This window comes from Kitasatospora sp. NPDC058115, from assembly GCF_042884635.1.
Classification (GTDB): domain Bacteria; phylum Actinomycetota; class Actinomycetes; order Streptomycetales; family Streptomycetaceae; genus Kitasatospora.
Map to the genome: position 1 here is coordinate 1 of NZ_JBHVTL010000044.1, position 42,414 is coordinate 42,414.

Annotated in this window: 33 protein-coding genes and 2 pseudogenes; 18 read left to right on the forward strand and 17 right to left on the reverse strand. The window is 73.4% G+C overall.

Annotated elements, in window-relative coordinates:
- From ACFVVL_RS33015 to ACFVVL_RS33025, 3 genes are all read left to right on the forward strand, one after another.
- On the forward strand, positions 1-3,232 hold a 3,232-nt coding region (locus tag ACFVVL_RS33015), incomplete at its 5' end, for a polymorphic toxin-type HINT domain-containing protein (protein WP_387681789.1).
- Complete coding sequence (locus tag ACFVVL_RS33020) at positions 3,177-3,509, forward strand: hypothetical protein (RefSeq protein ID WP_380297671.1); 333 nt, start codon at positions 3,177-3,179, stop codon at positions 3,507-3,509. The genes ACFVVL_RS33015 and ACFVVL_RS33020, both read left to right, overlap by 56 nt.
- Before the next feature lie 748 nt (positions 3,510-4,257).
- Positions 4,258-4,686: a transposase gene (locus ACFVVL_RS33025; protein ID WP_387681857.1), complete on the forward strand. Its 429-nt coding sequence runs from the start codon at positions 4,258-4,260 to the stop codon at positions 4,684-4,686.
- Here the strand turns inward: ACFVVL_RS33025 and ACFVVL_RS33030 are convergent.
- From ACFVVL_RS33030 to ACFVVL_RS33050, 5 genes and pseudogenes are all read right to left on the reverse strand, one after another.
- A pseudogene (locus tag ACFVVL_RS33030) lies at positions 4,580-5,953 on the reverse strand (uracil-xanthine permease family protein); the annotation flags it as partial. The gene ACFVVL_RS33025 and the pseudogene ACFVVL_RS33030 overlap by 107 nt on opposite strands.
- Before the next feature lie 5 nt (positions 5,954-5,958).
- Positions 5,959-6,342: a recombinase family protein gene (locus tag ACFVVL_RS33035; protein ID WP_387681792.1), complete on the reverse strand. Its 384-nt coding sequence runs from the start codon at positions 6,340-6,342 to the stop codon at positions 5,959-5,961.
- A gap of 200 nt (positions 6,343-6,542) precedes the next feature.
- Positions 6,543-8,276 (reverse strand): methyltransferase, encoded by a 1,734-nt coding sequence (locus ACFVVL_RS33040; protein WP_387681795.1) that lies wholly within the window; start codon positions 8,274-8,276, stop codon positions 6,543-6,545.
- A gap of 31 nt (positions 8,277-8,307) precedes the next feature.
- Positions 8,308-9,532 (reverse strand): annotated as a pseudogene (locus tag ACFVVL_RS33045) (4-hydroxybenzoate 3-monooxygenase).
- A 191-nt stretch (positions 9,533-9,723) separates the two neighbouring features.
- Positions 9,724-11,397 (reverse strand): FAD-binding dehydrogenase, encoded by a 1,674-nt coding sequence (locus ACFVVL_RS33050; protein WP_387681798.1) that lies wholly within the window; start codon positions 11,395-11,397, stop codon positions 9,724-9,726.
- 262 nt (positions 11,398-11,659) lie between these two features.
- Here ACFVVL_RS33050 and ACFVVL_RS33055 point away from each other — a divergent pair, with 262 nt between their 5' ends.
- Positions 11,660-12,250, forward strand: a complete 591-nt coding sequence (locus ACFVVL_RS33055; RefSeq protein WP_380293703.1) for a TetR/AcrR family transcriptional regulator — start codon at positions 11,660-11,662, stop codon at positions 12,248-12,250.
- Here the strand turns inward: ACFVVL_RS33055 and ACFVVL_RS33060 are convergent.
- On the reverse strand, positions 12,243-12,911 hold the full coding sequence (locus ACFVVL_RS33060; protein WP_387681801.1) for a TetR/AcrR family transcriptional regulator: 669 nt from the start codon (positions 12,909-12,911) through the stop codon (positions 12,243-12,245). The genes ACFVVL_RS33055 and ACFVVL_RS33060 overlap by 8 nt on opposite strands.
- A gap of 110 nt (positions 12,912-13,021) precedes the next feature.
- On the opposite strand from ACFVVL_RS33060, the gene ACFVVL_RS33065 reads away from it, so the two are divergent.
- Positions 13,022-14,272, forward strand: coding sequence for an MFS transporter (locus ACFVVL_RS33065; protein ID WP_387681804.1), 1,251 nt, complete (start codon positions 13,022-13,024; stop codon positions 14,270-14,272).
- A gap of 82 nt (positions 14,273-14,354) precedes the next feature.
- On the forward strand, positions 14,355-16,595 hold the full coding sequence (locus ACFVVL_RS33070; RefSeq protein ID WP_387681807.1) for a glycoside hydrolase family 3 C-terminal domain-containing protein: 2,241 nt from the start codon (positions 14,355-14,357) through the stop codon (positions 16,593-16,595).
- 59 nt (positions 16,596-16,654) lie between these two features.
- Here the strand turns inward: ACFVVL_RS33070 and ACFVVL_RS33075 are convergent, their stop codons facing one another.
- A complete protein-coding gene (locus ACFVVL_RS33075) occupies positions 16,655-18,184 on the reverse strand; it encodes an alpha/beta hydrolase (RefSeq protein ID WP_387681810.1) in 1,530 nt (509 codons plus the stop codon).
- Between the two features lie 282 nt (positions 18,185-18,466).
- Here ACFVVL_RS33075 and ACFVVL_RS33080 point away from each other — a divergent pair, with 282 nt between their 5' ends.
- The 3 genes from ACFVVL_RS33080 to ACFVVL_RS33090 are packed head-to-tail and all read left to right on the forward strand — an operon-like array spanning position 18,467 to position 21,837.
- On the forward strand, positions 18,467-19,672 hold the full coding sequence (locus ACFVVL_RS33080) for a phosphatidylserine decarboxylase (RefSeq protein WP_387681813.1): 1,206 nt from the start codon (positions 18,467-18,469) through the stop codon (positions 19,670-19,672).
- A gap of 27 nt (positions 19,673-19,699) precedes the next feature.
- Positions 19,700-21,112, forward strand: a complete 1,413-nt coding sequence (locus ACFVVL_RS33085) for a hypothetical protein (RefSeq protein WP_387681815.1) — start codon at positions 19,700-19,702, stop codon at positions 21,110-21,112.
- Positions 21,109-21,837 carry a pyridoxamine 5'-phosphate oxidase family protein gene (locus ACFVVL_RS33090; RefSeq protein WP_387681818.1) on the forward strand — a complete coding sequence of 243 codons (729 nt, stop codon included), beginning with the start codon at positions 21,109-21,111 and terminating at the stop codon, positions 21,835-21,837. Before ACFVVL_RS33085 ends, ACFVVL_RS33090 begins: the two co-directional genes overlap by 4 nt.
- A 75-nt stretch (positions 21,838-21,912) precedes the next feature.
- Here the strand turns inward: ACFVVL_RS33090 and ACFVVL_RS33095 are convergent, their stop codons facing one another.
- The 5 genes from ACFVVL_RS33095 to ACFVVL_RS33115 all read right to left on the reverse strand — a co-directional run bounded on the left by ACFVVL_RS33095 (position 21,913) and on the right by ACFVVL_RS33115 (position 26,075).
- Entirely contained in the window at positions 21,913-22,617 is a 705-nt protein-coding gene (locus ACFVVL_RS33095) for a nicotinamide riboside transporter PnuC (RefSeq protein ID WP_380293687.1), read from the reverse strand.
- A gap of 117 nt (positions 22,618-22,734) precedes the next feature.
- The gene (locus tag ACFVVL_RS33100; RefSeq protein WP_380293685.1) at positions 22,735-23,211 is read right to left on the reverse strand and encodes a riboflavin kinase; all 477 of its coding nucleotides are present in this window, start codon (positions 23,209-23,211) and stop codon (positions 22,735-22,737) included.
- A complete protein-coding gene (locus tag ACFVVL_RS33105; RefSeq protein ID WP_387681821.1) occupies positions 23,204-23,734 on the reverse strand; it encodes a flavin reductase family protein in 531 nt (176 codons plus the stop codon). Before ACFVVL_RS33105 ends, ACFVVL_RS33100 begins: the two co-directional genes overlap by 8 nt.
- Positions 23,735-23,762: 28 nt before the next feature.
- Positions 23,763-25,109, reverse strand: a complete 1,347-nt coding sequence (locus ACFVVL_RS33110) for an NtaA/DmoA family FMN-dependent monooxygenase (protein WP_387681824.1) — start codon at positions 25,107-25,109, stop codon at positions 23,763-23,765.
- A 45-nt stretch (positions 25,110-25,154) separates the two neighbouring features.
- Complete coding sequence (locus ACFVVL_RS33115) at positions 25,155-26,075, reverse strand: ribokinase (RefSeq protein WP_380293679.1); 921 nt, start codon at positions 26,073-26,075, stop codon at positions 25,155-25,157.
- A 130-nt stretch (positions 26,076-26,205) separates the two neighbouring features.
- Between ACFVVL_RS33115 and ACFVVL_RS33120 the strand changes: the two genes are divergently transcribed.
- The gene (locus ACFVVL_RS33120) at positions 26,206-27,198 is read left to right on the forward strand and encodes a LacI family DNA-binding transcriptional regulator (protein WP_380293677.1); all 993 of its coding nucleotides are present in this window, start codon (positions 26,206-26,208) and stop codon (positions 27,196-27,198) included.
- A gap of 7 nt (positions 27,199-27,205) precedes the next feature.
- On the opposite strand, the gene ACFVVL_RS33125 is transcribed toward ACFVVL_RS33120, so the two are convergent.
- Positions 27,206-29,953: a cation-translocating P-type ATPase gene (locus tag ACFVVL_RS33125; RefSeq protein ID WP_387681828.1), complete on the reverse strand. Its 2,748-nt coding sequence runs from the start codon at positions 29,951-29,953 to the stop codon at positions 27,206-27,208.
- Between the two features lie 301 nt (positions 29,954-30,254).
- Here ACFVVL_RS33125 and ACFVVL_RS33130 point away from each other — a divergent pair, with 301 nt between their 5' ends.
- Together ACFVVL_RS33130 and ACFVVL_RS33135 are read left to right on the forward strand one after the other, a co-directional pair.
- Positions 30,255-30,746: a DUF1269 domain-containing protein gene (locus ACFVVL_RS33130; protein WP_387681830.1), complete on the forward strand. Its 492-nt coding sequence runs from the start codon at positions 30,255-30,257 to the stop codon at positions 30,744-30,746.
- A 108-nt stretch (positions 30,747-30,854) separates the two neighbouring features.
- Complete coding sequence (locus ACFVVL_RS33135; RefSeq protein WP_387681833.1) at positions 30,855-31,328, forward strand: carboxymuconolactone decarboxylase family protein; 474 nt, start codon at positions 30,855-30,857, stop codon at positions 31,326-31,328.
- 53 nt (positions 31,329-31,381) lie between these two features.
- On the opposite strand, the gene ACFVVL_RS33140 is transcribed toward ACFVVL_RS33135, so the two are convergent.
- Complete coding sequence (locus ACFVVL_RS33140; protein WP_387681836.1) at positions 31,382-31,840, reverse strand: cupin domain-containing protein; 459 nt, start codon at positions 31,838-31,840, stop codon at positions 31,382-31,384.
- 176 nt (positions 31,841-32,016) lie between these two features.
- Between ACFVVL_RS33140 and ACFVVL_RS33145 the strand changes: the two genes are divergently transcribed.
- Both ACFVVL_RS33145 and ACFVVL_RS33150 read left to right on the forward strand, forming a co-directional pair.
- Complete coding sequence (locus tag ACFVVL_RS33145; RefSeq protein WP_387681839.1) at positions 32,017-32,913, forward strand: RNA polymerase sigma-70 factor; 897 nt, start codon at positions 32,017-32,019, stop codon at positions 32,911-32,913.
- Between the two features lie 133 nt (positions 32,914-33,046).
- Positions 33,047-33,793: an SDR family oxidoreductase gene (locus ACFVVL_RS33150; RefSeq protein ID WP_380293665.1), complete on the forward strand. Its 747-nt coding sequence runs from the start codon at positions 33,047-33,049 to the stop codon at positions 33,791-33,793.
- 47 nt (positions 33,794-33,840) lie between these two features.
- Here ACFVVL_RS33150 and ACFVVL_RS33155 read toward each other — a convergent pair whose 3' ends face one another.
- Genes ACFVVL_RS33155 through ACFVVL_RS33165 form a run of 3 tightly spaced genes read right to left on the reverse strand, consistent with a single transcriptional unit; the run spans position 33,841 to position 37,486 of the window.
- Positions 33,841-34,860, reverse strand: a complete 1,020-nt coding sequence (locus tag ACFVVL_RS33155; RefSeq protein ID WP_387681842.1) for a hypothetical protein — start codon at positions 34,858-34,860, stop codon at positions 33,841-33,843.
- The gene (locus ACFVVL_RS33160; protein WP_387681845.1) at positions 34,857-36,038 is read right to left on the reverse strand and encodes an MFS transporter; all 1,182 of its coding nucleotides are present in this window, start codon (positions 36,036-36,038) and stop codon (positions 34,857-34,859) included. The genes ACFVVL_RS33155 and ACFVVL_RS33160 overlap by 4 nt, the downstream gene beginning before the upstream one ends.
- Positions 36,035-37,486: a discoidin domain-containing protein gene (locus tag ACFVVL_RS33165; RefSeq protein ID WP_387681848.1), complete on the reverse strand. Its 1,452-nt coding sequence runs from the start codon at positions 37,484-37,486 to the stop codon at positions 36,035-36,037. The genes ACFVVL_RS33160 and ACFVVL_RS33165 overlap by 4 nt, the downstream gene beginning before the upstream one ends.
- A gap of 327 nt (positions 37,487-37,813) precedes the next feature.
- On the opposite strand from ACFVVL_RS33165, the gene ACFVVL_RS33170 reads away from it, so the two are divergent.
- From ACFVVL_RS33170 to ACFVVL_RS33185, 4 genes are all read left to right on the forward strand, one after another.
- Positions 37,814-39,184 carry a rhodanese-like domain-containing protein gene (locus ACFVVL_RS33170; RefSeq protein WP_387681851.1) on the forward strand — a complete coding sequence of 457 codons (1,371 nt, stop codon included), beginning with the start codon at positions 37,814-37,816 and terminating at the stop codon, positions 39,182-39,184.
- Between the two features lie 54 nt (positions 39,185-39,238).
- On the forward strand, positions 39,239-39,529 hold the full coding sequence (locus ACFVVL_RS33175; RefSeq protein WP_380293707.1) for a metal-sensitive transcriptional regulator: 291 nt from the start codon (positions 39,239-39,241) through the stop codon (positions 39,527-39,529).
- 34 nt (positions 39,530-39,563) lie between these two features.
- The gene (locus ACFVVL_RS33180; protein WP_380293655.1) at positions 39,564-39,953 is read left to right on the forward strand and encodes a DUF302 domain-containing protein; all 390 of its coding nucleotides are present in this window, start codon (positions 39,564-39,566) and stop codon (positions 39,951-39,953) included.
- Positions 39,954-40,091: 138 nt separating this feature from the next.
- Positions 40,092-42,287 (forward strand): MMPL family transporter, encoded by a 2,196-nt coding sequence (locus ACFVVL_RS33185; protein ID WP_387681854.1) that lies wholly within the window; start codon positions 40,092-40,094, stop codon positions 42,285-42,287.
- Positions 42,288-42,414: the final 127 nt, after the last annotated feature.

Here is a 42,414-nt window from a genome sequence, read left to right on the forward strand (position 1 = left end):
CCTCACCCCTGCGCCGGATCCCACGCGTTCGACGTCACCCCCGCGTCGGATCAACCCCCGCCCACGCGCCTCCCGCACCCCCCGCCGCCTCACCGCGCCCCCCCGACGGGCGCCCCCCCCCGACGCCCGCAGGGCCGCCAACGCCGCGGCCTCCGACCGCAGCAGGGCTGCCGAGGCGCGTCAGCGGGCCGAAGAGGCCCGGAACGCCGCCGCGGGCGCCCAGCGCGCCGCTCAGGCCGCCGAACACGCGGGCGCCGCCTCCAACGCGGCTGACGAGGCATCGGAGGCCGCCAGGAGCGCCAGCGCCAACGCGAACGCGGCCGCGGGCTCCGCCGACAAGGCCGGTAACCTGGCGAGCGCCGCGGGCGCCAGCTCCCAGCAGGCCCAGGCCGCCGCCGACCAGGCCCGCCGCCAGGCTCGCGAGGCCGACCGCGCCGCCACCGCCTCCAGCAACCTGGCACGTCAGGCCACCCAGGCCGCCCACCAGGCCCGCGACGCCGCCCGCTCCGCCGCCACCCACGCCCAGAACGCCGCCACCGCCGCCGACCAGGCAGCCGAACACGCCGGCGAATCCGCCACCTCCGCGGCCGAAGCCACCCGTCAGGCCGAAGCCGCGCGCGCCGCCGCCGCCACCGCGAGCGCGGCGGTCGCCACCGCGGGCACCGTCTACGACCTCGCCCGCAGGACCGAGAGCGAGGACCTCGCCGCCCGCACCGCCGCCGCCCTCGAGGAGGCCCGGGCCCTGAAGGCGGAGGAGGACGAGGCCACCGGGGGCATCGGCGCCCTCCTCGCGGACTGGAAGATCCTTGAGCAGGAGGCCGCCGACCTGGCCGCCGAAGCCGCCCGCCCCGATGCCGACCCCAAGGCCGTGGCGGCCAAGGGCCGCAAGGCCGCGCTCCACGCGGCCAAGGCCGGCGGCCCGTGGAGCCAGGAGGCCGCCAAGGCCGCCCTGTCCGGCACCGACGAGACGGTCGTCGACTGGGCACGCACCGGGCGGCGCAAGGCCGAGCTGGACGACATGCGCCAGAACGTGGTCGAGCTCGCCCAGGACAGCCCCGACGAGGCCGTGCGCACCGCCGCCACCACCGCACTCAAGGGCACCCCGCAGCAGATCGAGGCGTTCTTCGCCACCGGCCAGCACGAGGCCGCGATCACCGACAACCGCATCCGCGCCTACCAGGTGATCGCCACCGGCGGCACCAGCGTCAAGGAAGCCGGCGAAGCCGCCCTGCGGGACGGCTCACCCCACGCCGTCGCCGCCTTCCTGATGACGGGCCAGTACACCGCCCGCCGGATCGACGAACGCGTCGAGGCCACCCAGATGCTGGCCGCCGGCGGCCCCGAGGTCCAGGCCGCGGCCAAACTCGCCCTCGCCGGTCCCCCCGGCCTCGTCACGTCCTTCCTGCAGACCGACCGCTACATGGCCGACCGCAAGGACCTGCTCGCCGCCACCCACGCCGAACAGATGCGCCACCTGATCGCCGAAGCCGCCCAAGCCGCGGCCAAGGCCCAACAGGACGCCTGGGAAGCCACCGCAGCCGCCGCCATCGCCAACAACGCCGCCACCGAGGCCCAGACCGCCAGCACCCAAGCCCGCTCTCACGCCGATCAGGCCGCACGGTACGCAGCCGACGCCAACACCGCCGCCCACAACGCCGAAGCATCCGCCACCCGCGCCGGCCAGTCCGCCACCACCGCCCGCACCGCCGCCAACGCCGCCGCACGCGACGCCGGCAAGGCCACCGCCTCCGCCAACCGCGCCAGCGCCTCCGCCGCCCACGCACGCTGGTCCGCCACCCGCGCCCGCACCGCCGCGGACAACGCCTACGCCTCCGCCCGCGCGGCAGGCCAGGACGCCGACGCCGCGCAGCAGGCCGCCGACCAGGCCTGGGACATCGCCGTAACAAAGGCACGCCAGGAACGCCAGGCCGAACTAGCCGCCGAAGAGGAGGGCATCCAGGCCGAGGCCGCACAGATCGAGGAGGCGCTCAAGAAGGAACTCGAAGCGCTGATCCAGAACGAGGCCACCGAAGCCGAACACGAATACAGCAGCGCAAACAAGAAGCCCTGCAGCCATCGGTTTTCGTCCCTCAGGTGCTTCCTCAACATACCGAACGGGCCGATAACGAACGGCCTCCTGGACATGCTCGACGACGTCACGGAATTCTTCAAAGGCGTCCAGGACAAGGCCCAGCTCTTCAAGAAGGTCTTCAAGATGGTCCTCGGCTTCGACAGCGCCGAGGAATGCATCAGGAACAAGAGCGCCGCCGCCTGCGCGGAGCTCGCCGTCAGCTTCTTCCCCGCCGGAAAGGCGGCCAAGCTCGCCCAACTCGCAAGGAAGGCCAGGGACGTCGAGGATGCTGCACGGGCAGCACGGGTCAGGCGGATCGCGAATGACTGCCTGAAGCCGAACAGCTTCCTCGTCGGCACACGCGTCCTGATGGCCGACGGAACCACCCTCCCGATCGAGCGGATCCGTGTCGGCGACCAGGTCTGGGCAACCGACCCCGAATCCGGCGAGGCTGGTGGACGCCGTGTGGACGCCACCATCTACACGCCCGAAGACCGGAAATTCACCGACCTCACCATCGCATCAACGGATGGCCCGACCGGGACGCTCACAGCCACCGAGCACCACCCCTTCTGGGTGGAGAAGGACCGGAAGTGGGTCGATGCCGGCAACCTCAACCGGGGCGACACCCTACGTACCCCGGACGGACAAACCGCAGACGTCATCGAGGTCAGGAACCGCTCCGGACTCAACGCGGCCTACAACCTGACCATCCAGGGACTCCACACATACTATGTGCTCGCCGGTACGGCGCCCGTACTGGTGCACAATTCGGGATTGTGCACCAAGAAGATCGACGACGTCTTCTACAACCCCAGCGGCAGAACTTCTCAGGAACAGTTTGAATACCACTGGGACAAGCATGCAAAGAAACGCGGTATCACGCGTGAGCAGTACCTCCAGGATACGCAAGACTGGGCGACGGAAATCGCCCAGCCAGGAGGGAAGAAGTGGCTCGACGCCACCCGGGAGACGCTGGCGGACGGTACGCAAGGGGTAAAATACGTGCACCCCCAGACGGGTAGGGGCGGGCTCATCGGCCCCGACGGCAAACCTGTAAGCTTCTGGTATGACTTCGAGAGAGATCGGGCTATTGTCGGATTTCATGGAGAGCTACGCCCTCTGGCGATCCTTGCCGTTTCCCGGCCTGCGCCGCGGTGAGAAACTGTTGTGTGCGGGAGAGAACCTTGCACTCATTCATGGCGACCTGGCTCTCGCCGACGAACATGTGACCCAGGTGATCCTTTTTGTTGACGAGGGGATATTCAGGCCGAGCCGGGCGGACGTCATAGGATTGCTTGAAGGGATCATCTCTCGCCTGGAACGATTCGGGGAAAGCATGGCCGTCGAAGAGCGAGAAGTTGTCGATGCCCATTATCGATATGCAGTCCTATTGTATCGAATATATGGTGAATTTCTGCGCATAGGGGCTCCGTAGCCTGTCGCCTGACCGGCAGGGAATAGCAATGAGCTGCCCACCCGCGTGGGCGGCTCATTGCTTCTACTGGGGCCTTTGTGCATGCGGAGCGGTTGCAGGTCGTGTCGGTGGACTTCCCGTGAACGCCGGACCGCACGGCCGCGAAGCCGCCGTCGCAACGCTGATGTCAAGCAGTTCACTCCAGAAAGTCTCGAACAATGCAACCTGCCGGCATGGCTTGAGGCCGGCGCGCAACGTGTTGAAGGTGTTGCGACTGCGAGCCGAGGAAACCTGTCCGAGGTGGTCCACCGCGTCAGCCGCAGTGTTGGCGGCGGTGTCGATGTCGCCGAGGGAGAGGTGGGCACGGGCCGTACGGGCCAGGCGCAGCGCGTGGCCGCGGCGGTAGGGCTTGCTGCGCGTTGGCGGGCATGCTCGGACATCGGCGCGGTGCCAGCCGCGATCGAGCGAAGGATCTCCAGCAGCCCGGCAGCGTCGCCAGCCGCGCCGACGACGGGCCGGCCCGCCAGCAGCTGACCACCCTGCTGCCCGCGCAGACGTCGGGCAGCGCGTCGAGGAACGCCACGTCGGCACCCACCCCAAGATCCCGCGCGTGCTGGCAACCGCCACGCCGACGATCCGCTTCGGGGACGGCGACGTGCCACTTCCCAGCCCCGCGCCGGCCCAGAAAGTGTTGGGTAATTGATCAACTGCGTGGCGTGATGCGCTGGCGGTGATCTTCGCAGTTGAGGCGTCCGCGAAGATCACCGTCATGTGTGTCTGTGCGTGCAAGCCTTCCTACGGATTCTCGCTGACGGATGCTCAGTGGACGGTGATAGAGCCGCTGCTGCCGGTGCGGGGTCCGCGCCGGGCGGGACGGCCGTTGAAGTTTCCGCGCCGACTGGTCGTGGACACGGTGTTGTACGTGCTGGTCAGTGGCTGCGCGTGGCGGCTGGTGCCGCTCAAGACAGGCCACGGCCGACCACGCACGAGTTCGCCGGCTCCGTCCTGGCGTGCGCCTCTGGGAGAACCACTCTGTGGCCGGTCCGCCCCGGAGCTCCTCTGGGACCCGGTCAGCTGCGCTCCGCGTCGTTGTCGTCGTACTCGGTGGTGCCCGCGTCCAGGAGTGGTGTCCCGGTCGGCTGCTTCATGTGCGCCGGCGCCATCAGCCGCAGCACGTGGTACCCCGTCAGCACGATGATCGTGCCGAGCGCGATCCCGGACAGCTCGAAGTTGTCGGTGAACTTGAGGGTGACGTTGCCGATGCCGACGATGACACCGGCCGCGACCGGGACGAGGTGGAGCGGATTGGTGAGGTCCACCTTGTTGTGGATCCAGATCTGCGCGCCCAGCAGGCCGATCATGCCGTACAGCACCACCGTGATCCCGCCCAGCACCCCGCCCGGGATCGCCGCGACGATCGCGCCGAACTTCGGGCACAGGCCGAACAGGATCGCGAAGCCGGCCGCGCACCAGTACGCCGCCGTCGAGTACACCCGGGTCGCCGCCATCACGCCGATGTTCTCCGCGTACGTCGTCGTCGCCGGACCACCCACCGCTGTCGACAGCACCGTCGCCGTGCCGTCCGCCATGATCGCGGCACCCATCCGGTCGTCCAGCGGATCACCCGTCATCTCCGAAACCGCCTTCACGTGCCCCGCGTTCTCCGCGATCAGCGCCACCACCACGGGCAGCGCCACCAGCACCGCGGACGCCTGGAAGCTCGGCGCGTGCAGCGACGGCAGACCGATCCAGTCCGCCTTCCCCACGCCCGACAGGTCCAGACGCCAGTGCTCCGTCGCGGCCCCGCCGCCGACCGAAGAGTGGATCTTCCCGAAGACCCGGTCGAACAGCCACGACACCGCGTACCCGAACACCAGTCCCAGGAAGATCGCGATCCGCGACCAGAACCCCCGCAACACCACCAGCGCCAACCCCGTGAACGCCATCACCAGAAGCGCCGTCCACTGGTCCTGCGGCCAGTACGTCCCCGCCGCCACCGGTGCCAGATTGAACCCGATCAGCATCACCACCGCACCGGTCACCACCGGCGGCAGCACCGCGTGCACCACCTTCGCCCCGAGCCCCTGCACCACCGCCCCGCACACCGCGAGCACCGCACCCGCCACCAGTAGCGCACCCGTCACCGTCGCCGTGTCCCCGCCCTGCGACTTGATCACCGCGGCCACGCCCACGAACGACAGACTGGAACCCAGGTACGACGGGATCCGGCCCTGCGTCACCAGCAGGAAGAACACCGTCGCCACGCCCGACAGCATCACCGCGAGGTTCGGATCCAGCCCCATGAGAATGGGTGCCACAAAAGTGGCCCCGAACATAGCCACCACGTGCTGCGCCCCGAGCCCGACCGTCCGCCCCCACGACAACCGCTCGTCCGGCCGCACCACAGCCCCGGGCCGCGGCGCACGCCCGTCCCCGTGCAGCTTCCACCCGAACCCGACCTTCATCCCGTTTACCTGTTCCACTCGACCGTGTCCCGAAATGCACCCCGGGACCACACGCTGAAACCAACATGATCTCCCGACCGCAGCGCAGGTCGTTCGAGGAGGGCCCTGGTGTCGGTCTCGGCGACGACGGCGGCAGTGCCCGACAAAGGGCGCGAAGCTCGTCGCCGGCACAGCACCTCGAACTCACCACGCTCCGCCATGGCGATGATCTCCGCGATCTGCCGGTCGGTGAAGCCCCGACCCGACTTCCCCAGATCCGTCAACGGAGCCCGCACCAGCATCAGCCCCTCCCGGTCCACCAACCCCCGACACTGATGCTCCTGCGACTCCGGACTGATCATCTCCTCCCGAGCCACACTCACCCGGATGTAGATCACCGCACGACGCATTCGTAGGCGAATATTCACAACGAGCCTATCGATAAAGCCTGTTGGCAATGGGCGACACTCGTCGTGCATGCGCCGGGGCGGACGACCGCTCCCGGTGCGGGCGTACGCCCGTCACCGTGCAGATTCCAGCGCACGCCGAGGTCCATGCGGGGGTTCGCTTTCTCTGTACTTCCGGGGGACTGTGCGGACCGTTCTCCTGGTCACCCGGTGTTCCGCCCGTCACCACCCGCCGGTCGACCCGCGTTCTCGTGCGGCGCGGCGGCCTCGCGGGCGTGCAGGAGGGCGGCGTCGAGCGGGAGCGCGGTGCGGTCGAGGAGGGCGAGGCCGGCGTCGGCGAGCAGGGCGGCGTACTGGTCGGCGCGGCGTTCGCGGCCGCCGACGTTGCACATCATGTGGAGGTCCCAGGCGGTGGCCAGGGAGGGGGATCCGTCGGCGGGCAGCAGGCGTTCGAGGACGAGCAGGTCGGCGTGGGCGGGCATCGCGCGGGCGCAGTGGCGCAGGATCGCGCGGCACCGCTCGTCGTCCCAGTCGTGCAGGACCCGGGAGAGCAGGTAGACGTCGCCTCCCGCCGGGACGTCGGCGAAGTCGCCGGTCCGGTACGCGCAGCGGTCGGCGCAGCCCGCCGCCGCCATGGTGCGGCGGGCGGCCTCGACGGCGTGCGGGCGTTCCAGCAGGACGCCGCGCAGCCGCGGGTGCGCGGCGAGGACGCGGGCGAGGAGTTCGCCGTTGCCGCCGGCGACGTCGACGACGGTGGCGCCGGCGGGTGTGCGGGCGGCGGCGGTGAGGACCGGGTGGCCGGGCACCGGGTCGAACATCCGGGCGCTCGCCGCCATGGAGCGGTCGAAGAGGTCGGCGAGTGCGGGGTCGCGGGCGAAGTGGTCGAAGTGGTTCTCGCCGAACAGGTGGTCGAAGGCGGGCTCGCCGGTGCGGACGGTGTGGTCGAGTGCGCCGAAGGAGCGGTAGAAGGGGCCGCCGTAGAGCAGCGCCAGCGGGCGCATCGAGCCCGGCGCGTCCTCGCACAGCAGGTCGCCGACGGCGGTGAGGCGGTGGCCGTCGCCCTCGGGTTCGACGACGCCGAGCATCGTGAGGTAGCGCAGCAGGGTGGTCAGGGCGCGGGGGTGGGTGCCGGTGCGGCGGGCGAGGGTCCGCGGGTCGGCGGGGCCGTCGCGGTGCAGGGCGTCGGGCAGCCGCAGCCGGGCGGCGGCGGCGAGGGCCTGGGTGGTCCAGGCCCCGGTCAGCAGTCGCAGCAGGGTCTCGGCCGGCGGGCGTCGGGCGGAGGCGGCCAGGTGGGCGTCGAGGGCGTCGTGGTGGTCGCCGGCGGCGTACAGCTCCAGGCGGCGGTAGCCGGCCCGGGAGGCGGCGGGGGCGGTGAAGTAGAGGACGGTGCCGTTCTCGTGGGGGTTGTGGCCGCCGCCGTCGGGTGTCGCGCCGTGGTCGGCGAGCAAGGCGCACAGGCCGCGCAGCAGGACCGGCTCCGGGTGGCGGAGCTCGAAGGCGAGGTGGTCCTCGTGCCGGCGGGCCCGTTCGTGCTCGGCGAGCGGCCGGAGCCCGGAGCCGGGTGGCACCGGCAGCGCGAACACCTCGACGGTGCGGGGCTCCGGGCCGGTGCCGGGCACCGGGACGCGCCGGATGGTGACGTCGAGCGCGGCCGCCGGGCGGTGGTGGCGGGCGGCCAGCCGCTCGCGGACGACGGTGCTGGGGGCCGGCGGGACGTCGGCGTCCAGGCCGCAGGCGGCGAGGCCGGCGCGCAGGACCGGCGGGCCGGGCGGGAAGACCAGCAGGGCGGCGTGCGCGAAGCGCAGGTGGTGGGTGAGGGAGCGCAGCGCGGTGTCGTCGAGGCCGGGCAGGAGGAGCGGGAGGAGGGTGGCGGTGTCGTGGCGGCGGACGAAGTCGGCGGTCGCGCGCAGCCGGGTGGTGTCGTCGTCGGTGGTCATGGTGGTGCGTCCTCGTCGGTGCGGGTCGGTTTCAGAGGCCGACGTAGTTCTCGGCGAACCAGTCCTGCTGGGCGCGGGGAGTCGCGCAGGGCTCTCAGGCGGGCGCGGCGCAGCCCCTCGTCGAAGGACGACGGGCCGCCGTGCGGGCCGGGCACGGCGTGCAGCAGCCGGACCATCCAGTGCGAGAACTCCTGGGCCCGCCAGATGTGCTCCAGGCAGCGGTCCGAGTAGCCGGCCAGGGCGCGGCCGTCGCCGTGGGCGAGGTCGTCGACCAGGGCTTCGGCCAGCAGTTCCGCCTCCAGCACGGCGAGGTTGGCGCCCTTGGCGGCGGACGGGGTGATGAGGCTCGCGGCGTCGCCGGCGAGCAGCAGCGCGCCGTGGCGCAGCGGTTCGACGACGTCGCACTCCAGGTCGACGACGCTGCGCTGGACGATGCTCCCCCGGCGCAGCGGGCCGTGGTCGGCGGACCGCATCCGTTCGTCGAGTTCGTGCCAGATGTGCTCCTCGCTCCACGCCTCGGGCGGGGTGCCGCGCTCGTACTGCAGGTAGTAGCGGGTGATCTCGGCGGTGCGGGCCATGTGGCCGGCGAAGCCGCGTTCGTGCACGGCGTAGCCGACGGCGTCCAGGCTGGGCGGCGCCTCGGCGAGCAGGCCCAGCCAGGACAGGCCGTGGTCGTGGTGGTGGACGACGGCGCCGGGCGGCAGCGAGCGGCGGGCGGCGCCGTGGCGGCCGTCGCAGCCGGCGACGTAGCGGGCCCGCCAGCGGACCGGGCGGCCGTCCGGTCCGCCGGCCTCGACGACGGGGCGCTCGCTCCCGGCGTCCAGCACCTGGTGGGCCTCGGTGGCGAAGTGCAGCCGGCCGCCGGCGTCCAGGTACGAGGCGAGCAGGTCGGCGACGAGGAACTGCTGCGGGTAGACGGTGTGGGGCTCGCCGCGGCCGAGGTGCGCGTAGTCGAGCCGGAAGCCGCCGTCGGCGGTGCGGAACTCGCAGGTGGCGTGGGGCCGGCCGCGGCGGTGCAGGCCGTCGGCGAGGCCGTGGCGGTCCAGGACGCGGACGGTGTTCGCGGCGAGGAAGCCGGCCCGGGCGCGGGCGTGCAGATGGGCGCGGTCGGCGCGCTCCAGGACGACGCAGTCGATGCCGGCCCGGTGCAGCAGGTTGCCGAGGACGAGGCCGGCCGGTCCCGCGCCGAGGATCACCACCGCGGCCGATTCTTCCCCCATGTCCGCTCCCCTGTCGGTGTCCTGACGGTTTGTCATCCCTCGCCCATGGTAACGACGGGCGGGCGACGGAAGCGGTGGTGATCACTCGTGAGGGTGACCCCCGGGGGAACTGGCCCGGCGGAACGCCCCGCCCCCCGCCGCCGGTGCGACGACCGGCGACGGGGGACGGGGGCGGGGGCGGGGCGGGGCGAGGGTCCGGACGGGGTGGTCGGGGTCGTCGGCCCCGGTCAGGCGGTGGCCTCCGCCGCGGCGCGGCCGGCCGCGCGGCCGGAGAACAGGCAGCCGCCGAGGAAGGTGCCCTCCAGGGCGTTGTAGCCGTGCAGTCCGCCGCCGCCGAACCCGGCGGCCTCGCCGACCGCGTAGAGTCCGGGCACCGGTGTGCCGTCGGCCGCGAGGGCGCGCGAGGAGAGGTCGGTCTGGATGCCGCCGAGCGTCTTGCGGGTGAGCACGTGCAGCTGGACGCCGATCAGCGGCCCCGCGGCCGGGTCGAGCAGCCGGTGCGGGGCGGCGGTGCGGCCCAGGCGGTCGCCCAGGTAGCGACGGGAGTTGCGGATGCCCTGCACCTGGGCGTCCTTGGTGTAGGGGTTGGCGAGCTGACGGTCCCGGGCCTCGATCCGGCGGCGCATCGCCGCGGCGTCCAGCAGCGGGGTGCCGGTCAGCGCGTTCATCCTCTCGACCAGTTCCTCCAGCGTCGCGGCGACGACGAAGTCCCGGCCGTGCCGCTTGAACGCCTCGACCGGGGCGGGCGCGCCCCTGCCGAGCAGGCGCTCGCGCACGAAGGCCTTGCGGTCGCCGGCGGTGATGTCGGGGTTCTGCTCGGAGCCGGAGAGGGCGAACTCCTTCTCGATGATCTTCTGGGTGAGCACGAACCAGGAGTGGTCGTGCCCGGCCAGCGCGGGATCGGTCCGCAGGTGGCGCAGGGTGCCGAGGGTGTCGTAGCCGGGCAGGCAGGGCTCGGGCAGCCGGCGGCCGAGGGCGTCGAACCACATCGAGGAGGGGCCGGGCAGGATCCGGATCCCGTGGCCGGGCCAGACCGGGTCCCAGTTGTGCAGGCCCTCGGTGTAGTGCCACATCCGGTCGCCGTTGACCAGGCGCGCCCCGGCCTCGGCGCTGATGCCGAGCATCCGCCCGTCGACGTGGGCCGGGACGCCGGTGACCAGGTGCCGGGGCGGGGTGCCCAGCCGGGCGGGCCAGTGGGCGCGGACGAGGTCGTGGTTGGCGCCGATGCCGCCGGAGGCCACCACGACGGCCTGGGCGGAGAGTTCGAAGTCGCCGGTCTCCTCGCGGCTGGAGGCGACGCCGCGCGCCGAGTCGTCGGCGGCCAGCACTCGGCCCCGCACGCCGGTCACCACGCCGTCGGTGACGACGAGTTCGTCGACCCGGTGGCGGTGGCGGAAGGTCAGCAGCCCGCCGGCGGCGGCCCGCCGGGCGGAGCGGGCGAAGGGCGCGACCACCCCGGTCCCGGTGCCCCAGGCGACGTGGAAGCGGGGGACGGAGTTGCCGTGCCCGTCGGCGCGCAGGTCGCCGCGTTCGGCCCAGCCGACCGTGGGCAGGAAGCGCAGCCCGTGCCCGGCCAGCCAGGAGCGCTTCTCCCCCGCGGCGAACTCGACGTACGCCCGGGCCCAGCGCACCGCCCAGCTGTCCTCGTCCGCGTGGCGGTCGAACTGCGCGCTGCCCTGCCAGTCGCTCCAGGCGAGGTCGAGGGAGTCCTTGACGCGCATCCGGCGCTGTTCGGGCGAGTCGACGAGGAACAGGCCGCCGAAGGACCACCAGGCCTGGCCGCCGAGGTTGGCGGCGTTCTCCTGGTCGACCAGGATCACCCGGCGTCCCCGGGAGGTGAGTTCGTGGGCGGCGGTGAGTCCGGCCAGGCCGGCTCCGACGATGATGACGTCAGTGTCCATGGGGTTTTCCTCGGGGAAGGGCCGTCACGGGCCCGCGTCGGGGCGGGGCGGTGGGCGCGTGGTCCGCGGAGTCGGCGGCCGGCCGGGTGCGCGTCGGCGCCCCGGTGTCGCTTCGGGTCGGGAGGTGACCGAAACAGTACAGTGTTCGGTTTTACTCGACAAGGGTGCCGCGGCAGACGTGCTCGCAGCCGGCGTGCGCGGCAGGCGTGCTCGCGCCCGGGGCTCGCCCGGGGGACCCGCGCCGGTCGCATAAACTCCCCCCGTGGCCAACCGCAGCTCGACGCCCAAGGGACGGGCGCAGCGTGAACGCGCCCTGGCGGCGGCCTTCGAGGTGTTCGCCCGCGAGGGCGAGCGCGGCACGTCGCTGCGCGCCATCGCCCGGGAGAGCGGCATGAGCCTGACCGGGCTGATGCACCACTTCACCTCCAAGGACGAACTGCTCACCGAACTGCTGCGCGGCACCGATGAGTCGGCGGCGCTGCGCTGGGACGCGTCGGCCGGCGCCGACGATCCCGGCGCGTTCATGGCGCGGGTCATGGAGGCCAACGCCGCGAACCCGGCGTGGGTGCGACTGTACGTCCACCTCGCGGCGTCCTCGCTCGATCCCGGGCATCCGGCGCACCCGTACTTCCGGGAGCGGTTCGAGCGGTTCCGCACGGCGGTGCGCGGCCACCTGGTGGCGCGGCAGGCGGACGGCTCGGTGGATCCGGGCCTGGACCCGGACTTCACCGCCGCCGCGTTCCTGGCGCTCGTCGAGGGCGCGCAGTTGCAGGGGCTGAACGACCCGTCGGTGGACGTGCCCGGGCTGGTCCGGCGGGGCTGGCGGGCGCTGCTGGCCGGGCCGGTCAGCTGACCGGGCGCTGCCGCTCCGCCGGGGCGTCCAGCAGCACGCGGGCGAGGCGGCCGATGTCGTCGGCCATGTCGATGCGGGGGTCGAGCAGCCACTGGAGCTGCAGTCCGTCGGTCGCGGCGATCAGGATCCGGGCTGCCCAGGCGGCCTCGTCCGCGCGCTCCGCGTCCGGCCGGGCAGTGTCCGGCGCGGCGGTGCCCGGCCCGGCGCTGTCCGGCCCGGCGGTGTCCGACCGGGTGGCGGCCTGCTCGACGAGCCTGTCGGCGAGGCGCCGGCGGAGGCCTTCGTAGCGCCGGCCGAAGTAGTCGTGGGCCGGGTGGTCCGGCTCGGCGGCGGCCGCGGCGAGGTCCACGAAGAGCTTGACCAGGCCGGGAGTGGCCGCGTTGTCGGCCAGGATGCGCAGGAAGTCGTCCGCGCCGCGCTCCTCGAACGCCCCGAACCGCTCCTCGGAGGCGGCGTCACGGGCGGCGAGGACGGCGGTGAACAGGGCCTCCCGGCCGCCGAAGTGGTGCAGCACCCCGGCGTCGGTCATCCCGACCCGCTGGGCGATGTCCCGCACCGACACCTTGCGGCTGCCCGCCTCGGCGTAGGCGGCGAGCGCGGCCTCGATGATCTGCTGCCGCTTCGAGGAGGTCTTGGCGTAGGGGCCCCGGGGCTTGGTCATGAACGGATTCTACGAGGCTGCGACGGACCCGGACGACGAAAACCTTGAGCTCCAAGGTTTTCACGGTTAGGGTGACGCCACCCCCCACCTGTACGGCAAAGGAGCCGTCCGTGCGCACCACCCCCACCCACCCCGGCTCGTCGGCCCCGGCCGCCGGGCCCCCCGAGTCCGCGCGGCGCCTCGGACCGCTGCTGGGCGCCGCCTACCTCGGCTGGATGCTCCCGGTCACCGCGGGCTGGACCCTGCTCCAGGCGGTGTTCGAACGCATCGACCCGGACACCAAGCTCACGCACTACAGCACCGTCGCGGCGGTCGGTGCCTTCACCTCCACCGTGGCCGTGGTCGCCTTCGGCTTCCTCTCCGACCGCACCCGCTCCCGGTACGGCCGGCGCAACCCGTGGATCCTGGCCGGCGCCGTCTGCTACGCGCTGTCCGTCACCGCGATGTCCGGCACCGGGAGCTTCGCCGCTCTGCTCGTGCTCACCGTCTGCTTCCAGACCGGCCTCAACGCCATGCTCGCCGCGCTGTTCGCGGTGCTGCCGGACCGGGTCCCCGCCGAGCGGCTCGGCCGGGCCTCCTCCTGGGTGGGCCTGGGCCAGCTGCTCGGCCAGGGGCTGGGCTCGGTGGCGGGCGGCCTGCTGGTCACCCACCCCGGGCAGGGGCTGCGCTGGCTCCCCTGGCTCGCCGTGCTCGGCGCGCTGGCCTTCGTCCGGTTCGCACCCGACCGGCCGACCCTGGACGACGCCCCCGCCGTCGCACCGGACGGCGGCCTGCTGCGCTCGCTGCTGCCGCCCCGGGACGCCGACTTCTTCTGGGCGCTGGTCAGCAGGCTGCTCGCGCTGCTCGGCATCCACCTCGTCCTGGTCTACCAACTGTTCATCCTCACCGACCACTTGGGTCTGTCCACCGAAGACGCCGGCACCGTCGTCACCCTCGGCGGGCTGATCATCGCGGTGGTCGCCGGCGGGTCCGTGGCGGTCTCCGGGCCGCTGTCGGACCGGCTGGGCCGCCGCAAGCCGTTCGTCCTGGCGGCCGCGGTGATCGCCGCCGCCGGGATCGTCCCGCTCACCGTGGCACCGGCCCTGTGGTCCTTCCTCTTCTTCACCGTGCTGGCCTCGCTCGGCTTCGGCTGCCTGATAGCCGTCGACCAGGCGATCGTCGCCGAGGTCCTGCCCGACCAGCACAGCCGCGCCAAGGACCTCGGGTTCCTCAACATCGCCAACACCGCGCCGCAGGTGCTGGCGCCGATCATCGCCGGTGCGGTCGTCCCCGCCTTCGGGTACTCCGCCCTGTTCGTCCTCGCCATGGCCGTCACCGTCGGCGGCGGCCTGTCCGTGCTGCCGGTGCGCCGCGTCCGCTGACCCGGCGCCCCGTCCCGCCACCCCCGTCCCCGTACCCGTACCCGCCCCCGTCCCCGCCCCCGTGCAGAGAGAGCAGAACCACATGACCACCGACCGGGTTTCCGGGCTGAGCCTCGCCGAGCAGGCCTCGCTCACCTCCGGCGCGACCTCGTGGACCACCACCCCGGTGCGCGACGCGGTCCGCGCGCTCACCCTCTCCGACGGTCCGCACGGCATCCGCCGCCCCGCCGAGGACGGCCCCGGCATCTCCTTCCTCGGCTCCAGCCTGCCCGCGACCTGCTACCCGCCCGCCGTCACCCTCGGCTCCAGCTGGGACACCGACCTCGCGCACCGCGTCGGCGCGGCCCTCGCCCGGGAGGCGTCCGCCTTCGGCGTGGACGTCGTCCTCGGCCCCGGCGTCAACATCAAGCGCAGCCCGCTGTGCGGCCGCAACTTCGAGTACTTCTCGGAGGACCCGCACGTCAGCGGACGGATGGGGGCCGCCGTCGTCACCGGCATCCAGTCCCTGGGGATCGGCGCCTGCGTCAAGCACTTCGCCGTCAACAACCAGGAGACGGACCGGATGCGGGTCAGCGCGGACGTCGACGAACGGACGCTGCGCGAGCTGTACCTGCCCGCCTTCGAGCACATCGTCCGCGAGGCGGCGCCGTACACCGTGATGTGCTCCTACAACCGCGTCAACGGCGTCCACGCGAGCCGCCACCGCGGGCTGCTCACCGGCATCCTGCGCGAGGAGTGGGGCTTCGACGGCCTGGTGATGTCCGACTGGGGCGCCGTCGACGACCGGGTCGCCGCCCTGGCCGCCGGCCTCGACCTGGAGATGCCGCCGACCGGCACCGACCAGGAGATCGTCACCGCCGTCGAGGAGGGCCGGCTGGACGCCGCCGCCGTCGCCACCGCCGCCGAGCGCGTCCTGCGGCTGCGCGACCGGGTGGACCGGGCCGAGCGCCTCCCCGCCTGGGACTCCGACGCCCACCACGAGCTGGCCCGCGAGGCCGCCCGGGCCGGCGCCGTGCTGCTCAAGAACGACGACGGGCTGCTGCCGCTCGACCCCCGGGCCCGGCAGCGCGTCGCGGTCGTCGGCGAGTTCGCCCGCACCCCCCGCTACCAGGGCCACGGCAGCTCCCGGGTCACCCCGACCCGGCTCGACACCGCCTGGGACGCGCTCCGCGCCCAGGCCGGACCGGACCTCACGCTCTCCTTCGCCCCCGGCTTCACCCTGGACGGCTCCCCCGACGCCGCCCTGGCCGCCGAGGCGGTCGCGCTCGCCGCCGAGGCCGACACCGTCCTGCTGTTCCTCGGCCTGCCGGACACCGCGGAGACCGAGGGCCTCGACCGCGTCCACCTCGGCCTCCCCGCCGACCAGCTGGAGCTGCTGCGCCACGTGGCCGCCGTCTGCCCCCGGGTCGCCGTCGTCCTCGCCAACGGGTCGGTGGTGTCCGTCGCCGAGTGGCAGGACGACGCGACGGCGATCCTGGAGGCCTGGCTCGGCGGCCAGGCCGGCGGCAGCGCCGTCGCCGACCTGCTGTTCGGCGCGGAGAGCCCGTCCGGCAAGCTCACCGAGTCCGTCCCGCTCCGCCTCCAGGACACGCCCGCCTACCCGCACTTCCCCGGCCAGGACGGACACACCGTCCACGGCGAGGGCCGCTACGTCGGCTACCGCCACTACGACACCGTCGACGCCCCCGTCGCCTACCCCTTCGGCCACGGGCTGAGCTACACCACCTTCCGCTACGACGACCTGGAGGTGGAGCGGACCGGCGAGAACACCTGGACGGCCCGCGTCACCGTCACCAACACCGGCACCAGGCCCGGCGCCGAGGTGGTCCAGCTCTACCTCGCCGTCGACGAACCGCTGCCCACCCGCCCCCGCCACGAACTGCGCGGCTTCGCGAAGCTCCGCCTGGAGCCGGGCGCTTCGGGCCGGGCCGGGTTCCGGCTCACCGGCCGCGACCTCGCCCGCTGGTCGACGACCCGCGGCGGCTGGCGCATCGACCCCGGCGACTTCGTCGTCGAGGTCGGCGCCTCCTCCCGCGACATCCGCCTGCGCACCTGGCTGCGCACGCCCGGCGACGGCGTCCTCGACCCGCTGACCCCGGGGTCCAGCCTGGGCGAGTGGCTCGCCCACCCGATCGGCGCCGCCGTCCTCACCGAGCGGCTGGCCGGACTCCCCTTCGCCACCACCCTCGCCGAGAGCGACGCCCGGCTCCTGGCCGCCGCCCACCAGGTGCCCCTGCTGAAGTTCACCGGCTTCGGCCTCGGCGTCACCCGCGAGCACATCACCGACCTGGTCACGGAGGTGGCGGAACGCCAGAAGCGGTAGCGGCCGCCCCCGCCCCGGCCGGTCCGCGACCGGACCGGGCGGGGCGGGGCGGGCGTGGGCTACGGGCGGGCGGCCGGGCAGTCGCCGTCCGCGGCGGGGAGGACGCCGTCCAGGAGGTAGCGGTCGACGGCGGCGTCCACACAGGTGTCGCGCGGCGCGAACAGGCCCGCGTAGACGGTGTGGCGGAAGGCGCCGCGCAGGGTCACCAGACGCGAGCCGGTCAGGGCCCGGTGGGCCGAGAGCTGGCCGGGGTAGGTGGCGGCCGGGTCGCCGTCGGCGCCGACCAGCAGGACCGGGACGTCGTTGCGCACCCGGGTGGGCGGTTCGGCCGGGTCCGCGGGCCAGAAGGTGCAGGGGGTGAGGTTGCGGGTGAGCGGGCCGAACAGCGGCTCGTCGGCGCGGTGGGCCCGGATGTCGCGGTAGTAGTCGAGCGGATCGCGCGAGGCGGCGCGGTCGGCGCACATGATCGCGGTCTGCACGGCGGCGTAGCCACCAGTATCGGGGGAGGCCAGGCCGGTCAGCACCGCCTCCAGCAGCGCGGTCGGCTGCGCCGGCCGGCCCTCGGCCGCGTCCGCCAGGACCCGCACCAGGGCGGCGAACTCCTCGTAGGCGGCGGCGTCGTCACCGGCCGACACCGTCCACAGCACCTGCGGCAGGAGGCGCTCGTCCACCCGGTGGGTGCCGACCGCCAGCGGGGCGCGTCCGGCGGCCAGCCGCACCCGCTCGACCGCGGCCAGCACCTCGGCGGTCGTGCCGCCCAGGTGGTGGCGGTCGTCGTGGCGGGCCGCCCAGCCGGCCCAGGCGGTGAGCGCGGCCGCCATCGCGGGGCCCTGGGTGGCGGTCAGGTCGGGACCGAAGCGGTCCGGGTCCATGGCGGCGTCGAACACCACCCGCCCGACGCGCCCGGGGAACAGCTGGAGGTAGACCTCGCCGAGGTAACTGCCGTAGGACGAGCCGAGATAGGAGATCCTCGGCTCGCCGAGGACGGCGCGCACCAGGTCCATGTCCCGCGCGGTGTTGCGGGTGGAGGCGTGCGGCAGCAGGTCGCGGTACGGGGCGCAGCGGGTCGCGAGGTCCTTGGCGACCTCGGCGGCCCGGTCGAAGCCCAGCCGGTCGGGTCCGGCCGAGCCGGGGCCGGCCGTGGGCCAGCCGCAGTCGAGCGGGGTGCTGGCGCCGACGAAGCGCGGGTCCATGCCGACGATGTCGTAGCGGGCGCCCAGGGCGGGGGCGGCCTGCCGCAGGGCGAGGGCCAGGTCACGGGCGGGGACGCCGGGGCCGCCGGGGTTGTAGAAGAGGGTGCCCAGGCGGTGAGCGGGGTCGGTGGCGGGCAGCCGGGAGAGGGCGACGCCGATCGTCCGCCCGCCGGGGTTCCGGTAGTCGAGGGGGACGGTGACCTCGGTGCAGCGGGCGCCGGCCGCGTCGAGCTCGGCGCCGGCGGTGTCCTGCGGGCCGCTCGCGCAGGCGTGCCAGCGCGGCTGTTGGCCGCGCAGCGCGGCGAGCGGGTCGGCGGCGGCGGTCGCGGCCGGCGCGGTCAGAACGGTCAGGGCCAGTGCCGCCACAGCGGCGGCCGACTTCGCGGCGCGGATCACGGTGTTTCCCCTCGGGTGCCTCGGCGGGCCGTCGGGGCGACCGTAGGGGGGCCCGACGGCCGGCCGCATCCGCCGCCGGTAGCGGGCTCCCCCGCCGAAGTACCCCTCCCCCGCTACGACTTCAGGACCACTCGCGGTCGGCAGCGACACGCGGCGTACCGCCAGGCGGAGGTGGTTTCTAGACGAACGGACTAGCTGCGGGCGCGGTTCCCCGCCGGCCGGGACCTACTGGTGAGGGTGCAGCAGCGCCCGGGGGTCCCACCGCACGGAAGGAAGCAGGACATGGCCTCGCAGAACATCAAGGAATTCAGGGAGAAGGTCGAGAGACTCTACGACGACGAGGGGAGCGATTTCAGGAAGAAGTTCGACGCGGCGATCAGGGGCCTGACGCCGCCCACGGTGTACCCGGACTCGGACGTCTACAAGGACTGGCGCGGGGCGACCGGGAAGACCCTGGCGGACTTCTTCGTCGAATGGTACGACTGGGGCTGGAAGCAGCCCATTTCCGACGGGCTGCAGTACATCCGCAGATTCAGCTGGATCGGCTACGAGAACGCCGCCGGACTCGCGTTCGTGACCAGCGAGTCGGGGCGTGAGGTCCTGGCCGACTTCACCCAGTTGCAGGGCCTGCAGATGGATTCCCCGGATTCCGCGAAACTGGTCGAGAAGTGGATCGACGAACTCGGCCCGAAGCGGATGGCCGATTTCGAGAAGGGCGACTGGTCGACCCTCAACAAGTTCTTCATCAGGGAGCTGAAGCCCGGCGCCCGGACGATCGACGCCCCCAAGGACCCCAGCGTCGTGGTCGCCCCGACCGACTGCATCATCAACATGATCGTCGACAACCTGGCGCCCGACACACCGCTCCCGATCAAGGCGGCCGTGACCATGAGCGTCGGCCGGCTGCTCGACGGCTCCGAGTACGCCGAGCGGTTCATCGGCGGCACGGCCGTGTCGTGCATCCTCATGCCCGACACCTACCACCGCTACCACGCCCCGGTCGGCGGCCGGGTGGTCGAGTCCCGCGACGACGTCGGCGGGGTCTACTACGGGATCCGGGACTTCCCCGACCTGCTCAACAAGGGGAACGTCGGCTACGGGTACGACTACAGCCTGTTCGAGGACTTCCGCCGCGGATACGCCATCATCGAGACGCCGTACTTCGACCACCTCGGGGATCCGGACGGCACGGGCCACGTCGCCCTGGTGCCCGTCGGCCTCAACTCGATCGGCTCCGTGACGTTCCGCGAGCCGTTCCGCAGGATCACCAAGGACTCGGCCCCGGTCGAGGTGACGAAGGGCGACGAGATCGGCTACTTCCAGTACGGCGGTTCACTGAACATCCTGCTGTTCGAGGCGGGCCGGTTCCCCGCACTGCAGCTGCTCCTGGGCCAGCGCATCGGGGTCCTCCAGGAGGTCGCGCACACCGAGCGCCACTTCGAGCGCTACGTCCGCCCGCTGCCCGGGCGCATCACCCCGGCCTCCTGACCCCCCTCCCGAAACGGAAGGCGACCCATGCCCCGTCAGCCCGTGTACTCGATCCCGGCCAACGCCGCCAACACCCAGACGATCCACTTCTGGCCCGACCCCGCCAAGAAGGACGAGGAAGGGCTCCCGAAGACCGCCCGGTCCTACGCCGGGTACGCGGACGTCGACGGCCCGGGACCGGCGAAGAGCCACCTGTTCTACTGGTTCTTCGAGAGCCAGACGTGCGACCCCAACCTCGACGCCGCCGAGCAGAAGGACCTGATCGAGCAGACCCCCCTGCTGATCTGGCTCAACGGCGGGCCCGGCGCCTCCTCGCTCGCGGGACTGTTCCTGGAGAACGGCCCGCTGCGCGTCGCCGACGACGCCGCCGGGACCATCTCGGTCAGCCCCGACAGCTGGAACCAGGAGGCCCACCTCCTCTACTGGGACCAGCCCGTCGGCGCCGGATACAGCTACTGCGAGACCGAGGACGCCTACGTCCAGGACGAGGAGACCCTCGGCCGGATGTTCTGGCTGGCGCTGCAACAGTTCTTCGACACCTACCCGGAGTACCTGGCCTGCCCCCTGTACGTCTGCGGGGAGAGCTACGCCGGCAAGTACGTGCCGTACATCGCCAAGAGGATCCACGAGGAGAACGGCAGCGGCGCCGGCAAGCACCTCAACCTGAGCGGGATCGCCGTGGGCAACGGCTGGATCAAGCCTGAGCTCTCGATCCGCATCATGATCGACTACGCCTACGCCTCCGGGTTCCTCGGCCTGAACCAGAAGGCCGCCCTGGACTTCGGCTACGCCGAGTTCCAGGAGGTCCTCAAGGCCGAACAGATGAAGAAGGCCACCGATCTCGGCAACGGCCTGGTCAACGCCGTGCTGGCCTTCGGGGGCGGCTTCGACGTCTACGACGTGCGGCGCTGGGAGGACCTGTCCTGGGGTGCGCTGCCCGCCTACCTCGGCACCGCCGCCGTCAAGGAGGCCCTGCACGCCGAGCACGCCTGGCAGTTCGCGGACAACGCCGGCCCGGTGGCCGAGGCGCTGAAGGCCGACGTCATGGCGGACGCGTCACCGCTGTACGCCGACCTCGTCCACGCGAAGGAGAACTACAAGGTCCTGCTCTACACCGGGGACTTCGACACCGCCTGCGGCTACCAGAGCACCGAGGAGATCCTCGCCGAGATCATGAAGGACGGCTGGGGCAACGCCAGGCGGTTGATCTGGAAGCAGGCGCAGGGGCACCCGAAGGGCTTCGTGCGGACGCTGAGGAACGTCACCCAGGTCGCCATTCCCGACTCCGGGCACGAGGTGCCGTACTACCAGCCGCAGATCTCCCGGGAGATGCTCTACAACTGGCTCTTCGACCGCCCCTTCCACGGCCAGGACCCGGCGGGCGTGGTCGAGGACATCCTGCGCAGGGCCAAGGAGGACGCGGACAAGGAGACGACGTGAGCGGGCACCTCAAGCGGACGAAGGAGACGGACGACCTCGCGAAGGCCACGGCCGTCCTCAGGGAAGGGTTTGTCTGCGTCGTCGCCCACGTCGACACCGCGGCGACCACGCCCAAGTGCGTCCCGATGGTCTACGCCTACCACGAGGAAGGGGACGAGAAGCTCCTCTACCTGCACGGCTCCACCGCCTGGCCGGACACCACACCGCCCTCGCTGAAGCACCTGTGGCGGGACGGCGGGGTTCCCGTCTGCCTGACCGTCACCCTGGTCGACGCCCTGGTCGTCGGGCGCGCGGCGATCAGCACCTCGCTCGGCTACCGCTCGGTGGTGGTGGACGGGATCGCCCGGAAGGTCGGGTCGAAGGACCGGGCCAAGGCCATCGAGGCGGTCACCCACCAGGTCTTCCCCGGCCGCTGGAGCGAACTGCGGCCGCTGAAGGACGGCAAGGGCGGCGAACTGGACACCGACGGGAAGCACACCCCGACCACCGGGGTCCTCTCCGTCAGCCTCACCCAGGACGCCACGGTGCGCTCCAAGACGCACGCCCCCGAGGGGCCGGAGCACGAGAGCCAGGAGGACCTCGACTGGGACGGCGGCAAGGCCTGGGGCGGGATCCTCCCGATCCGCCAGGTCTACGGGCCGGCCCGGCCGGACCAGCACGTCAAGCAGGGCACCGCCGTCCCCGACGCCGTTCGAAGGCTCGTCGAGCACGGCCGGACCGCGTAGCACGCCGACGCCACGTCCTGCGGGCCCGGGAGAGCCGCTCGCAGGACGTGGCCGTCACCGCACCGCCGTGTCGGGTTACGACCCGGTGGCCGGAGTCCGGTCGTTGCGGCCCTCCAGGACGACCGCCGGTTCCAGCGGGGAGGCGATCTCCTGGCCCTTGCTGCGCGAGGCCCAGTCGCGGATGCCGATCAGGACCATGATGAAGAAGATGCCGTAGACGATGCCGGAGAAGTACAGCTCGGAGTGGATCGCGAGCGGCACGCCGACCAGGTCGACGGCCAGCCAGACGAACCAGAACTCCACGTACCGGCGGGCCTGGGTGTACATCGCCAGGATCGAGCCGACGAAGATCCAGGCGTCGGCGAGGACCATCCACCAGGGCGCGCCCGGGTAGAACGAGGCGTCGTTCGCCTTGAGCAGGGCGGCGAACGCGAAGGTGCCGACGGCCATGACCGCACCGAGGACCGCCCGCTCGCGCCAGGAGGCCCAGCGGACGTTGATCGTGCCCTCCTGCTGCCTGCTGCGCCGCCAGGTGGCCCAGCCCCAGGACGCCGAGACGATGATCACGACCTGGCGGGCGGCGTTGCCGCCGAGGTGGACGTTCAGGCTCGCGATGAGCAGCAGGACCGAGCCGAGGATCTGCACCGGCCAGGCGACGAGCGAGCGCCGCAGCGCGAGCCAGACGGTCGCGAGCGCCAGGATGTTGCCGAGGAAGTCGGACCAGTAGACGGGGATGCCGAAGAAGCTGAACTGATCGTTCAACCATTCGAGAGCGCTCATGACCTACACCTTTGTTTGCTGGGGGAACAAGCCTGGGTGTGAGCTGCGGCCCGGGACTCGGGCCGGTCGGGGAGGCGAGGAGCACGGCGGTGGGGGCAGGACCGTGCGCGGGGAGCCTCAGGGAGCGGTGCGGGTGCCGCGGTGGGCGGCGAGCGCGTCGTCGCGGACGCGCCGCCCGCGGTCCGAGGCGAGGATCTCCTCGGAGCGCAGGACGTCCTCCCGCACGGCCCGCACCAGGGCCGAGGGAGAGGGGAACTTCACGGTGTCGCGGATCCGTTCGGCGAACCAGACGGTGACCCGCTCGCCGTAGACGTCCTGCGCGAGGTCGTGGCAGTACGCCTCGACGTGGACGTCGGCGGTGTCGCAGAAAGTCGGGTTCGACCCGACGCTGATCGTGGCGGGGTGGACCGTACCGGTGCGGTGGCGGACCACCCAGCCGCTGTACACCGCGGCCGGCGGGACCGGGGAGTCCGGGCCGGCCGCGATGTTGGCGGTGGGGAACCCGAGCCCGTGGCCCCGGCCGGCGCCGTGCACCACCGTGCCGGTGAGGTGCGGGCGGGCGGCCGGGGGCCCGGGCAGGGGGTTCTCAGGCATGGGGCAGCAGCTCGCGGAACTGGCTGGTGTGGAAGACCAACGGCTCCACGCCGGCGAAGAGTTCGACGCTCAGCAGTTCCAGGAGCACGATCTCGTGGTCGCCGCCGTCGTAGGTGGCGCCCACCCTGGCCGTCAGCCACAGCGCGGCGTCCTCGACGAGGACGGCGCCCTCGGGCGTCGCCGTCCACGCGACGCCGTCGAAGCGGTTGGCCTCGCGGGAGGCCAGGCGCCGGCAGAGCGTGCCCTGGCCGTGGCTGAGCACGCTCAGCCCCAGGACCTCCGCCTCCGCCAGGCGCGGCCACGTGGTGGAGGTGCGGGCCACGCTGACGGCGACCATCGGCGGCTGCAGGGAGATCGACACGAAGGAGCTCGCGGCGAACCCGACCGGCTCGTCCCCGCGCAGCGCGCCGATCGCGACCACGCCGGTCGGGTAGGCCCCGAACGCCTGCCGGAGGGTGGCCGCGTCCAGCTCGGCCGGGGTGGACGTTGCGGCCTGGTCATGGGCAAGGGTGGCCATGGTCATCGACATCCTCTCCTCGCGGGTGCTGTTCTCAGTGCCGGTACTGTGCCGCCGGGTGGCTGGCCGGCAGCGCGCGGTCGTCCGCCCCGGTGAGCCGCTCGCGCAGGCTCTCGCCCTCCGTGTACTCGCCGCGGAAGACGCCGCGCTTGCGCAGGATCGGCAGCACCGACTCGACGAACTCGACGGTCGAGGCGGGCTGGACCGCCGGGGAGAGCAGGAACCCGTCGAGGTCGGCGCCCTCGGCGAGGGAGCAGATCTCGTCGGCGATCTCCTCGGCGGTGCCGACCACCGGCCGGGCGCCGACGCCGTGGGTGTGCCAGTCGGCCAGCACGTCGCCGACGGTCTTGCCGGCGAAGCGGGCCACCTGGGTCTGCGACATCTCGGTGGACAGCTCCGTCATGGGGGTGTCCGGCGCGTAGGAGGAGAGGTCGAGGCCGGTGAACATGGCGTAGCTGGCGACGGTCACCTCGGGCCGCTGGGCGTCCAGGATCCGCCGGTAGCGGCGCTCGGCGTCGGAGGTGCTGGCGCCGACGACGCAGGAGAACGCCGACATCACCTTCACCTCGTCGGCCCGGCGGCCCGCCTTGACCGCCTCCTCGCGGATGGAGGCGGTGTGCCCGGCGAGCTGCTCGACGGAACCGCTGCCCACGAACATGCACTCGCCGTGGCGTCCGCCGACGCGGCGCCCGGCGGGCGAGGCCCCGGCCTGGAAGAGGACCGGCGTGCCCTGCGGGGAGCGGGCGGTGTTGCCGTAGCCCTGGGAGCGGAAGAACGGGCCCTCGTGGGTGACCAGGTGCACCTTGGCGGGGTCGGCGAAGCGGCCGTCCTTGTCCTTCTCCAGCGCGTCCGGCTCCCAGGCGCCCTCCCAGTACTTGTAGACGAGGTCGAGGAAGTCCTCGGCCATCCGGTAGCGGTCGTCGTGGGCCACCATCTCCATGCCGAACGCCTTGACCGCGGTGTCGGCGGTGCCCGTCGTCACGACGTTCCAGCCGATCCGGCCGCCGGAGAGCTGGTCCAGGGTGGCCATCCGGCGGGCGAACGCGTAGGGCGGCTCGACCAGGACGGACCCGGTCATGACCAGCCCCAGGTGGGTGGTCGTCGACAGCAGCGCGGACGCCACGACCACCGGGTCGAGGCGCGGCAGGTCGAGGGTCTCCTCGGTGGCGATCGGCGGGCGGGTGCCGTCGATCTCCGACCAGCCCCAGGCGTCGGCCAGGAAGAGGAAGTCCAGCTTGGCGTCCTCGCAGATCGTGGCGAGCTCGCGCCAGTACCCGAGGGTGTCGAAGAGGTGCCGCCGGCTGTCGGGGTGGCGCCAGGTGGCGGTGCCGCTCGCGTTGGTCTGGGCGTTCTCGAACAGGCCGATCTTGAGGTTCTTCATGGGTGGTTCTCCGTTGTGCTGGTGAGGGGCCCGTGGGGGGAGGTGTCAGGAGGCGGAGGGAAGGGTGGGGGTGTCGAGCTGGGACGCGTAGGGCATGGAGGACTGCGCGCCGAGACCGGTGACGGCGTGCGAAGCGGCGCGCACGGCACGCCCGACGGCGGCCGCCAGCGCGGTGCCGCGGCCGAGGGAGTCCGCGAGGGCGCCGCAGAAGGTGTCACCGGCGCCGACGGTGTCGACCGCCTCCACGCGCGGCGCGGGGACGTGGGTGACGCCGGGGCCGTGGGCCTCCCTGAGGAGGGCGCCGTCGGCCCCGAGGGTCACCACGACCGCCCGGCACGGGAGCACGGCGCGCTCCAGCAGTTCCCGCGCCTCGCGCGGGCCGGCGGGCCGGGCGGCTCCGAGCAGGGAGGCGAGTTCGCCGAGGTTGGGGACCAGGACGTCGACCGCCGCCAGCACCCCCGGGTCGACCGGACGGGCCGGCGCGGGGTTGAACACGACGGTCCCGCCCTGCTCACGGGCCCGCAGGACCGCCAGGTCGACCACCTCGGGGGCGATCTCGTTCTGCACGAGGAGGACCTCGCCGGGCTCGCGGACCAGCCGTGCGGGGAGGTCCTCGGCCGTGAGGGCGGCGTTGGCGCCCGGGTTCACCACGATGGTGTTCTCGCCCGCGCCGTCGACGACCACCGCGGCGAGGCCGGTCGGGTGCCGCTCGTCCGACCGCACCGCCCCGACGTCGACGCCCTCGGCGGCGAGCGCGGCCAGCAGGGGGGCCGCGTCCGCGCCGACCCGGGCCACCAGGCGCACCCGTGAGCCGAGCCGCGCGGCCGCGACCGCCTGGTTGGCTCCCTTGCCGCCGGCGCCCTCGGCGAAGTGCCGCGCGAGCACGGTCTCGCCGGGGTGCGGCAGTCCCTCGACGCTCAGCACGAGGTCGCGGTTCACCGAACCGACGACGGTGATGGACGGCATTGACGCTCCTTTGGGAGATCGATTTCCGACATGCTGTACCAGCACCCCCCAACCGTCAAGTAGCCTCCTCGTGAAAAGACCGCCCCGATGTCGTGGCCCCCATCACCCACCCATCCGAAGGACACCCCACGTGACAGCGCCCCGACTCCTCGACGTGGCCGAGGCCGCCGGCGTCTCCCGCGCGACGGCCTCACGGGTCCTCGCCGGAACGCCCCGCAACGTCGACCCGGAGCTCGCCCGCCGGGTCGAGGAAGCCGCCCACCGGCTCGGCTACCAGGCCAACCACTCCGCGCGGGCCCTGCGCACCGGCACCACCGGCACCGTCGGCGTGGTCGTCCCCACGCTCGCCAACCCGTACTTCGTCCAGCTCGCCGACGCCATCGCCCAGCACGTCCGGGCCGCCGGCGGCACGCTCATGGTCTCCGACGCGGCGAACGACCCCGCGATCGAGGCCGAGCAGATCGAGACCCTGCTCGGCGGCCGGGTCGACGGCCTGTTCGTCGTCCCCGTCTCGGCCGAGGAGTCCGGGCCCGCCGTCCGCCACGCCGCCGCCCGCCGCCCCGTGGTGCTGTTCGACCGGTGGGCCGAGGGATCGGGCACGGTCGCCGTCACCCTCGACAACGCGGCCGCCGTCCGACTGCTCGTCGAGCACCTGGAGGAGACGGGCCGTCACCGGATCGCGCTGGTCGCGGCGGACCAGGCCTCGTCCTCGGGCGCGGAGCGCCTCGCGGCCTTCACCGACCTCCAGGGCGAAGGCGCCACCACCGTGCTGCTGCCCAACTTCACCACCGACGCCGGGCGGACGGCGGGGCGGCGCATCGTCGAGCAGCGCGACCGGATCGACGCCGTGGTCTGCGGCGCGGACGTCCTCGCCGTCGGTCTGGTGAGCACCCTGCACCGCTCCTCGGTCGCGGTGCCCGGGGAGGTCGCCGTCACCGGCTTCGACGACACCGAGATACTCGAACTCTTCGACCCGCCCATCACCTCGATCCGACACCCGCTCTCCGCCATGGCCGAACGCGCACTGACCCTGCTTCAGGCACCGAGCCGCGAACGCGCCGAACGCGTCGAGCGCTTCCGGCCCCAGCTCGTCGTCCGCGCCTCGACCGACACCGGCGCCTGACCACCCGTCAGCGCCCGGGTCCCGCCGGGCGGACCGGGGTTCCGCCGGCCGCCGGCGACCGACGGGCCGTCAGCTTGCCCAGCTCCCACAGCAGCAGCAGCGCGACGGCGGCCAGCAGGGCCCAGCCGAACTGCCGGGCGTCGAGGTCGGTGGTCCCGAGCAGGCGGTGGAACACGTCCATCTGGGTGACCAGCACCGCCAGGACGAACTCCACCAGCGCGGCGATGTTCATCTGCTTGCTGTCGAAGGTGCTGACGGCCAGCACCGACGCCCGCTCGCTGCGGCACTCGTAGGCCGCCACGATCAGGCAGAGCGCGAAGGCGGTGAACGCGATCGAGTTGCCGGCCCGCAGGCTGTCGTAGTGCGCCTCGCCCAGCTTGATCAGCGCGAGCAGGGCGATCGTGACGGCCAGCCCGGCGAGCCCGACGGTGACCACGACGGGCCCGGTCAGCACCGTCTCCCCGCGCGGGCGCGGGGTGCGCCGCATCAGGCCCGGGCTCTCCCGGTCGAAGCCCAGGGCGAAGCCGAACGGCGCGTTGACGACGAAGTGGATCCACAGCACCTGCGCCGGCGTGAACGGCTCCCCCGCCGCGAGGTCGAAGACCGTGGCCCCGAGGAAGGTCAGCACGAAGGTCACCAGGAGCACCAGCACGAACCGGATGTACTTGGTGAGGTTGTCGTAGAGCTTCCGGCCCTCCGCCACGGCGTGGACGATGGTGGCGAAGTTGTCGTCGGCGAGGACCATCCGGCCCGCGTTCTTGGCGACGTCGGTGCCGCTGCCCATCGCGATCCCGATGTCGGCGGCCTTGATGGCGGGCGCGTCGTTCACCCCGTCACCGGTCATCGCGACCACGTCGCCCTTGCGCTTGAGCGTGTCGGCGAGCAGGACCTTGTGCTCCGGCGCCACCCGGCCGACCACGCCGATGGCGTCGATCCGGGCCAGCCGCTCCGGCTCGGGCAGGGCGGCGAAGTCGGCACCGAGGACGGCCTCGCCCCGGATGCCGAGTTGCCGGGCGATGGCCGCGCCGGTGGTGACGTCGTCCCCCGTCACCATGCGGACCCGGATGTGGGCGGCCTGCGCGCTGGCGACCGCGGCCCGGGACTCCTCGCGCGGAGGATCGACCATGCCCACCAGGCTGGTCACCCGCAGGTCGGTAACGAGCGCCAGGAGATCGCCGTCCGGGTCGAAGTCCGCCGGGTCCAGGTCCCGGACGGCCCCGGCCATCACCCGCAGTCCCTCGCCCCCCATCCGCTCGGTCTGCGCCCGGGCCCGCGCCGCGAGGTCCTGGTCCCAGGGGATGCCGGCGCCGCCCGCGAGCGCGGAGCCGGCCCGGGCCGTCACCGCCGGGGCGGCGCCCTTCACGAAGCACCGCACCACCGGCCGGCCGTCCGCGTCCTTCGCCGCGTTGAAGGTGGCCATCAGCTTGTAGCCCGGGTCGAACGGCAGCGTGGCGAGCCTGGGGAGGCGCTCCCGGGTGCCCTCGATGTCCAGCCCGGCCTTGTGGCCCAGGACGAGCAGGGCGCCCTCGGTCGGGTCCCCCACGACCCGGCCGTCCACCAGCTTCGCGTCGTTGGCGATCAGATGGGGCAGGACGGCGTCCTCGATGCCCGCCGAGGAGCCCGCCGCGTGGTGCACCCTCCCGTCGAGGCGGTAGCCGGTACCCGAGACGGTGTAGCGGTCGGTGGGGCTGAGGACCTCGACCACGGTCATCTGGTTCATCGTCAGCGTGCCGGTCTTGTCCGAGTTGATGGCCGAGGTGAAGCCGAGGGTCTCGACGGACGGCAGCTCCTTCACGATCGCGTGCCGCTTGGCGAGATTGAGGCTCCCGACCGAGAGGATCACCTGGCTGACCGTCGGCAGCGCCTCCGGGATGGCGGCGACGGCCAGCGAGACCGCGCTGACGAACAGCGTGTCCCACGCCTGGCCGCGGCTGCGGCCGAGGGCGAACATGACGGCCATGGTCAGACCGGCCGCCGCCGCGATCCACAGCGTCAGGGTGTTGAGCTCCCTGGTCAGCGGCGACTGCTCCCTCTCGGTGGCCGACAGCATCCCGGAGATCTTCCCCAGCTCGGTGCCGGCGCCCGTCGCGGTGACGACGAGAAGTCCGCTGCCGTGCGTGACCGGGGTGTTCATGAACGCCATGTCGGTCTGGTCACCGGGCCCCGGCCGGTCGGCCGTCACCGTCCCCGGGTCCTTCAGCGCCGGGACGCTCTCGCCGGTCAGCGCCGACTCGTCGATCTGCAGGGCGCTGGCCTCGACGATCCGTCCGTCCGCCGGGACCTCGTCCCCGGCCGAGACGAGCACGACGTCGCCGACGACCAGCTGCTCCGCCGGGATCTCGGTCTCGGTCCCGTCGCGCCGGACCCGCGCCGTCGCCTCCATCATCGACTTCAGCGCGTTCATCGCGCTCTCGGCCTTGCCCTCCTGGCGCAGGCCCACCACCGCGTTGAACAGCGTCAGCACGAGGAGCAGCACCGCGGTCGTCCACTCCTCGATCGCCAGCGAGACCACCGCCGACGCCACCAGGATGATCTGCATGTAGCTGCGGTACTGGTCGAGGAAGCGCAGCCAGCCGGGCCGCACCGTCTCCTCGGGGAGCGCGTTCGGCCCGTTCGCGGCGAGCAGCTCGGCCGCCCGGGCGGCGCTGAGCCCGATCGCCGGGTCCACCCCGAGCCGCGCCGCGACCTCCTCCGGAGTCCGGGCGTACCACGCCTCCGCTTCCCCTCGCCCCGAAGGGCCGGGCTGCTCCGCCATCGTCGCTCCTCACGATCCGGGACCCTTCCGCCGAGGACCCGGCCGGGGACGCCCGCGCGGGGCGCGCCGGCCGGTGCCCCCGCGGTCCGCACCGTCGAGTGCCCGTCACCCGCGACGGCCCGGTGGGTCCCGCCACGCGGGAGAGTGCTGCTGCCACGCTCCGGCCCTCCGGCGCCCGCGGCAATCCGGCGGCGTCCTTCCGGTGGTGCCCGGTCGTTCGTCCGGCCGCCGTGCGTGGCGGCGCCCGGGATCCGGGCCGACGATGGGCCTGTCGTACGCTCCCCCTCGGCCGGAGGCCATGATGGCGACCCTGACGGTATGGCGCTTCCCCACCGCGGCCGGAGCGGACGAAGCCCTCGACACGCTGAGGAAGCTGCAGCGCCAGAACCTGATCACGCTCCAGGACGGGGCCGTGGTCAGCTGGCCGGGAGACGCCCGCAAGCCCAGGACCCGTCACCTGGGCGACCTCGCGGGCATGGGCGCCCTGGGTGGCGCCTTCTGGGGGTTCCTCCTCGGGATGATCTTCTTCGTCCCGGTGCTCGGCGCGGCGGTGGGCGCGGCCGGCGGGGCGCTGGGGGGCCATCTGGCCCACGTCGGCATCGACGACGGCTTCGTCCGGCAGGTCCGGCGGGAGGTCACTCCGGGGACCTCCGCCCTGTTCGTCCTCAGCGCCGACGCCGCGCTCGACCAGGTCAGGTCCGCGTTCGAAGGACGGCACGCCGAACTCATCGAGACGAACCTGTCGGCCGAGGAGGAGGCGCGGCTGCGCGAGGCGTTCACCGAGGGCGGATGACCCGGCCCCTCCGGCCCGCCGTGTGACGCAGGGCACATCGCGGCGCTGTCACATTCCGGCGGCGTTTCCGGTCAACGAGGTGAATCCCCACGACACGAGGAGCACACCATGGACGCCCGTCTGGACTACTTCGGCAACGGCGTCGGGGCCAAGGTCCTGCGCCACGTCAACTCGGCCGGCAAGGTCCTCTCGGACTCCGGGCTGCCGCACGCGACGCAGGAGCTGGTGAAGATCCGCGCGAGCCAGATCAACGGCTGCGGCTTCTGCACCGACATGCACACCAAGGACGCCGCGCACGCGGGCGAGAGCGCCCTGCGGCTCAACCTGGTGGCGGTCTGGCGGGAGGCCACCGTGTTCACCGACGCCGAGCGCGCCGCGCTGGAGCTGACGGAGCAGGGCACCCGGATCGCGGACGCCGCCGGCGGCGTCACCGACGAGGCCTGGGAGAACGCCGCCAAGCACTACGACGAGGACCAGCTGGCGGCGCTGGTCTCGCTGATCGCCGTGATCAACGCCTACAACCAGATCAACGTCATCACCCGGCAGCCCGCCGGGTCGTACCAGCCCGGCCAGTTCGGCTGAGCCGGCCCCCGGACACCGGCGGCGGCCGGTGTCCGGAGCCCGGGCGGGGCCGGTCAGGCCGGTCGGGCGTCCGGGCGGGGTGCACGCAGGTGGGCGCGTTCCTTCAGCTCGGCCTCCTCGACCAGTTCCAGCATCGGCCGGCCCGGCGCGCACATCATGGTCACCACGAACCGGGTGCGCGCGTCCGGCAGGGCGTTGCCGTCCTGGTAGTGGATGACGTCGCCGCCCGGCTCCCAGAAGGTGCCGCCCGCCTCGACGATCCGCTCGGGCTCGCCCTCCAGCTCGAAGCGGACGGCGCCCTCGATGACGTAGCCGAAGGCCGGTCCCGAGTGGCGGTGCGGCGGGGTGCCCGGGTCGCCGGGCTCCCACGCGATGAGCACGGTCATCGCCGAGGCGCCGTCGGGGACGGTGATCGGCGAGGCGTCCTGCAGCATCCGCGCCGCGGTCGTCCAGCCCGCCGGTCCGTCGTGGTGGCCGGTTCCGTGCCGGTGGGCCGCGTCCTTGTCCGTCATGGGCTCGTTCCTTCCGTGGGCCGGCCCGTTCGCGGGGATCCCGCGCCGCGGGCCGTTCGACCGTTTCGACGGTACTGACCGGGGACCGGGCGGTTCTGTGACACACCCGTCGGCCTCAACCGTCAGCCGCACCCGTCAGCCGCACCCGCGGCCGCACCCGTTGGAGGGACCCAGCCATGCAGACCGACCCGGGGACCGATCCGCTCGACCCGGCCACCCGGGAGTTCCTCGCGGTCCGCCCCCAGCTGTTCGGGATCGTCTACCGGATCCTCGGCAGCACGGTGGAGGCCGAGGACATCGTCCAGGAGACCTGGCTGCGGTGGCAGCGCACCGATCACGCGGAGGTCCTCGAACCGGCCGCGTTCCTGGCGACCGTCACCACCCGGCTGGCCATCAACGTCGCCCGCTCCGCCCGGGTGCGGCGGGAGTCGTACATCGGGCCGTGGCTCCCCGAGCCGGTCGACACCCGGGCGGATCCGCAGCTGGGCGCCGAGCGCGCCGAGGCGGTCGAGCTGGCCGTCCTGCTGCTCCTGGAGAAGCTCAACCCCGTCGAGCGGGCGGCGTACGTGCTCCGGGAGGCCTTCGACTACCCGTACGCACGGATCGCGGAGATCGTGGAGACCGGCGAGGCCAACGCGCGCCAGCTGGTCAGCCGGGCGCGCAAGCACCTGGCCGCCGCACGCCGGGGGCGGGTGGACCGCGCCGAGCACCGGCGGCTCCTGGAGGTGTTCGTCGGCGCCGCGCGGACCGGCGACCTGGCGGTGCTGGAGGAACTGCTCGCGGCCGACGTCGTCAGCCGCACCGACGGCGGGGGGATCCGTGGCGCCTCCCGGATCCCGATCGTCGGCCGCCCCGTGGTGGCCCGGTACCTGGCGGCCTTCGCGCCGCGCTTCTGGCCGGGGACGGACCTGCGCTGGGTGGAGGCCAACGGACGGCCGGCCGCGCTCGTGTCCTCCGGCGGCGCCGCCGTGGCCCTGCTGTGCCTGGACGTCTCCGAAGCGGGGATCGAGCGGATCATGTGGGTGATGAACCCGGCCAAGCTGGCGCCCTTCGTGGCCTCCCTGGACGGCTGAGGCCGGCGACACCGCCCGGTTCACCCGGACACCGCCCGGTTCACCCCGGCCGCTGTCACGGATCCGGGGGGTGCGCTGTCCTACTGGTGAGGCGGGGCAGTCCGCAGCGGAACAGTCTCAGGGAGGATCCCCCATGAAGGTCGTCGTGATCGGTGGTACCGGACTCATCGGCTCGAAGCTGGTCGCCGGGCTCAGGGAGCACGGCCACGAGGCGGTGCCGGCCGCGCCGGGCACCGGTGTCGACACCCTGACGGGCGAGGGCCTGGCCGAGGTCCTGGAGGGCGCCGCGGTGGTGGTCGACGTGTCGAACTCGCCCTCGTTCGAGGACGGGCCCGTGCTGGAGTTCTTCCGCACCTCGACCGCCAACCTGCTCAAGGCCGCGGCGGACGCCGGGGTGGCCCACGTCGTGGCGCTCTCGGTGGTCGGCACCGACCGGCTCCAGGACAGCGGCTACTTCCGGGCCAAGCAGGCGCAGGAGGAGCTGATCAAGGGCTCCGGGCTGCCCTACTCGATCGTGCACGCCACCCAGTTCTTCGAGTTCGCGAAGGGCATCGTGGCCGCGGCGACCGAGGGGGACACCGTGCGGCTGTCCGCCGCCAGGATCCAGCCGGTCCGCTCCGACGACGTGGCCGCCGCCGTGGGCCGCACGGCCGTCGGCGCCCCCGTCAACGGGGTGGTCGAGGTGGCCGGCCCCGAGGTCTTCGGGCTGGACGAGCTGGCCCGCACCGCGCTGGCGGCGACGGACGACCCGCGCACGGTGGTGACGGACCCGCGGGCCCGCTACTTCGGCGCCGAACTGGCGGAGACCACGCTGCTGCCCGGCCCGGGCGCTCGGCTCGCCGAGGCGCGTTTCGCCGACTGGCTGGCGCAGCAGGGCTGAGCCGGCCCGGGGCGGCCCGCGCGGTGCGGGCGGGCCGCCCCGCCGGGTCAGCGGGGTGCCGCCGCCGAGGCCGACGCCGACGCCGTCGCCGGTGCCACGGTGACCGGTGAGGAGGCCCCGGGGACCAGCAGCCGCGGTTCGCCGCTGCCGTCCGCCGGGACGGACCAGAGGTCGGAGCCCTTGCCCTGCCGGGCCGGGAGGGCGTAGCCGAGGGTGGAGTCGTCCAGCCAGGCGGCCTGGTCGTCGACGCTGTGCGACTCGGCCGTCGGGTGCTCGCGCAGGTCCGCCAGGTCGAGGACGTAGAGCCGCCAGGGGGCGGCCGGGTCGTCCGAGACCTTCTTCTTGAAGGCGATCCGGGTGCCGTCCGGGGAGAGCGAGGGGCACTCGACGTTCTCCCGCAGGGTGCGGGCCGACCACGCGTCGAGGTCGCCCTCGACCAGGTGGGTGCGGCCTCCGGTCGCCACGGTGGCGTAGAAGTGCTTGTCGTCGGCGGCGAAGTTGACGCCCCAGTAGTTGACGTCGGCGGCGTGGTGGCGGGCGCCGCCGAGGGTCAGCGGGATCTCCTCGATCGACTTGACCAGGTAGCCGGTGCGCAGGTCCAGGATCGACGTGCGGGTGGAGAAGCCGCTCGCCGCGTAGGAGTCGCCGACCGCGAAGGTGGTCCAGGAGAGCACCTGCCCGGAGGGCGACACCCGGGCCCGGTTGGGGATGCCGGGCACGGTCACCGTCCGCAGTTCGGTGAACGCCCGGTCGTAGACCACGGCCTGGGTGCGGGCCGGGGTGCCGGGCAGCGCCCGCAGGCACAGGGCCCGCTCCCCCGCCGCGTAGAAGCGTTCGCAGGACGGCCCGTCCGGTGCGCCCGGGGTGCGGGCGACCCGGCCGGTGGCGCCGTCGCGGTAGTAGAGGCCGGGCTCGTTCAGGGTGAACGAGGCCTCCGCCGCGACGAGCCGGTGCCCGCCGCCGCGCTCGCGGGCGTGCAGGACGTAGCCGATCGAGCCGCCCAGCAGGACGAGCACGGCGAGGACCAGCACGGTCGAGCGCGCCTTGACGACCGCGGGCGGGGTCATGTGTCGTTCCTTCCGGGGAGGATCTTCCAGGCGGCGGCGAGGGCCGCGGCCAGGGCGAGGGCGGCCGCCACCAGGGCCGGACGCGGGCCCCACCACGTCCAGGCGACGCCGAACCCGGCCGCCCCGACCAGCCGGGCCAGCGCCTGCCCGGTCTGCAGCACCGCGAGCCCGCCCGCCCGGCCGTCGGCCGGGAGCACCGGCCCGGCCAGCGCCATCAGCACGCCGTCGGTGGCGGCGTAGAAGACGCCCAGCAGGACGAGGACCAGCACTGCGGTGAGCGGGCCGAGCGGGGCCAGCAGGGTGAGGTAGGCCGCGAGCAGCGCGCCGTGGCCGAGGAGGAACGGGGTGCGGCGGCCGGTCCGGTCCGCGATCCGGCCGGCCGGGACGGCGAGCAGCAGGTAGCAGGCGGCCGCGCCGAGCGGCAGCAGCGGGAAGAGCGCGGGCGAGAGGTCCAGGCCGCGCTGGAGGAGCAGGTAGAGGAAGGAGTCGCCGATGGTCGCGGCCCCCAGCAGCGCGGCGGCCGCGGTCACCCGGCGGAACACGGGGTCGCGCAGCACCCGGTGCCTCGGCCGGGCGGGCTTCGGCGCGGCGGCGGCCGGTGCGCCGGCGCGGACCGGTTCCGGTGCGGAGCGCGGGACCGTGGCGGCCGGGACCGCGCCGCCCGGGACGAAGAGCACCAGCACCAGGACGCCGAGCAGCCCGGTGGCGAAGCTGACCACGAAGACGGCGTCGTACGCGTCGGCCGTCGCCCACAGCACCGCGAAGGCGACCAGCGGCCCGAGCAGCGCGCCCGTGGTGTCCATCGCCCGGTGCACGCCGAACGCCCGGCCGAGCGCCTCCGGCGGTGCGCTGAGCGTGATCATCGCGTCCCTGGGCGCGGTCCGCACGCCCTTGCCGAGGCGGTCGGCGGCCAGCGCGGCGGCGATCCCGCCGGCCGCGCCGCCGGCCAGCAGCAGCCCGAGCCGGGAGAGCGCCGACAGCAGGTAGCCCGCCCCGGCGACGGTCCGGTGACGGCCGCCGCCCCGGTCGGCGAGCCGGCCGCCGAGCAGCCGGACCAGTGCGGTGGCACCGTTGAACAGCCCGTCGAGGAAACCGAACTGGAGGGGTGAGAGGCCGAGGCCCAGCACCAGGTAGAGCGGCAGCACGGCGGTGACCATCTCCGAGGAGACGTCGGTCACCAGGCTGACCGCCCCGAGCGCGACGACCGTGCCGGGGACGCGCCGCCCCCCCCCCGCCGGGCGGGGGGGGGCGGGCGGGCGGGCGGGGGGGGGCCCGGCCCTAAAAATTGGGAGCCCATGGGGGGGCTGGTGTCCTTGACCTGGCCGTCCGTCCCGACGTAGCTCCAGCCGTAGCCGGAGTCGGTGAAGTCCAGCTTCAGCACGCCGTAGTCACCGCTGATCCGCTTCTGGCTGTTGGGCTGGACCTGCTCGATCGGGTAAGGCTCGGCGCCGCCCATCCCGCCGACGATCTCCACGATGCCGTCCGCAGTCGCCCTGCCGTCCGGGTCCTGCGGGGCGAACCGCTCGTAGTGGTGGTCGTGTCCGTTGAGCACCAGGTCGGCGCCGGCGGCGTAGAGGATCCGCCACACCGGCCGGGAGACCGGGTCGTTGCCGTGGCCGCCCGAGGAGTACAGCGGGTGGTGCCAGTAGGCGGCGACGCACTTCTTCGTGTTGGCCGCCAGGTCGGCCTTCAGCCAGTCGGTCTGGGCGCTCTGGTCGAAGGCGTTGGAGTCCAGCGCGACGAAGTGCCAGTTGCCCTCGTCGAAGCTGTACCAGCTCTTGCCCTGCGGGTAGGCGATGCTGCCGAAGTACGCCTTGTAGCCGGCCAGCGACCCGGCCGGGTCGTAGGTCTCGTGGTTGCCCGGCACCGGGTGGGTCTTCGCCTTGAACGCGCCCCAGCTCTTGTCGTAGTAGTTCTTGAAGTCCGCCAACCTGGCGTCGTCGTACTGGTTGTCACCCATCGTCAGGTAGAAGCGCGGGTTGATCCGCTGGGCCAGCGCGGCGGTCTTCGGGTGCGCGCAGCCGCTGTCCGAGGCGGTGCACTGGGCGGCGATGTCACCGGCCGCGACCACCGTGAACGCCCCGCCCGAGGGCCCGGTCGGCGACGGCCCGGTCGGCGACGGCCCTGTCGGCGACGGGCCGGTCGGCGACGGGCCGGCGTCCGGGGTCCCGTACACCTCCAGCTCGTACAGCGAGTACCCGTACGAGGTGGCGCGCGCCGTCCCGTACATCCGGACGTAGCGGCCCTTGCCGGCCAGGCCGGTCCAGTCGTCCGTCCCGCCGTTGCCGGCCTTCTCCTCCGCGATCGCCGTCCAGGTCACCCCGTCCGCCGACACCTCCAGCCGGTACGCCTTGGCGTACGCGGACTCCCAGCTGAGCTTCACCCGCGAGACGGTGGCGCCCGCCCCCAGGTCCACCCGCAGCCACTGCGGGTCCTTCCCCTCCTCGCTCGCCCACCGCGTGGTGGAGCTTCCGTCGAACGCCTTGGCCGCCGCGTAGGACGACCCCTCCGTGGAGGAGGCCGTGGCGGCCTTCCCCCGCGAGAGCAGCGGATCGGCCGCCGCTCCCGCCCGCCCGGACCAACCGAGCACCAGGCCGCCGATCAGCACGAGAACGGCGGCGAACACTCCGACATGAACAGGCCTTACCGAGACACCAGGACGCATCCTCGGACTCCCTGACCTCAGAGACGGTGAGAGCTGCACACCGGCGCACACCACGCACGTGCCCACCGGCGAGGGGAGCGTAGTAGAAAGTAAAGTTTCCTGACAATAGCGCCTTCGCGCCGAACTCCCGTCCGAACGAGGGCTCCAGCCCCCTCGCACGGGAGCCCGGACACGGTCGCCGGGCGGCCCCCTTCGCCGAAATTTACCCCCGGGGGTATGGTGGGAAGCGAGCAGATACCCCACCGGGTATCTCTGAACCGGAAGCAAACGGACGCAGGAGAGATCCCCATGTTCTTCGCCCAGTACTACCTCGACTGTCTCTCCCAGGCGTCCTACCTGGTCGCCGACGAGGCCACCGGCCGCGCGGTGGTGATCGACCCGCGCCGGGACGTCGACGAGTACGTCGCCGACGCCGAGGCGCACGGCTTCACCGTCGAGGCCGTGATCAACACCCACTTCCACGCCGACTTCCTCGCCGGACACCTGGAGCTGGCGGCGCGCACCGGCGCGTGGATCGGCTACGGGAGCCGGGCGGTGACCGAGTACCCGATCCGCAAGCTCGCCGACGGGGAGCGGATCACCCTGGGCGACGTCACGCTGGAGATCATGGAGACCCCCGGGCACACCCCCGAGTCGATCAGCGTCCTGGTGTTCGAGCACTCCGCGGACCCCGTCCCCTACGGCGTGCTGACCGGCGACGCGCTGTTCATCGGCGACGTCGGCCGCCCCGACCTGCTGGCCTCCGTGGGCACCACGGCCGAGGAGCTCGGCCGGATGCTGCACCACAGCGTCCAGCACAAGCTGATGGGCCTGCCCGACGAGGTCCGGGTCTTCCCCGCGCACGGCGCCGGCTCGTCCTGCGGCAAGAACCTCTCCACCGAGCGCCAGTCCACCATCGGCGCGCAGCGTGCCACCAACTACGCCTGCACCCCGATGAGCGAGGAAGACTTCGTCGCGATCGTCACGGCCGGCCAGTCCGCCGCCCCCGGCTACTTCGGCCACGACGCCGCCCTCAACCGGCAGGACCGCGGCCTGTTCGACGCCGCGGCCGCCCACCGCCCGCTGACCACCGAGGAGTTCGCGGCCCGCCTGGACGCCGGGGCGGTCGTGGTCGACGCCCGCGGCCCGCAGGAGTTCGCCGCCGGGCACCTGCGCGGCGCCGTCAACGTCCCCGCCGACGGCCGCTTCGCCGAGCAGGCCGGCGCCGTGCTCGCACCGGAGGCCGATCTGCTCGTCGTCGCCCCGGACGGCCGCGAGGGCGAGATCGTCACCCGCCTCGCCCGCATCGGCTTCGACCGCACCGCCGGCCACCTGGCCGACCCCGAGGCCGCCCTGCCCGCGCTCGCCGACCGGCTCACCCCCGCCGCCCGCCTCACCGTCGAGCAGCTGCGCGGCGCGCTCGCCGACGAGCACCCGCCGCTGGTGCTCGACGTCCGCACCTGCGGCGAGCGCGCGGAGGGCGCCGTCGAGGGCTCCGTGCACATCCCGCTCAACGAGCTCCCCGGCCGCCTCGGCGAGATCCCGGCGGACCGGCCGCTGGTCGTCCACTGCGCCGGCGGCCACCGCTCCTCCATCGCGGCCAGCCTGCTCCGCCACCACGGCCGCGGCGAGGTCGCCGACCTGCTGGGCGGCTACGCCGCCTGGGACGCGGCCGGCTGAGCCCGGCGGCCACGAGCGAGGAGGACGACAACGGTGAGCGAGGAGGAGGACACGGTGAAGGACACGGCGAACGGACCGACCGTACGGGTCGACGACGACGCGGCGGGCGCGGTGCTCAACCGGCTGCGCCGGGCCCAGGGCCAGCTCGCCGGCGTGATCGCGATGATCGAGGCCGGGCGGGACTGCCGCGACATCGTGACGCAGTTGGCCGCCGCCTCCCGCGCCCTCGACCGGGCCGGGTTCAAGATCGTGGCCAGCGGCATGCGCCAGTGCACGGCCGCGGACGGCGACACGCCGCCGATGAGCGAGACCGAACTGGAGAAGCTCTTCCTCACCCTCGCCTGACCCCGCTGCCTCTCCCCCAGGAATGGAGCACCCCGTGGACTACGGGATCCCCGTCACCCTCGACCTGCCCTTCGCCGAGACCGTCGAACGCGTGCGCGCCGCGCTCGCCGAGCAGGGCTTCGGCATCCTCACCGAGATCGACATCCGCGCGACCCTGCGGGCCAAGCTCGGCGCGGAGACCGAGGACTACGTCATCCTCGGCGCCTGCAACCCGCCGCTGGCGCACCGCGCCCTCCAGGCGGACCGGCGCATCGGACTGCTGCTGCCGTGCAACGTCGTGGTCCGCGCGGACGGCGCCCGCACCGTCGTCGAGGCGATGGACCCGCAGCTGATGGTCCGGGTCACCGGGCAGCCCGAGCTGCAGGCCGTCGCCGACGAGGCGGCCGCCCGGCTGCGCGCCGCGCTGGCCGCGCTCACCGGCTGAGACGCGGTGCCGCCCGAGCGGCCGCACGTGGGAGGAACCTGACGGGGCCCGCCCGGAGCGGGCCCCTTCTTTCGGCCTCCCCTATACCCCCACCCGTATTTTTGCGCCCGTTCGGGCGCAGCAGGAACGGAGCAACCCGTGAAGCACCCGGCCCCCACGCCCGTCCGGCCGGCCGCCGCCGCGCCGGCCGACCCGGCCCCTCCCCCGGGCCTGCTCGGACGGCTCGGCACCTGGTCCGTCCGCCACTTCAAGGCCGTGCTGGCCGGCTGGCTGCTGGTCGTCGTCGGCCTCGGCGCCTTCGCGCCCCAGGTGACCTCGGCGCTGTCCGGGGCCGGCTGGCAGGCCGACGGATCGGAGTCGGTGAAGGTCCGGCAGGTCGCCGAACAGCACTTCGCCGGGAACGCCTCCTCGGCGCTGCAGATCGTGGTCGCCGCCGACCGGCCGGTCACCGAGCCGGACGTCCAGCGGGTGATCGCCCGAGCGGGCGAGATCGCGGCGGCCGACCCCCGCGTCTCCACCGTGGTGGCGCCGCAGCCCGGCGCGACCGTCTCCCCGGACGGCCGGACCGCCGTGCTGCTCGCCGGCGCCGACGCCTCCCCCGACGACATGGTCCGGGCCGCCGACGACCTCAAGGGCCCGCTGAACGCCCTCTCCAGCGAGGGCGTCGACGTCCACGCCACCGGCGCGTCCGTGCTGTGGAGCGACTTCAACAAGGCCAACCACGACGCCATGATGAAGTCCGAGATCATGTCCTGGCCGGTCACCCTGGCCATCCTGGTCCTCGCCTTCGGCTCCCTGGTGGCCGCCGGTCTGCCGCTGCTGCTCACCATGGCAGGCCTCGCCGCCTCGGCCGGCTCGCTGGTCCTCATCAGCCACCTGTTCCCGGTCTCCGTCTGGGCGATGAACTTCGCGATGATGTTCGCCCTCGCCCTCGGCATCGACTACGCGCTGTTCCTGGTGGTCCGCTTCCGCAGCGCCCGGGCGGCGGCCGCCCGCCGGAACCCGGGGCAGGACGGCCGGCTCGCCTCCACCGCGGCGGTCGCCGAGACGATGGACACCGCCGGCAAGGCCGTCCTGCTGTCCGGTGCGACCGTCCTGGTCAGCCTCTCGGCCGTGATGCTGGTGCCGTCCCCCGCGTTCCGTTCGATGGCCGGCGGCATCATGCTCGCCGTCCTGTTCGTGCTCGCCGCCACCCTCACCCTGCTGCCCGCCGTGCTCGGCCGGCTCGGCCACCGCGTCGACTCCCTCGCCCTGCCGTGGGTGAAGTCCGGCGAGCACCGTTCGCCGCGCTTCGCCGCCTGGGGCGAGCGGCTGTGGAAGCACCCGCTGCGCTACGGCGCCCTGGCGCTCGCCGCGCTGATCGCACTGGCCGCGCCCGTCATCGGCCTGCGGACCGCGATGCCCTCCATCACGGTGCTTCCCGAGGACGCCAGCGCCCGCGCCGGCTACACCGCCGTCCAGCAGGCCTTCGGCCCCGGAGCGCCCGGTGCCCTGCAGATCCTCACCCCGGCGGACCGGGCCGCGGCGGTCGCCGCCGACGTCGCCGCCACTCCCGGGATCGCCGGCGTGATGCCCGCGCAGCCGGCCTCCGACGGCTCCGGCTGGTCGATCGTCCAGGCCGTGCCGACCGTGGATCCGTCCAGCCCCGATCTGGGCCGCACCGTCGACGCGCTGCGCGCCGAGCTGCCGGCCGACACCCTGGTCGGCGGCGCCGCCGTGGAGAACCTGGACCTCCAGCACCTGCTGACCGAGAAGACCCCCCTGGTCATCGGCGTGGTGATGGGCCTCGGCTTCCTGCTGCTGCTGGTCGCCCTGCGCGCCCCGCTGATCGCGGCGCTCGGCACGGCCGCCAGCCTGCTGTCCACCGGCGCGGCCTTCGGCGTCGCCCGGCTGGTCTTCCAGGACGGCCACGGCGCGGGGCTGCTCGGCTTCACGTCGCAGGGCTTCCTGGACGGCTGGGCGCCGGTGTTCTTCTTCGCGATGATCTTCGCCATCGCGATGGACTACACGGTCTTCCTGCTCGCCTCCGCCAAGGAGCACTACGAGCGCACCGGCGATCCGCGCGAGGCCATGGTCGGCGCGCTGGCCCACTCCGGCCGGGTGATCTTCGCGGCGGCGGGCGTGATGGTCGCGGTGTTCTTCACCTTCGCCCTGTCCGGGCCGCTTCCGCCCAAGGAGATGGGCATCGTGCTCGGCGTCGCCGTCCTCCTGGACGCCGCGCTGGTCCGCCTGGTGCTCCTGCCGGTCCTGCTCCGCCTCACCGGCGCCGCCGCCTGGCGCACGCCGGCCTGGCTCGACCGGGTGCTGCCGAGGATCTCCTTCTCGCACGACTGAGCCCCGTCCGGCCGCGCCCGGCCCGGCCCGCCCCCGTGGCGGGCCGGGCCGGCGTCGTCGTGCGGCGACCCGTGCCGCGCCGCTGCGGCCGCGCACACGCGTCGGGCCGTACCGGGGATTCCCGGTA

Bases quoted from the DNA above. Each gene is read 5' to 3' on its own strand.
- ACFVVL_RS33020 (WP_380297671.1), top strand. From the start codon at position 3,177: ATGGAGAGCTACGCCCTCTGGCGATCCTTGCCGTTTCCCGGCCTGCGC.
- ACFVVL_RS33025 (WP_387681857.1), top strand. From the start codon at position 4,258: ATGTGTGTCTGTGCGTGCAAGCCTTCCTACGGATTCTCGCTGACGGAT.
- ACFVVL_RS33035 (WP_387681792.1), bottom strand. From the start codon at position 6,342: ATGCGTCGTGCGGTGATCTACATCCGGGTGAGTGTGGCTCGGGAGGAG.
- ACFVVL_RS33040 (WP_387681795.1), bottom strand. From the start codon at position 8,276: ATGACCACCGACGACGACACCACCCGGCTGCGCGCGACCGCCGACTTC.
- ACFVVL_RS33050 (WP_387681798.1), bottom strand. From the start codon at position 11,397: ATGGACACTGACGTCATCATCGTCGGAGCCGGCCTGGCCGGACTCACC.
- ACFVVL_RS33060 (WP_387681801.1), bottom strand. From the start codon at position 12,911: ATGACCAAGCCCCGGGGCCCCTACGCCAAGACCTCCTCGAAGCGGCAG.
- ACFVVL_RS33070 (WP_387681807.1), top strand. From the start codon at position 14,355: ATGACCACCGACCGGGTTTCCGGGCTGAGCCTCGCCGAGCAGGCCTCG.
- ACFVVL_RS33080 (WP_387681813.1), top strand. From the start codon at position 18,467: ATGGCCTCGCAGAACATCAAGGAATTCAGGGAGAAGGTCGAGAGACTC.
- ACFVVL_RS33085 (WP_387681815.1), top strand. From the start codon at position 19,700: ATGCCCCGTCAGCCCGTGTACTCGATCCCGGCCAACGCCGCCAACACC.
- ACFVVL_RS33095 (WP_380293687.1), bottom strand. From the start codon at position 22,617: ATGAGCGCTCTCGAATGGTTGAACGATCAGTTCAGCTTCTTCGGCATC.
- ACFVVL_RS33100 (WP_380293685.1), bottom strand. From the start codon at position 23,211: ATGCCTGAGAACCCCCTGCCCGGGCCCCCGGCCGCCCGCCCGCACCTC.
- ACFVVL_RS33105 (WP_387681821.1), bottom strand. From the start codon at position 23,734: ATGACCATGGCCACCCTTGCCCATGACCAGGCCGCAACGTCCACCCCG.
- ACFVVL_RS33110 (WP_387681824.1), bottom strand. From the start codon at position 25,109: ATGAAGAACCTCAAGATCGGCCTGTTCGAGAACGCCCAGACCAACGCG.
- ACFVVL_RS33115 (WP_380293679.1), bottom strand. From the start codon at position 26,075: ATGCCGTCCATCACCGTCGTCGGTTCGGTGAACCGCGACCTCGTGCTG.
- ACFVVL_RS33125 (WP_387681828.1), bottom strand. From the start codon at position 29,953: ATGGCGGAGCAGCCCGGCCCTTCGGGGCGAGGGGAAGCGGAGGCGTGG.
- ACFVVL_RS33130 (WP_387681830.1), top strand. From the start codon at position 30,255: ATGGCGACCCTGACGGTATGGCGCTTCCCCACCGCGGCCGGAGCGGAC.
- ACFVVL_RS33135 (WP_387681833.1), top strand. From the start codon at position 30,855: ATGGACGCCCGTCTGGACTACTTCGGCAACGGCGTCGGGGCCAAGGTC.
- ACFVVL_RS33140 (WP_387681836.1), bottom strand. From the start codon at position 31,840: ATGACGGACAAGGACGCGGCCCACCGGCACGGAACCGGCCACCACGAC.
- ACFVVL_RS33145 (WP_387681839.1), top strand. From the start codon at position 32,017: ATGCAGACCGACCCGGGGACCGATCCGCTCGACCCGGCCACCCGGGAG.
- ACFVVL_RS33150 (WP_380293665.1), top strand. From the start codon at position 33,047: ATGAAGGTCGTCGTGATCGGTGGTACCGGACTCATCGGCTCGAAGCTG.
- ACFVVL_RS33155 (WP_387681842.1), bottom strand. From the start codon at position 34,860: ATGACCCCGCCCGCGGTCGTCAAGGCGCGCTCGACCGTGCTGGTCCTC.
- ACFVVL_RS33170 (WP_387681851.1), top strand. From the start codon at position 37,814: ATGTTCTTCGCCCAGTACTACCTCGACTGTCTCTCCCAGGCGTCCTAC.